Source organism: Delftia sp. CH05, assembly GCF_009827015.1.
Lineage (GTDB): Bacteria > Pseudomonadota > Gammaproteobacteria > Burkholderiales > Burkholderiaceae_C > Comamonas > Comamonas tsuruhatensis.
Window position 1 is genome coordinate 1 of the sequence record NZ_WUMG01000048.1, and the last position, 47,718, is coordinate 47,718.

Annotated in this window: 44 protein-coding genes and 1 tRNA gene; 19 read left to right on the forward strand and 26 right to left on the reverse strand. The window is 67.4% G+C overall.

Features of this window, described 5'->3' with window-relative positions; translation table 11 throughout:
• On the forward strand, nt 1–205 hold a 205-nt coding region (locus tag GRX31_RS30925; protein ID WP_209801177.1), incomplete at its 5' end, for a hypothetical protein.
• 255 nt (nt 206–460) lie between these two features.
• Here the strand turns inward: GRX31_RS30925 and GRX31_RS25360 are convergent.
• From GRX31_RS25360 to cysS, 6 genes are all read right to left on the reverse strand, one after another.
• Nucleotides 461–553: transfer RNA gene (locus tag GRX31_RS25360), tRNA-Ser, on the reverse strand.
• 53 nt (nt 554–606) lie between these two features.
• Nucleotides 607–1,872 (reverse strand): aspartate kinase, encoded by a 1,266-nt coding sequence (locus GRX31_RS25365; RefSeq protein WP_016450530.1) that lies wholly within the window; start codon nt 1,870–1,872, stop codon nt 607–609.
• A 176-nt stretch (nt 1,873–2,048) separates the two neighbouring features.
• Nucleotides 2,049–3,080 carry a tRNA lysidine(34) synthetase TilS gene (gene tilS / locus GRX31_RS25370; protein WP_160855448.1) on the reverse strand — a complete coding sequence of 344 codons (1,032 nt, stop codon included), beginning with the start codon at nt 3,078–3,080 and terminating at the stop codon, nt 2,049–2,051.
• A gap of 108 nt (nt 3,081–3,188) precedes the next feature.
• Nucleotides 3,189–4,166, reverse strand: coding sequence for an acetyl-CoA carboxylase carboxyltransferase subunit alpha (locus GRX31_RS25375; RefSeq protein ID WP_012204428.1), 978 nt, complete (start codon nt 4,164–4,166; stop codon nt 3,189–3,191).
• 83 nt (nt 4,167–4,249) lie between these two features.
• Nucleotides 4,250–5,059, reverse strand: coding sequence for a DNA-3-methyladenine glycosylase family protein (locus GRX31_RS25380; RefSeq protein ID WP_016450533.1), 810 nt, complete (start codon nt 5,057–5,059; stop codon nt 4,250–4,252).
• Nucleotides 5,060–5,108: 49 nt separating this feature from the next.
• Entirely contained in the window at nt 5,109–6,494 is a 1,386-nt protein-coding gene (cysS, locus tag GRX31_RS25385) for a cysteine--tRNA ligase (RefSeq protein ID WP_047325717.1), read from the reverse strand.
• A gap of 204 nt (nt 6,495–6,698) precedes the next feature.
• Between cysS and GRX31_RS25390 the strand changes: the two genes are divergently transcribed.
• The 5 genes from GRX31_RS25390 to GRX31_RS25410 all read left to right on the forward strand — a co-directional run bounded on the left by GRX31_RS25390 (nt 6,699) and on the right by GRX31_RS25410 (nt 10,430).
• Nucleotides 6,699–7,232, forward strand: a complete 534-nt coding sequence (locus GRX31_RS25390; protein WP_160855450.1) for a tetratricopeptide repeat protein — start codon at nt 6,699–6,701, stop codon at nt 7,230–7,232.
• 147 nt (nt 7,233–7,379) lie between these two features.
• Nucleotides 7,380–7,967 (forward strand): peptidylprolyl isomerase, encoded by a 588-nt coding sequence (locus GRX31_RS25395; protein WP_016450536.1) that lies wholly within the window; start codon nt 7,380–7,382, stop codon nt 7,965–7,967.
• Between the two features lie 57 nt (nt 7,968–8,024).
• A complete protein-coding gene (locus GRX31_RS25400; RefSeq protein ID WP_016450537.1) occupies nt 8,025–8,531 on the forward strand; it encodes a peptidylprolyl isomerase in 507 nt (168 codons plus the stop codon).
• Nucleotides 8,532–8,688: 157 nt separating this feature from the next.
• Nucleotides 8,689–9,564, forward strand: a complete 876-nt coding sequence (locus GRX31_RS25405; RefSeq protein ID WP_160855452.1) for a UDP-2,3-diacylglucosamine diphosphatase — start codon at nt 8,689–8,691, stop codon at nt 9,562–9,564.
• A complete protein-coding gene (locus GRX31_RS25410) occupies nt 9,561–10,430 on the forward strand; it encodes a zinc-dependent peptidase (protein WP_017405651.1) in 870 nt (289 codons plus the stop codon). Before GRX31_RS25405 ends, GRX31_RS25410 begins: the two co-directional genes overlap by 4 nt.
• Here the strand turns inward: GRX31_RS25410 and GRX31_RS25415 are convergent.
• Nucleotides 10,421–11,389, reverse strand: coding sequence for a LysR family transcriptional regulator (locus GRX31_RS25415; protein WP_071954826.1), 969 nt, complete (start codon nt 11,387–11,389; stop codon nt 10,421–10,423). The genes GRX31_RS25410 and GRX31_RS25415 overlap by 10 nt on opposite strands.
• Before the next feature lie 126 nt (nt 11,390–11,515).
• On the opposite strand from GRX31_RS25415, the gene GRX31_RS25420 reads away from it, so the two are divergent.
• Nucleotides 11,516–12,271: a sulfite exporter TauE/SafE family protein gene (locus tag GRX31_RS25420; protein ID WP_231574442.1), complete on the forward strand. Its 756-nt coding sequence runs from the start codon at nt 11,516–11,518 to the stop codon at nt 12,269–12,271.
• Nucleotides 12,272–12,512: 241 nt separating this feature from the next.
• On the opposite strand, the gene GRX31_RS25425 is transcribed toward GRX31_RS25420, so the two are convergent.
• Nucleotides 12,513–14,693, reverse strand: coding sequence for a c-type cytochrome (locus GRX31_RS25425; protein WP_160855454.1), 2,181 nt, complete (start codon nt 14,691–14,693; stop codon nt 12,513–12,515).
• 322 nt (nt 14,694–15,015) lie between these two features.
• A complete protein-coding gene (gene mdeB, locus GRX31_RS25430; protein ID WP_160855456.1) occupies nt 15,016–17,646 on the reverse strand; it encodes an alpha-ketoglutarate dehydrogenase in 2,631 nt (876 codons plus the stop codon).
• A gap of 104 nt (nt 17,647–17,750) precedes the next feature.
• Here mdeB and GRX31_RS25435 point away from each other — a divergent pair, with 104 nt between their 5' ends.
• The gene (locus GRX31_RS25435; protein WP_012204416.1) at nt 17,751–18,221 is read left to right on the forward strand and encodes an Lrp/AsnC family transcriptional regulator; all 471 of its coding nucleotides are present in this window, start codon (nt 17,751–17,753) and stop codon (nt 18,219–18,221) included.
• 18 nt (nt 18,222–18,239) lie between these two features.
• Here the strand turns inward: GRX31_RS25435 and GRX31_RS25440 are convergent, their stop codons facing one another.
• The 7 genes from GRX31_RS25440 to GRX31_RS25470 form a co-directional block, all read right to left on the reverse strand.
• Entirely contained in the window at nt 18,240–19,151 is a 912-nt protein-coding gene (locus tag GRX31_RS25440) for a DUF3014 domain-containing protein (RefSeq protein WP_047219662.1), read from the reverse strand.
• 221 nt (nt 19,152–19,372) lie between these two features.
• Nucleotides 19,373–20,038: an alpha/beta hydrolase gene (locus GRX31_RS25445; RefSeq protein WP_016450545.1), complete on the reverse strand. Its 666-nt coding sequence runs from the start codon at nt 20,036–20,038 to the stop codon at nt 19,373–19,375.
• Nucleotides 20,039–20,133: 95 nt separating this feature from the next.
• Nucleotides 20,134–21,081 (reverse strand): dioxygenase family protein, encoded by a 948-nt coding sequence (locus tag GRX31_RS25450; RefSeq protein WP_160855458.1) that lies wholly within the window; start codon nt 21,079–21,081, stop codon nt 20,134–20,136.
• A gap of 72 nt (nt 21,082–21,153) precedes the next feature.
• Complete coding sequence (arfB, locus tag GRX31_RS25455) at nt 21,154–21,564, reverse strand: alternative ribosome rescue aminoacyl-tRNA hydrolase ArfB (RefSeq protein ID WP_160855474.1); 411 nt, start codon at nt 21,562–21,564, stop codon at nt 21,154–21,156.
• Entirely contained in the window at nt 21,557–22,441 is an 885-nt protein-coding gene (locus GRX31_RS25460) for an alpha/beta fold hydrolase (protein ID WP_070081006.1), read from the reverse strand. The genes arfB and GRX31_RS25460 overlap by 8 nt, the downstream gene beginning before the upstream one ends.
• Complete coding sequence (aroQ, locus tag GRX31_RS25465) at nt 22,438–22,881, reverse strand: type II 3-dehydroquinate dehydratase (protein WP_016450549.1); 444 nt, start codon at nt 22,879–22,881, stop codon at nt 22,438–22,440. The genes GRX31_RS25460 and aroQ overlap by 4 nt, the downstream gene beginning before the upstream one ends.
• A 125-nt stretch (nt 22,882–23,006) precedes the next feature.
• Nucleotides 23,007–23,360: a hypothetical protein gene (locus GRX31_RS25470; RefSeq protein WP_016453885.1), complete on the reverse strand. Its 354-nt coding sequence runs from the start codon at nt 23,358–23,360 to the stop codon at nt 23,007–23,009.
• A 229-nt stretch (nt 23,361–23,589) separates the two neighbouring features.
• On the opposite strand from GRX31_RS25470, the gene GRX31_RS25475 reads away from it, so the two are divergent.
• The 5 genes from GRX31_RS25475 to GRX31_RS25495 all read left to right on the forward strand — a co-directional run bounded on the left by GRX31_RS25475 (nt 23,590) and on the right by GRX31_RS25495 (nt 29,886).
• A complete protein-coding gene (locus GRX31_RS25475; RefSeq protein ID WP_047468446.1) occupies nt 23,590–25,398 on the forward strand; it encodes a glutamine--tRNA ligase/YqeY domain fusion protein in 1,809 nt (602 codons plus the stop codon).
• 127 nt (nt 25,399–25,525) lie between these two features.
• The gene (locus GRX31_RS25480; protein ID WP_016450552.1) at nt 25,526–26,242 is read left to right on the forward strand and encodes a class I SAM-dependent methyltransferase; all 717 of its coding nucleotides are present in this window, start codon (nt 25,526–25,528) and stop codon (nt 26,240–26,242) included.
• 56 nt (nt 26,243–26,298) lie between these two features.
• Entirely contained in the window at nt 26,299–26,616 is a 318-nt protein-coding gene (locus GRX31_RS25485) for a DUF2322 family protein (RefSeq protein WP_016453887.1), read from the forward strand.
• Nucleotides 26,617–26,777: 161 nt separating this feature from the next.
• On the forward strand, nt 26,778–28,910 hold the full coding sequence (locus GRX31_RS25490) for a DUF3300 domain-containing protein (RefSeq protein ID WP_160855460.1): 2,133 nt from the start codon (nt 26,778–26,780) through the stop codon (nt 28,908–28,910).
• 94 nt (nt 28,911–29,004) lie between these two features.
• Nucleotides 29,005–29,886 carry a peptidoglycan DD-metalloendopeptidase family protein gene (locus GRX31_RS25495; RefSeq protein ID WP_016450475.1) on the forward strand — a complete coding sequence of 294 codons (882 nt, stop codon included), beginning with the start codon at nt 29,005–29,007 and terminating at the stop codon, nt 29,884–29,886.
• Nucleotides 29,887–29,910: 24 nt separating this feature from the next.
• On the opposite strand, the gene GRX31_RS25500 is transcribed toward GRX31_RS25495, so the two are convergent.
• On the reverse strand, nt 29,911–30,489 hold the full coding sequence (locus tag GRX31_RS25500; protein WP_016450474.1) for a DUF2242 domain-containing protein: 579 nt from the start codon (nt 30,487–30,489) through the stop codon (nt 29,911–29,913).
• Between the two features lie 330 nt (nt 30,490–30,819).
• On the opposite strand from GRX31_RS25500, the gene GRX31_RS25505 reads away from it, so the two are divergent.
• Nucleotides 30,820–31,662, forward strand: coding sequence for an META and DUF4377 domain-containing protein (locus GRX31_RS25505; RefSeq protein WP_202396713.1), 843 nt, complete (start codon nt 30,820–30,822; stop codon nt 31,660–31,662).
• Nucleotides 31,663–31,726: 64 nt separating this feature from the next.
• Here the strand turns inward: GRX31_RS25505 and cls are convergent, their stop codons facing one another.
• Complete coding sequence (gene cls, locus GRX31_RS25510; RefSeq protein WP_160855464.1) at nt 31,727–33,178, reverse strand: cardiolipin synthase; 1,452 nt, start codon at nt 33,176–33,178, stop codon at nt 31,727–31,729.
• Between the two features lie 355 nt (nt 33,179–33,533).
• The gene (locus GRX31_RS25515) at nt 33,534–33,881 is read right to left on the reverse strand and encodes a MoaF-related domain-containing protein (RefSeq protein ID WP_012204400.1); all 348 of its coding nucleotides are present in this window, start codon (nt 33,879–33,881) and stop codon (nt 33,534–33,536) included.
• Between the two features lie 90 nt (nt 33,882–33,971).
• On the opposite strand from GRX31_RS25515, the gene GRX31_RS25520 reads away from it, so the two are divergent.
• Complete coding sequence (locus GRX31_RS25520) at nt 33,972–35,345, forward strand: MFS transporter (protein WP_160855466.1); 1,374 nt, start codon at nt 33,972–33,974, stop codon at nt 35,343–35,345.
• Here the strand turns inward: GRX31_RS25520 and GRX31_RS25525 are convergent.
• Complete coding sequence (locus tag GRX31_RS25525) at nt 35,342–36,340, reverse strand: diaminopimelate dehydrogenase (protein ID WP_160855468.1); 999 nt, start codon at nt 36,338–36,340, stop codon at nt 35,342–35,344. The two genes, GRX31_RS25520 and GRX31_RS25525, sit on opposite strands and share 4 nt — an antisense overlap.
• A gap of 228 nt (nt 36,341–36,568) precedes the next feature.
• On the opposite strand from GRX31_RS25525, the gene GRX31_RS25530 reads away from it, so the two are divergent.
• Nucleotides 36,569–37,438, forward strand: coding sequence for a pseudouridine synthase (locus GRX31_RS25530; protein ID WP_202396714.1), 870 nt, complete (start codon nt 36,569–36,571; stop codon nt 37,436–37,438).
• On the opposite strand, the gene GRX31_RS25535 is transcribed toward GRX31_RS25530, so the two are convergent.
• Nucleotides 37,378–38,370 carry a DHH family phosphoesterase gene (locus tag GRX31_RS25535; protein WP_017405579.1) on the reverse strand — a complete coding sequence of 331 codons (993 nt, stop codon included), beginning with the start codon at nt 38,368–38,370 and terminating at the stop codon, nt 37,378–37,380. The two genes, GRX31_RS25530 and GRX31_RS25535, sit on opposite strands and share 61 nt — an antisense overlap.
• 233 nt (nt 38,371–38,603) lie before the next feature.
• Between GRX31_RS25535 and GRX31_RS25540 the strand changes: the two genes are divergently transcribed.
• Nucleotides 38,604–39,812, forward strand: a complete 1,209-nt coding sequence (locus GRX31_RS25540; RefSeq protein ID WP_160855472.1) for a M20 aminoacylase family protein — start codon at nt 38,604–38,606, stop codon at nt 39,810–39,812.
• A gap of 42 nt (nt 39,813–39,854) precedes the next feature.
• Here the strand turns inward: GRX31_RS25540 and GRX31_RS25545 are convergent, their stop codons facing one another.
• Together GRX31_RS25545 and ylqF are read right to left on the reverse strand one after the other, a co-directional pair.
• Complete coding sequence (locus tag GRX31_RS25545) at nt 39,855–42,143, reverse strand: putative bifunctional diguanylate cyclase/phosphodiesterase (protein WP_026062425.1); 2,289 nt, start codon at nt 42,141–42,143, stop codon at nt 39,855–39,857.
• A 126-nt stretch (nt 42,144–42,269) separates the two neighbouring features.
• Nucleotides 42,270–43,223: a ribosome biogenesis GTPase YlqF gene (gene ylqF / locus GRX31_RS25550; protein WP_016453899.1), complete on the reverse strand. Its 954-nt coding sequence runs from the start codon at nt 43,221–43,223 to the stop codon at nt 42,270–42,272.
• 168 nt (nt 43,224–43,391) lie between these two features.
• Between ylqF and GRX31_RS25555 the strand changes: the two genes are divergently transcribed.
• Complete coding sequence (locus GRX31_RS25555) at nt 43,392–43,634, forward strand: hypothetical protein (protein WP_013803403.1); 243 nt, start codon at nt 43,392–43,394, stop codon at nt 43,632–43,634.
• A 2-nt stretch (nt 43,635–43,636) separates the two neighbouring features.
• Complete coding sequence (locus GRX31_RS25560) at nt 43,637–43,849, forward strand: oxidoreductase-like domain-containing protein (RefSeq protein ID WP_043791884.1); 213 nt, start codon at nt 43,637–43,639, stop codon at nt 43,847–43,849.
• A 7-nt stretch (nt 43,850–43,856) separates the two neighbouring features.
• Here the strand turns inward: GRX31_RS25560 and gshA are convergent, their stop codons facing one another.
• The 3 genes from gshA to GRX31_RS25575 form a co-directional block, all read right to left on the reverse strand.
• Nucleotides 43,857–45,386 carry a glutamate--cysteine ligase gene (gshA, locus tag GRX31_RS25565; RefSeq protein ID WP_034348046.1) on the reverse strand — a complete coding sequence of 510 codons (1,530 nt, stop codon included), beginning with the start codon at nt 45,384–45,386 and terminating at the stop codon, nt 43,857–43,859.
• Nucleotides 45,387–45,652: 266 nt separating this feature from the next.
• Entirely contained in the window at nt 45,653–46,564 is a 912-nt protein-coding gene (locus tag GRX31_RS25570; protein ID WP_016453901.1) for an SDR family NAD(P)-dependent oxidoreductase, read from the reverse strand.
• Nucleotides 46,565–47,139: 575 nt separating this feature from the next.
• A complete protein-coding gene (locus GRX31_RS25575) occupies nt 47,140–47,565 on the reverse strand; it encodes a hypothetical protein (protein WP_016453902.1) in 426 nt (141 codons plus the stop codon).
• Between the last annotated feature and the right edge of the window lie 153 nt (nt 47,566–47,718).

A 47,718-nucleotide genomic window follows, 5' to 3' on the forward strand; every position in this document is an offset into this window, starting at 1 on the left:
AACTCTACAGTTCGATCTTGAATTTAAAGTCTTTCGACTAACTCATAAAAACGGAATTGAAGTGAACTTCACTTCTATTCTCATGAGCGTTTTTTGGCTTCAAAGAGCCGAGTTCCAAAGAACTTGGCTGTTCGCCTCAAACGCCCACGCTTATCGGCTGTATATTTTTAAGGATCGAAGCGAAGAATTTCTTCTTTGCTTCTGACTTGCTGCGATCAGCGAAGCCTTGAATTCTAGCACAGTTTTTAGCGTCGTTGCAATCAAATTTCTTCGATTTTTTCAACACCAGCGATCTGCATCGCTCTCTTCAGCAGAGCCTTGCATTGTAGCACGTTTTCCCAACAAGCCAACAAGAAGAACTTCGCCACCGCAACCAGAGCATCAGCCCCAGCCACTTGATCAGGCCACCGAAGCAACCCTCTCATAAAAAAAACCACCCTTGCGGGTGGCTTTTTGATTTTGGCGGAAACGGAGGGATTCGAACCCTCGATGAGGCTCTACACCCCATACTCCCTTAGCAGGGGAGCACCTTCGGCCACTCGGTCACGTTTCCGGAATGACGTTATTGTAACGTGCTTTTTTGCCGGTTTCGGCAAAACATCGATTTTATTCCGTCTTGTCGAGGCCGAAGGCGGTGTGCAGCGCGCGCACGGCCAGCTCCAGGTACTTCTCGTCGATGACGACGGAGGTCTTGATCTCGGAGGTGGAGATCATCTGGATGTTCACACCTTCCTGGCTCAGCGCACGGAACATGGTGGAGGCCACGCCCACATGGCTGCGCATGCCGATACCGACGATGCTGACCTTGGCGATGTTGGGATTGCCGACGACTTCGGAGGCACCCAGGGCAGGCACGACCTTGTCACGCAGCAGTTCCATGGCGCGCTGGTAGTCGCCCTGGCTGACGGTGAAGCTGAAGTCGGTTTTGCCTTCCTTGCTGATGTTCTGGATGATCACATCGACTTCGATGTTGGCGTCGGCCACCGGGCCCAGGATGCCGTAGGCGATGCCAGGGGTGTCGGGCACGCCGAGAACGGAGATCTTGGCTTCGCCGCGGTTGAATGCGATGCCGGATACGACGGCCTTTTCCATTTTTTCGTCTTCCTCAAAAGTAATCAGCGTGCCGGAGGTGGACTCTTCCTCCAGGTCGATGTCCCAGGGCGTGAAGCTGGAGAGCACACGCATGGGCACCTTGTACTTGCCGGCAAATTCCACGGAGCGGATTTGCAGCACCTTGGAGCCGAGGCTGGCCATCTCCAGCATTTCCTCGAAGCTCACGGTGTTCAGGCGCTTGGCGGCCTGCACCACGCGCGGGTCGGTGGTGTAGACGCCGTCCACGTCGGTGTAGATCAGGCATTCGGCCGCCTTCAGCGCCGCAGCCACGGCCACGGCCGAGGTGTCGGAGCCGCCACGGCCGAGCGTGGTGACGTGACCGTTGGGATCAATACCCTGGAAGCCGGTGATGATGACCACGCGGCCAGCGTCGAGTTCGGCGCGAACGCGCTTGTCATCGATGGACTCGATGCGCGCCTTGGTGAAGCTGCTGTCCGTGCGCACGGGAACCTGCCAGCCCGAGAAGCTGATGGCTTCCAGGCCTTCGGCCTGCAGCGCAATGGCCAGCAGTGCCGACGACGCCTGCTCGCCCGTGGAGGCGAGCATGTCGAGTTCACGGTAGTACGCCGTTTTGGCCGAGCTGGGAGCCAGCTCGCTGGCCAGGCCCAGCAGACGGTTGGTTTCGCCACTCATGGCGCTGGGGACGACCACCATCTGGTGACCGGCCCTAGCCCACTTGGCCACGCGCTTGGCAACGTTGCGGATGCGCTCTGTCGAGCCCATCGAGGTGCCGCCGTATTTATGAACGATCAGTGCCATTGGATATCAGGGTGACGAAACTGCTAGGCACGGCGCTGTACGACAGGGGGTGCTTGTGCAAGCCAGGTGCTCAAGAGGACTGCGCATGTAGCGAAATGTCCGTCCAGACCCGTCTTGCGCAAGCCATTTGGTTTTGGCGCGCCGCCGGTTTTCGTGCAAAGTTGGACCAAAACCTGTCAATTGTACCAATCGAGCACTGACCCCAGGCGCCGCACAAAACCCCTGCCCATCTTGAGATGGATGCGGTGGCCTCGCGTACGGCAAACGCCGACCTGCGCGAGCAGTTGATCGAGCTGCGCGGCGCTCGGGGTGGTGGCATGCACGCTGCGCAGCCAGTGGCGCAGCACATTGGCCTGGCGCGCTGGGCTCAGCGCCTGCAATGCGGCGATGCGGGGCGGGTTGCCCACCGCACCCAGGTCGGCCTGGGCCATCTCCTGCAGGAGCTCGGCCGCTTCGGCGCAATGCCGGCTGCTGCGCGCAAAGGTGGCGCGAAACTGGGGGAAGGCCTGGTGCAACGCCGGCAGCAACTGGGCGCGGATGCGATTGCGGGTGTAGCGGGCATCGGCATTGGAAGGGTCTTCCACCCACTCCTGGCCGCGCGCAGCAAGCCAGTCCCGCAATACCTGGCCAGGCAGATCAAGCAGCGGTCGATACCACGCAAGTCCCGCCCTGCTCCACTGCGCCGGCATGGCGGCCAGCCCCGCAACGCCGGCGCCGCGCGACAGTGCCAGCAGCAGCGTCTCGACCTGATCGTCGGCATGCTGCGCCAGGGCCAGGCTGCGAACGGCAGGCATGGGCACACCACCCTGCGCAGGCCAGGGCTCGGTGGCGGCCTTGATCAACGTGGCGTAGCGCAACTGACGCGCCGCATCCTCAGGGCTTTGGCCCGACGCGTGGCGCGCATCCACGCGGCAGATCTTCAAGGGGACGGCATGCTGCGCACAGGTTTTTTCACACTGGAGCACAAAGGCATCGGCGGCCGACTGCAAACCGTGGTGCACATGGATGGCGACGACCTGGCCCGGCCAGCGCTCGGCGCAGGCCAGCAGCAACGCAGTGGAGTCCGCTCCGCCGCTGAAGGCAACGGCCAGCGGCAGCGGTGGCGCAAAGCGCTGGATGGCAGCACCCAAGGCGGCGCCTGACGCGACGTCTGACGCGGCGTCTGATGAGGTGTCCGGCAGGTTCTGCGGCAGGTCGGTGATCGGCATTTCCACAGGCTTGGATCAGGTATGTCAGAACTCAGGCCGAGTCCCGGCACAAAAAGAAAACGGCTCCCAGGGGGAGCCGTTCAGTGTGCCAGAGCGTGGCGCCGGCCTTCAGCGATTGTCTGCCTTGGTATCGGCGAAACGGCCGTAGCTTTGCAGGCGCTCGTAGCGGCGGTCCTGCAGCTCCTTGGGCTTGAGGTCGGCCAGCTGGCGGTACGCATCGCCCAGCGCACGCTTGAGGAAGGCGGCCATTTGCTTGGGGTCGCGGTGGGCGCCGCCCACGGGCTCGTTGACGATCTTGTCCACCAGGCCCAGGGCCTTGAGGCGGTGGGCCGTGATGCCCATGGCATCGGCAGCGTCCTGGGCCTTTTCGCCGGTCTTCCAAAGGATGGAGGCGCAGCCTTCCGGGCTGATCACGGAGTAGACGGCGTATTGCAGCATCAACACCTGGTCGGCGACGGCAATGGCCAGGGCGCCGCCCGAGCCACCTTCGCCGATGACGGTGGTGATGATGGGGGTCTGCAGCTGGGCCATTTCGTAGATGTTGCGGCCGATGGCTTCGGACTGGCCGCGCTCTTCGGCTTCGATTCCGGGGAAGGCGCCAGGCGTGTCCACGAAGGTGAAGACCGGCAGGCCGAACTTCTCTGCCGTCTTCATGAGGCGCAGCGCCTTGCGGTAGCCCTCGGGGCGCGTCATGCCGAAGTTGCGCAGCGTGCGCTCCTTGGTGTCGCGGCCCTTCTGGTGGCCGATGACCATGCAGGAAATGCCATTGAAGCGCGCCAGCCCGCCCACGATGGACTGGTCGTCGGCGAAGTGCCGGTCCCCGTGCATCTCGATGAAGTCGGTGAAGCAGTCGCGCACATAGTCCAGCGTGTAGGGACGCTCGGTATGGCGCGCGATCTTGGTGATCTGCCAGGGCGAGAGGTCGCTGTAGATGTCCTTGGTCAGCTGCAGGCTCTTTTTGCTGAGCTGCTCGATCTCTTCCGAGATGTCGACTGCGCTTTCGGTCTGCACGTAGCGCAGTTCCTCGATTTTGGATTCGAGCTCGGCAATGGGCTGCTCAAAATCCAGAAAGTTCTTTTTCGCCAACTTGTTTCTCCTTGTCCCAGCCAGGCACGGTGCATGCGTTCCGGCCGGAAAACGGGGGTTGATCGGGTGTGATCGGTTTGTCTTCAGGCGGCAGGCTGCGTCTCGAGCGAGCGCCAAATATACCAAGTCGCCACGGTGCACCACGGCTTCCAGGCCTCGGCAACCTCGCGCGCCTCGCTGCGGCTGACGGGGTCGCCTGAAAAATAGTTCTGGCTGATGCCCGAGATCAGGCCTGCATCGTCCAGCGGCAGCACATTGGGCCGCTGCAGGTAGAAGATGAGGAACATCTCGGCCGTCCACCGGCCCACGCCGCGGATGGACATGAGCTCGGCCACGATGGCTTCGTCGCTCATGCCCTGCCAGTCGTCCTGGTGCAGGCGGTGCTCGGTGAAATGCATGGCCAGGTCCACCAGGTAGTCCACCTTGCGGGCGGACAGGCCCACGGCGCGCATGTCGTCCACCTTGAGCTTGAGCACCAGGTCAGGCGCCATCCGCGCAGGCAGGCGTGCGAACTTGTTCCACAGCGTCTGCGCGGCCTTCATCGAGATCTGCTGGCCCACGATGGAGCGCGCCAACGTGGCAAAGGCATCGCCACCGGGCTGCAGGGCCAGGTGGGCAAAGCGCGGGATCAGGCGCTTCATCACGCGGTCGCGGCGCACGAGCTGGCGGCAGGCCTCGGCCCAGTAGGCAGGCGCGCCTTCGGGCGGCGCGGGCAGCGATATCTTGGCCTTGGGCGTGGCGGCAGCGGCCGCTGCGGCGGCAGGCGGCGAGCCTGCGCGCGCGCCCAGCGTCACCACCGGCAGCGGGGCCGGTTGCTGTTCGGGCACGGGCAGATCGGCCACCAGCGGCAACTGCTCGAAATCCATGGTGTCCAGGGGTTTGGCGGAGGCCATCAAAGCACCTCCCCGCACCTGGCGCGGCACGTCTGGCAAGGCATACGGATCAGCCCTTGGCGGCTGCCTCCCAGGTCGTGCCTGCAGGGGAGTCCTTGAGCACGATGCCCTGTTCCAGCAGCGCCTTGCGGATACGGTCGGCCTCGGCCCAGTCCTTGGCCGCCTTGGCGGCTGCGCGCGCGGCAATCTGCGCCTCGATGGCGGCGGCATCCACATCTGCCGCTCCTGCCTGCAGGAAGGCCTGGGGGTCGCCCTGCAGCAAGCCCAGGCATCCGGCCAGGGCCTTGAGCAGGCCCGCCGTCTCGGCGCTCTTGCTGCGATTGACTTCTGCAGCCAGCTCGAACAGCACGGCCACGGCCTCGGGCGTGCCGAAGTCCTCGTCCATGGCCGCCTTGAAGCGTGCGGCAGCGGGATGGCTCCAGTCGATGGCGACCTCGGCAGGCGCCACCAGGCTCAGCGCCGTGTACAGGCGCTTGAGCGCGCCGCGCGCATCGTTCAGATGCACGTCGCTGTAGTTCAGCGGGCTGCGGTAGTGGCTGCGCACGACGAAGAAGCGAACGGTCTCTGCGTCGTACTCCTTGAGCACGTCGCGGATGGTGAAGAAGTTGCCCAGCGACTTGGACATCTTCTCGTTGTCCACGTTGATGAAGCCGTTGTGCATCCAGACCTGCGAGAAAGGCTTGCCGGTCGCGCCTTCGCTCTGGGCAATCTCGTTTTCGTGGTGCGGGAACTGCAGATCGGCACCGCCACCGTGGATGTCGAAGCTCTCGCCCAGCATTTCGCAGCCCATGGCCGAGCACTCGATGTGCCAGCCCGGCCGGCCCGCGCCCCAGGGGCTGGCCCACTTGACCTCGTCGGGCTCGCTGGGCTTGGCGCTTTTCCACAGCACGAAGTCCAGCGGGTCCTGCTTGCCGTCCTGCACGGCCACGCGTTCGCCGGCCTGCAATTCGTCCAGCGACTTGCCCGACAGCTTGCCGTAGCCGGGGAACTTGCGCACGGCAAAGTTCACGTCGCCATCGCTGCCCTGGTAGGCCAGGCCCTTGTCCTGCAGGCGGCCGATCATGGACAGCATCTGCGGCACGTATTCGGTGGCGCGCGGCTCATGCGTGGGGCGTTCGATGCCCAGGGCGTCGGCGTCCTGGTGCAGCGCGTCGATCATGCGGTCGGTCAGCGAACGAATGGTCTCGCCGTTCTCCACGGCACGACGGATGATCTTGTCGTCGATATCGGTGATGTTGCGCACATAGGTCACGCGATTTCCGCTGGCCCGAAGCCAGCGCTGCACCACGTCGAAAGCGACCATGGAGCGCGCGTGTCCCAGGTGGCACAGGTCGTACACGGTCATGCCGCACACATACATGCGCACATGGCCCGGTTCGATTGGCGAAAACGCTTCCAATGCACGCGACAGCGTGTTGTAGATACGCAAACTCATGGATGTTCATCAGGGGAGAAAGGGCCGCTGCAGGGGGCGCGTCCCACGCGCCGCCGGACCCTTGGCGCCGATGCAGGCATGCTCAGCAGGGAGCAGGAGCGGCAGGCGCAGAGCCCGTGTGACCCAGCACACCCCTCAGCTACAATTCACAGCAGTATAAGCCCGCGCCGCGGGGCGTTTCCCCGAGGCCCCGAAAGCACCTACATGCCTCTACGCAACTCGTTTCGCTCCGCCCTGCGCCTCGCGGCACTGGCGGCCCTGCTCGCAACAGGCCACGCCCACGCCGACGACTATACGGAAGTGAACCAGTTGCTGCGCAACGGCAAAAGCACCCAGGCCCTGGCACGCGCCGAAGCCTATCTTGCCAAGAACGCACGCGACCCCCAGATGCGCTTTCTCAAGGCCGTGGCCCTGACCGACAGTGGCAAGACCGACGAGGCCATCGCCGCGCTGAACCAGCTCATCGAGGACTACCCCGAGCTTCCCGAGCCCTACAACAACCTGGCCGTCATCTACGCAGGCCAGAACCAGCTCGACAAGGCCCGCTCTGCCCTGGAGTCGGCCGTGCGCAACAACCCCAACTACGGCGTTGCCTACGAGAATCTGGGCGACATCCACGCCCGCCTGGCCTACGAGGCCTACGGCAAGGCACAAGGCCTGGACGGCCGTGCTGCCAGCGTGCGGCCCAAGCTCAAGCTGCTGCGCGAATTGCTGGCTCCAGTCACCGGCGCCAAATAGAAGACACGGCCCACACGCGCACCCCGGCGCCCAGGCACGGCGGTCTGCACGCCATTTGGGTCTTGCCACGCCTGCGCGCACGCACAGGAACCTGCCCCGGTTTTCCCACTCCATCCCCCAGCCCTTTGGCTTTCTCAGGAGATTTGCATGACCACACGCCGCATTGCGTCGCTTTCCCTGGCCGGCATGGCCCTGGCCGCTTCCCTTTGCACCGCCCTGCCCGCCATGGCGCAGAACGCCACACCCAAGGTGCAGCTCAAGACCAGCATGGGCGACATCGTGCTGGAGCTGAACGAGGCCAAGGCCCCCAAGACCGTGGCCAACTTCATGCAGTACGTGCGCGACAAGCACTATGACGGCACGGTGTTCCACCGCGTGATGGACGGCTTCATGATCCAGGGCGGCGGCATGGACGCCAGCCTCAAGGAAAAGCCCACGCGCGCGCCGATTCCGCTGGAAGCGGACAACGGTCTCAAGAATGACCGGGGCACCATCGCCATGGCGCGCACGGGCAATCCCAACTCGGCCACCTCGCAGTTCTTCATCAACGTGGTGAACAACGACATGCTCAACGCACCCAAGCCTGACGGACACGGCTACGCCGTCTTCGGCCGCGTGGTCCAGGGCATGGATGTGGTGGACAAAATCCGCACAGTGGCCACGGGCAACCAGGGCATGCACCAGAATGTACCCACCAAGCCGGTGACCATCCTCTCGGCCACCGAAGTCAAGTAAACCGCGCGCCGCGCCCAGCGTGGCACGCCCCTGCCCTCCACCCAACAAGGAATCGCCATGAGCAATCCCCAAGTCGAACTCCACATCGCCGACCACGGCGTCATCACCCTCGAACTCGACGCCGCCAAGGCCCCCAAGAGCACCGAGAACTTCCTGGCCTATGTGAACAAGGGCCACTACGACAACACCATCTTCCATCGCATCATCGATGGCTTCATGATCCAGGGCGGCGGCTTCGAGCCCGGCATGAAGCAAAAGGGCACCGATGCGCCCATCGAGAACGAGGCCAAGAACGGCCTGAAGAACGACAAGTACACCATCGCCATGGCCCGTACCGGCGACCCGCACTCGGCCACCGCCCAGTTCTTCATCAACGTGGCCGACAACGGCTTCCTGAACCACACCTCGCCCAGCGCCCAGGGCTGGGGCTATGCCGTGTTCGGCAAGGTGGTCAAGGGCACCGAGATCGTGGACAAGCTGCGCGGCGTGAAGACCGGCCGCAACGGCGGCCACCAGGACGTGCCCAAGGATGACGTGATCATCGAAAAGGCCGTGGCCCTGTAATCAGGCGCCCTCCCGACAAGGCGGCTGCCCCCTTGGCGTGCAGCCGCCCTGTTGTCCATGCACATGGCCCGCCCCTGGCCGTGCACATGGACAACAGCCCTGCTCCAGAGCCTTCCCCAGCCTTCATGCAGCGCCCTTGCCGGGCGCGCACCCGCCCATGGCCCAGACTGCCGCACCTCGCCCTCCCTGCGTGCCGCCCATTGCGGCCGAATGGACACTGCCCGCGGCCTGGCGCACGCTGGACTTCATCTCCGACCTGCACCTGCAGGCCTGCGAGCCCTCCACCGTGCAGGCCTTTCGCCGCTACCTGCACGCCACGCAGGCCGATGCCGTCTTTCTGCTCGGTGACCTGTTCGAAGTCTGGGTGGGCGACGACGCCTTGCTGGATCCCGGCAGTTTCGAGGCCGATTGCGCCGCCACCCTGCGCGAGGCCGCCGCCCGCAGGCCGCTGTTCTTCATGCAGGGCAACCGCGACTTCCTGACCGGAGCGCAGTTCGATGCGCTGTGCGGCACGACCACGCTGGCCGACCCCACCGTGCTCGACTGCGGCGACCAGCGCATCCTGCTCAGCCATGGCGATGCCCTGTGCCTGGACGATACGGACTACCAGCGCTTTCGCGCCATGGCGCGCTCCGCCGCGTGGCAGGCGGCCTTCCTGGCGCAGCCGCTGCCGCTGCGCCGCGAGCAGGCACGCGGCATCCGGCAGGAGAGCGAATCGCGCAAACGTGAATCGGCCGGAGCGGACGCAGCCTCCCCCTCCGCCAGCCACACCGCCGCCATGCCCACCTATGCCGACCTGGATGCCGAGGCCACGTGCAGCTGGCTGCGCGCCGCCCGCGCCGCCACCCTGGTCCACGGCCACACGCACCGCCCGGCCGACCATGAACTGAGCGATGGCCTGCGGCGTGTGGTGCTCAGCGACTGGGATTTGGCAGCCGCCGTGCCGCGCGCCGAAGTGCTGCGCTGGGAGCAGGGCCAGGGCCTGCGGCGCCTGCCGCTGTCCGAAGTACTTGAACAGGCGCCCCAACGATGAGCCTCTGGCGACAACTGGGCCACTGGGCCCGGCGGCTGGGCCGCCGCGCACGCTCCGCCGTCTCGCCGGTGCCCGAGATACCAGCGCCGCTGTGGCTGTCCACACTGGCCGCCTACCCCTTTCTTTCCTCGCTGACGCTGGAGGAGCAATCGAAGCTGCGCGCACTGGCCGCCGTCTTCCTGCAGCGCAAGCGCTTCCACGGCGCGCACGGCCTGCAAGTGAGCGACGCCATGGCGCTGGAGATTGCCGCCCAGGCCTGCCTGCCACTGCTGCACTGGGGCGAGCCGCAGGGCGCGCTGTCCTGGTATGACGACTTTGTCGGCATCGTGGTGCACCCGGGCGATGCCGTGGCACGGCGCCAGAGCATGGACGAGGCCGGCGTCATCCACGACTACGACGAAGTGATCATGGGCGAGGCCATGCATGGCGGCCCCGTCATGCTGAGCTGGCAGGCCATCGGCGCAGGCCGCGGGCCGCATGCCAGCCACCACGGTCACGGCGGCCAGGCCGCCAACGTGGTGATCCACGAATTCGCCCACAAGATCGACATGCGCAACGGCGGCGCCGATGGCTGCCCGCCCCTGCCGCCCGGTTTCATGGGCAGCGGCTCCGCGCGCCAGGCCCGCGAGATATGGCAGGCCGCCTGGGCGCCGGCCTACGACGCCTTCCGTGAGCAGATCACCATCGCCGAACGCTTTGGCGGCGAATGGCCTTGGCTGGACGGCTATGGCGCCACGGCGCCCGCCGAATTCTTCGCCGTGGCCTGCGAAGCCTTCTTCGTGGACCGCGCCCGCTTTGCCCTGGAATTCCCCACGCTGGAGCCGCTGCTGGCTGCGCTCTTCAAGCCGGCCACCCGTCACCCCTGATCGGAGCAAACCTCCTTCAGCGCCTGGGCAAACAGGCGCTGCTCCTCGTACTGCCCGCCCGCCTTGCGCTCGAACAGGGTGATGGGTGGCAGGGTCCAGCCGAAACGGTGGCGCACGATGCCCACGCCCGCGATGCGCACCAGTTCCTCGGCAATGTCGGCCGGCACGATGGACACGGCCCGCTCATTGGCCGCCACCAGTTCGCCGATCACCTTGGCCGAGAGCGTTTCCACAAACGGCGGCGGTGGCTCCACGCCCGCGCGCAGAAAAAAGTCGGTGATCTGCTCGCGCATGGGCGTGCGGCGCTGGCCCAGCACCCAGTCAAGCCCCGTGAGTTCGGCCCACTGCAGAGGCCGGCGCCCCAGCCGCGTGGCCAGGCTGCGGTGGGCGATCAGGCGAGGCTCCTGCTCATAAAGCACGCTGTGCCGTATGCCGCTCATGTCCAGCACGGCCGAGGCGCGGCCAATCACGCAGTCCAGCTCATGTGCGCGCAACTTTTGCAGCAGGCGGTCGCTGGTGTCCTCATGCAGCGTGACCGTGATGCGCCGGCCTTGCGGCCGCGTCCTGCCGATGGCATCGGCCAGCATGCGCGCAGGCAGGAAGGGGATGACACCCACCTGCAGGTGCGCCGCACGCTGCTGCCCCACGGCCTCGATGTCGTGGGCCCAATGGTCCAGGTCGGCCAGCATGCCCCGGGCGCGCGCCAGCACCAGCGCGCCCAGCTCCGTAGGCTCCATGCCGCGCGCAGAACGCAGGAACAGGGGCGCGCCGAACAATGACTCCAGCTCGGCCAGGGCCTGGGTCACGGCGGGCTGGCTGGTGGCCATGCGCTCGGCCACGCGGGTCAGCGTGCCCAGCTCGCTGATGGAGCGCAGCAGCAGCAAATGCTTCATCTTCAAACGCGTGGCCATGCGGTGGGCCAGTTGGGCAGTGGTCGATGCAGTGCGGTTTTGCGGCATGGCTTCAGGCGTGGCGCGTCATAAGCAAAACCATATTGAACAATAAAAACAAACGAATTTCTGCTTATGCATGCGTTCCAGAATTCCGGCGTCTTGCACACCCAGAACGAAAGGACCAGGCAGACCATGGATGGCATGTTTTTCATCATCGCGCTGGGCGCGGCGGCGGCCGGATTCGTGCAGGGCCTGTCGGGCTTTGCCTTCGGCATGGTGGCCATGTCGTTCTGGGCCTGGGTGCTGGAGCCGCGCGATGCAGCCGTGCTCACCGTCTTCGGCTCGCTGCTGGGCCAGGTGCTGTCGGCCATCACCGTGCGGCGCGGGTTTGCGCTGGCAAAGCTGCTGCCCTTCATCCTGGGCGGTCTTGCCGGCATACCCCTGGGTGTCTTGCTGCTGCCGCACCTGGACATGGCCTGGTTCAAGGCCCTGCTGGGCGGCATGCTGGTGCTGTGGTGCCCGGTGATGCTGCTGTCGGCCCGCCTGCCCAGGCTGGCGCGCGGCGGTCGGGTGGCAGACGGCGCCGTGGGCCTGGCGGGCGGCGTGATGGGCGGACTGGGCGGCTTCACGGGCACGCTGCCCACGCTGTGGTGCACGCTGCGCGGCTACCCCAAGGATGAGCAGCGCTCGGTCATCCAGAACTTCAACCTGTCCATGCTGGCCGTGACCATGGCCACCTACCTGGGCACCGGCATGGTCGCGCGCAGCATGCTGCCGCTGTTCGCCATCGTGGCGCCGGCCATGCTCATTCCATCGCTGCTGGGCTCCAGGCTCTATATCGGCATCAGCGAGATGCGTTTCCGGCAGATCGTGCTGGGCCTGCTGTGCCTGTCCGGCGTGGCGCTGCTGGCCTCCTCGGTGCCGGTGCTGCTGCAGCGCGCGGGCTGAGCGCGCCGAACGCGCTGCCGGGAAGGCCTGGAACCAAGCCTGCCGGCTGCAGCAGATGACCAGGCAACGGCAGCAACACGTGCAGGGGCTGGGCAATGAACTGGCCGCCGCCAATAAGGATCTGCAGCGCGCGCAAGACTGGGCACTGCCCTCGAAAAAAGGCGGGGCAGGAATCGCTCCCTGCCCCGCCTTCAAGCGCCCGCCGCGTGGCGGGAACGCCTTCTTCTCCCTCGATGGCGCATCAGTACCGCGCGTCGGCCGGCTTCTTGTCCTTGGGCCAGTCCTTGTGCTTGTTGGCAAAGTCCGGGCGCGGCTGGTGGCTGAAGTACTCGGCCACGTCCACGGCCTCCTGGTCGCTGAGGCCGCCCTGGCCCAGCGGGAAATTGCCATGGAAGGCGATGGGCATGTTGCGCTTGACGAAGGCCGCTGCCGTATAGGTGCGCGCCATGCCCGCACCGATGTTGAAGGACTGGTCACCCCACAGCGGCGGATAGACCCACTGTCCCTTGGCATTCTTCACGCCTTCGCCCTCGCCGCCATGGCAGACCGCGCACTGGGCCGCATAGACCTTCTTGCCGTTGTCCACGTTGGGCACGATGGACTGGCTGATCTTGCCCACGCCACGGCCTTCGACCTTGTCCTCGGGCTTGGTTTCGCGGCGCATCCAGTCGAAGTAGGCGACCATGGCCTTGATCTCGTCGGACTCCAGCGGCAGCGGCTTGCCGTTCATGGAGCGCAGGAAGCAGCCATTGATGCGGTCCTCCAGCGTGATGACGCGGCCCGCGCGCGGCGCATAGCCGGGGAAGAAGGCCGAGACACCGATGTAGGGCGAACCATCGGCCACCGTGCCCGCGTTCAGATGGCAGCTGGCGCAATTCAGCGCATTGCCCACATTCCTGGGCAGCAGGTCACGCGTCTCTATGTTCAGGCGGGCGCCGTAGACCAGTTGCTTCGCGTTGGATTCGTCCAGCATGGCGGCCAGGCGCGGCGTCTCGAAGGGGCGTGCGCTTTCGCCCTTGGCATCGAGCTGCTTGCGCATGGATTGCACCTCCTTGGCATGGATCTCGCGCGCATCGGCACGGCCCCAGCTCCTGCGGGCGAAGTTGAGGATGTCGGCGATCTCCGCATCCTTGAGCTGTGCGAAGGCCGGCATGGTCAGCGGCCGTGCATGGCTTTGCGTGACGGGCGCCTTCCAGCCCGCCAGCATCAGATGGATCAGGGTGGACGGGTCCTGCGACTGCAGCGAGAAATTGCCGGCCAGCGGCGGGAACACATCCTTCACGCCACCGCCATCGGCACGGTGGCAGTCGGCGCAGAACTGCAGATAGCCCAGGCCACCCCGGCTGGCGTAGAGATCGGCAGGCACGTCGGAAGACACTGCCGAGGCGGCGGACGGTGCATGCACGGAGGCCTGCGACGCCGGATGCGGGGCGATGACCGGCCCCGGCCCCTGGGCCACCTGCATGGGCAGGTCGTTCTTGCCTGCGGGCAGCGACTTCAGATAGATGCCGATGGCCAGCAGGTCCTCGTCACTCATGTACTGGGTGCTGTGCTGCACCACATCGACCATGTTGCCGGAGACCGTGCCGTGGCTGTTGCGCCCGGTCTTGAGCAGTTGGGCGGTCTCCTCGGGTGTCCACAGGTCGCGCAGGCTCAGTGCGCGCCAGTTCTCCACGGTCTCGCCGGCCAGGAAGTACTCGCCCTTGCGGCCCTCGCCGGTCATGGTCTTTTCCTGGAAGCCCACGCCGCGCGGCGTATGGCAGGCGCCGCAGTGGCCCAGGCCCTGCACCAGGTAGGCGCCCCGGTTCCACTGGGCAGTTTGCTGCGGTTGGGGCTGGAAGGGCGCGTCATCCAGAAACACCCAGTTCCACAGCGCCAGGCCCCAGCGCTGGTTGAAGGGAAGGCCCAGGTCGGACTCCTTGTTGGCCGCCTTCACGGGCGCCACGCCCTGCATCAGGTAGGCGTACAGGGCCTGCATGTCCTCGGCCGTCATCTTGGCGTAGGAGGGATAGGGCATGGCCGGGTACATGTTGCGGCCATCGGCTGCCACGCCCTTGCGCATGGCGCGGTCGAACTGCTCGAAGCTGTATTTGCCCATGCCCGTATCGGCGTCGGGCGAGATATTGGTGGAATAGATCTTGCCGAATGGCGTCTCCAGCGCCAGGCCACCGCCCATGGGCTGTGTTTTATTTCCGGTATGGCAGGCCACGCAATCACCGAGTCGCGCGATATAACGACCACGGTCTACCAGGGTTCTTTGCTCGGCGGTCAGGTCCGCCGCATAGTCGGCGGGCAGGTCATCGATGATCTGCGGCATTTGCGCATGATCCACCTCGGGCGCCGGCGCCGAGATGGCGAGCTGCCATGCGGCAGCCGACAGCACGGCCACGCACAGCAGGCCTTGCTTGAGCGAGAGTTTCATCGTCTTCTATCCCGTGAAATAAATTATTATTGAAAGAGAAAATCGGATATTGACGAGATATTCCACCCAACGCATGCAACCATTGCAGCAAATATCAATCTCTTTGCGCAATATCTTCTTATATATACAAATTCTAGTGGAATCACCCTATTTTTTGATGCAAGCCGACGAAAAAGATAAGCCACTTGCGCATTTAACGCGGGCTTAATCCATCCACAGGAAAAGTGGCGGCGCAAATGGGGGCGCAGCCATGCAAAGCGGCCCCGCGAAGGGGCCGCCATGTGTACATCCCGGGGATGCCGGGTGCGTGGACAGGCTCGGCTCAACCCGCGTGGATCATCCGGCGCGCGGCCTGCGCCACGCTGTGTGCATCCACCCCAAAGTAGCCGCGCAGCGCCGCACGCGTGTCGCTGCGGCCGAAGCCGTCCGTGCCCAGCGTGAGGAAACGGCGGCCTGCGGGCAGGAAGGCGCGCACGGTCTCGGGCACCGCGCGCACATAGTCGGTGGCGGCAATCACCGGGCCCTGCGTACCTTGCAGCAGCTGCGCGATCCAGGGCTGGCCAGGTGCCTCGCCCGCCAGCATGCGCTGCTCGCAGGCCACGCCATCGCGCGCCAGCTCGCTCCAGCTGGTCACGCTGACCACGGTGGCGGCCATGCCCTCGCTGGCCAATTGCTCGGCGGCCTTGAGCACTTCGGTGAGGATGGCGCCCGATCCCAGCAAGGTGACATGCTGCGTGGCACGGTCCGCATCGCCAAAGCGGCTGAACACATAGGCGCCGCGCAGCACGCCTTCGGCAGCGCCTGCGGGCAGGTCGGGCTGGGCATAGTTCTCGTTCATCAGCGTGATGTAGTAGAAAACGTCGCGCTGCTCGACCAGCATCTCGTGCATGCCGGCGTCCAGTATCACGGCCAGCTCGCCCGCATGCGCGGGGTCCCAGGCCTTGCAGTTGGGAATGGTGGCCGCCACCAGATGGCTGGAGCCGTCCTGGTGCTGCAGGCCTTCTCCGCCCAGCGTGGTGCGGCCCGAGGTGGCGCCCAGCAAAAAGCCGCGCGCCCGCTGGTCGGCCGCCGCCCAGATGGCGTCGCCCACGCGCTGGAAGCCGAACATGGAGTAGTAGATGTAGAACGGAAGCATGGCCAGGCCGTGCACGCTGTAGCTGGTGGCCGCCGCCGTCCAGCTGGCGACGGCACCGGCCTCGCTGATGCCCTCCTCCAGGATCTGGCCGTCCAGCGCCTCGCGGTAGGACAGCACCGAGCCGATGTCCTCGGGCGCGTAGCGCTGGCCCAGGCTGCTGTAGATGCCCACCTGCTTGAACAGGTTGGCCATGCCGAAGGTGCGCGCCTCGTCGGCCACGATGGGCACGATGCGCGGGCCCAGCTGCGCATCCTTGAGCAGGCTGCCCAGCATGCGCACGAAGGCCATGGTGGTGCTCATTTCCTTGCCGGCAGGCGCCAGCGCGAACTGGGCGTATTGCTCCAGCGCTGGAACGGGCACGCGGTCGCACACCGTTTCGCGGCGCGGCAGTGCGCCGCCCAGGGCCGTTCGGCGCTCGCGCAGGTACTGCATCTCGGCACTGTCATCGGCAGGCTTGTGGAAGGCCAGGCCCTTGGCCTGCTCGTCGCTCAGCGGCAGGTTGAAGCGGTTGCGGAACTCGATCAGGTCGGTCTCGTCCAGCTTCTTCTGGCTGTGCGTGGTCATCTTGCCCTGCCCGGCCGAGCCCATGCCGTAGCCCTTCTTGGTATGGGCCAGGATCACCGTGGGCTGGCCGCGATGGGCGGCAGCCGCTGCATAGGCCGCATGGATCTTCACCAGATCATGGCCGCCTCGCTTCAAGCGGTCGATCTGCTCGTCCGTCAGGCCCTGGGCCAGGGCGGCGAGCTCGGGGTTCTGTCCAAAGAAATGCTCGCGGTTGTAGCGGCCGTCCTTGGCGGCGAAGGTCTGCATCTGCCCGTCCACCGTGCCGCCCAGCGTGCGTGCCAGGGTGCCGGTGATGTCGCGAGCCAACAGCCCGTCCCAGTCGCTGCCCCACAGCAGCTTGACCACGTTCCAGCCCGCGCCGGCGAACAGCCGCTCCAGTTCATCGACGATGCGGCCGTTGCCGCGCACCGGGCCGTCCAGGCGCTGCAGATTGCAGTTGACCACCCAGACCAGGTTGTCCAGCCCCTCGCGCGCGGCCAGCGTGAGGGCACTCATGCTTTCGGGCTCGTCCATCTCGCCGTCGCCGAACACGCCCCAGACCTTGCGCTCCTGGCAGTCCAGCAGGCGGCGGTGCGTGAGATAGCGCATGAAGCGCGCGTGGTAGATGCTGCTGATGGGGCCTATGCCCATGGAGCCCGTCGGGAACTGCCAGAAGTCGGGCATCAGCCAGGGATGGGGATAGCTGGACAGGCCTTGCGCGCCAGCGGCCGGCGCGCTGATCTCCTGCCGATAGTGCTGCAGGTCCTGCTCGCTCAGCCGCCCTTCCAGGAAGGCGCGCGCATACACGCCGGGGGCGCTGTGCGGCTGGAAGAACACCAGGTCGCCTCGGTGCTGGCCCGGCGCCAGCCCCTCCCGGGCATGGAAGAAATGGCTGAACCCGGTCTCGAACAGGTCGGCCGCGCTGGCGTAGCTGGCGATGTGCCCGCCCAGCTCGCCATAGGCCTGGTTGGCGCGCACCACCATGGCCAGCGCATTCCAGCGCATGATGGACGCCAGCCGCTCCTCCATGGCCAGGTCGCCCGGAAACACCGGCTGCTGCTGCGCGGCCACGGTGTTCACATAGGGCGTATTCAGGTCGGGCTGCCAGCCCAGGCGCTGCTCGCGCGCCATGCGCGCCAGCTCTTCGAGCACGAAGCGCGCGCGCTGCGGCCCCTCGGCGGCGACCAGGGCCGCGAAGGCCTCCCGCCATTCGGTGGTTTCCTGGGGATCGGTATCGATATCGGCCAGCGTGGCCAGCGGCGTGGGTGCGTTCATGCCCGCCACTTTAGGACTGGCGGACCGGCATGAGCAGCCGTTCATGGATAAGGGAAACGCCATATTCCAGCATTTCATGCCGGCATCTACATAAAATCCGGCACATGAAACTGGACACCATCGACTTGCGCATTCTGGCCGAGTTGCAAACGGACGGCTCGCTGTCCAACGTGGAGCTGGCGCGGCGTGTGCACCTGTCGCCCTCGCCCTGCCTGGCGCGCGTCAAGGCGCTGGAGAAGGCCGGCGTGATCGCGCGCTATGTGGCGCTGGCCAATGCGTCGGCCCTGGGGCTGGGGCTGAATGTGTTCATCAACATCAGCCTCAAGTCGCAGGCCAAGGAATCGCTGGCCGACTTCGAGCGCCGCATTGCCGAGCACGACGAGGTCATGGAGTGCTACCTGATGAGCGGCGACGCCGACTACCTGATCCGCGTGGCCCTGGCCGACATCGGTGCGCTGGAGCGCTTCATCGTGGAGCAGCTCACGCCGATTCCGGGCATAGAGAAGATCCGCTCCAGCTTCACGCTCAAGCAGGTGCGGTACAAGACCGCCCTGCCCCTGCCGGCCGCAGGCTGAGGCGGATGGAGACTGGCCTCAGCCCGCAGGCTTGGCCATCTCGCCGGTGGCGATGCGGCGGCGCAGCTCGCCCAGCACGGCCTTGAGGCGGCGCTCGTTGTCCAGCCCCACGCGCACCAGCATCTTCTGGCCGCTGGACAGGGCCTGCAGCTCCGGGTCGGCGTATTCGTAGCGTACCCAGGGCTGGACGGAGGGCACCTCGCCCTCCACCTTGGTCAGCCTGACCTGCACCGGGCCCGCGGGCTCGGGCGCGGCGCGCAGATGGTCTATGACGGCAATGAGACGATCGTTGAAATAGCGGCTGGGATAGCCCAGGTCTTCATAGGCGGTCTGGAACAGGGGATACAGCCGGGCATAGAGCTTGACGGCCCCGTCCATGGGAATGGACTCGGCGAAGGCCACGAAGGCCTTGTAGCGTGCGGCGTTGGCGGGGGAGATGGCCTGTGCCTCCCCGGCCTCCGCGGCGCCCTCCACCGTGAAACGCTGCGGCGCGGGGTGCACGGGCCAAAGCCGTGCTGGGGCCTGGGAGCGGGTCAGGTTGTCCACGGTGGCCACGGCGCGGCGCACAAAACCGTCCATCTGCAGAAAGCTGCCTGCCTTGTCACGGCCCAGCAGGCCGTTGAGGGCCTGGGCGACATGGGCGTCGGAGTCCTGCAGCGCGGGCAGGCCGGGCGCGGGTGGCTCCAGCGCATCGACAGGGTTCTGGGGCTCGGTCAGCTCGGGCGCGGGGACGGGTTCAGGCTCGGCAGGCTGGGCGGGCGCCTCTGCCACTTCGGGCGGCGCCTCGGGCACGTCGGCGGGACGCCACCAGTACCACCAGGCTGCGCCCCCCACGGCGGCAGCCGCCAGTACCGCTGCGGCGATGCCGAAAGCCGATGGGCCGGAGGATCTGGCGCGGGGGCGGAAGTCTTGGGGGTCGCGTTCTGGCATGGATGGGTCCTTTGGCTTGGGCAGGGGCTGGCAGCACAGTTGCCGCAGGACGTGCGACAGCAAAGCACAACCGGGGTTCCCGGGCTTTCCTGACACCAGCCCCTGACTGGTGTTTATAAGCCGCCCCGCTGCCTGCGCAGGCCCTTGTGCGCGCCAGGCAACAAGGCGTTACCCGGCTTACGCGGCCAGCCTGCGCACAAGAAGGGGGCGGTACAGCAGGCTCAGCCCTGCGTGCCCAGATCCTGGAGCCAGGCCATGGCGGCCTGCAGCTCGTCGGGGCGGATCTCATGCATGCTCGGGTATTCGTGGTAGCTCAGTTGCAGCGGCAGGCGCTGCACGTGGCTGCGAATGGCGTGGGCGCTGGTCAGCGGAATGACGTTGTCGTAGGTGCCGTGGCTGACCCAGAGCGACTTGCCGTCGAAGGCCGCGTCAGGGGCCTGGTGCGGCAAGGCCTCGGGCAGCAGGCGGCTGTGCCAGCACATGGCGGCGCGCAGCAGCGCGGGCTGGGTCAGCAGCAGGCTGAGCGCCATGATGCCGCCCTGGCTGAAGCCGCCCGCCACGGTACGCTGGGCAGGAATGCCCAGCCGCGCGCCGGCCTGCTGCACGGTCTGGGCCACCAGGGCGCGGCTGTGCTCTTCCTGCGATGCGTGGATGTGGCGCGTGCCGTTGGCATCCACCGTGAACTGGAACCAGGCATGGGCACTGGGCCCCATGGAAAACGGGGCACGCAGGCTGAGCACGTGGAACTGCGGCGGCACGAACGATGCGAGGCCGAACAGGTCCTGTTCATTGCTGCCAACGCCATGCATGAGCACCAGCAGCCAGGGCTGCTGCCCCGGTGCGGGTTGTGCGGGGCGCTCCAGCGCCAGCAGGGGCAGGTCGATCATCACGGACTCCTTGGTTTTTAAGCGATTTCCGGGACCGGGGTGGTCCCGGGCAACGCGCCATTGTGGCGCCTCGCCAAGTCCGCGGGGGCAGGAGGTTATGCCGCCTGCGCGTCCTCGAAGGCCATCGCGTCCATGGCCAGGATGGAGTACATGACTTCGCGGCTCAGATACCGAGGCCGCGCCGTGGCGCCGGCCGCGCCCAGGGCGAAGTACAGCGGCATGAAGTGCTCTTCGCTGGGATGGGCGCGCCGGGCCGAGGGAGCGCGTGCGCGGTAGTCCAGCAGCGCGGGCAGGTCCTGCGCCTGCAGGCGCGACTCGATCCAGCGGCTGAAATCCTGCACGTAGGGCGAGGAGGCGCTGGAGCCGCCGACGGCATGGTCGTCCTGCAGGCCATCCTGGCTGCGCAGGGCCTGCACGGCGTCGTCCACCCGCACCGTGGCCTCGCCCGTGCCGCCCCGGAATTCGGCCAGGTTGTGCGTCATGCTGCCGGAGCCGACGATGAGCACCCCTTCATCGCGCAGCGCCGCCAGGGCCGCGCCCAGCGCATGGGTTTCGGCCGGCCCGGCCGAGGCGGGAAGGGACAGCTGGACCACGGGCAGGTCGGCATCGGGCAGCAAATGCATCAGCGGCACCCAGGCGCCGTGGTCGAAGGGCCGCTGCGCGTTGGCGGTGGAGGCAATGCCTGCGGCCTGCAGGCGCTCCATGACTTCCTGCGCCAGCTGGGGCGCGCCGGGGGCCGGGTACTGCAGTTCGTAGAGCGCGGGCGGGAAGCCGCCGAAGTCGTGCCAGGTGGAGGGCGTGGCTCCGGTCATGACTTCCACGCCATGCGACATCCAGTGCGGCGACATGACGACCACGCCGCGCAGCGGGCCGTGGGCCTGGCGCAGCGCCCTGCCCCATTGCGCGAGCACGGGGCCTGTTTCACCCGGCTCCAGCGCGAACATGGGCGAGCCATGGGAGACGTAGAGCACGGGCAGCCGAGTGCCGGCCGAAGCGGCTATGGAGGATGCGCCGGAATCGAGGGAAGCGTGAAAATCTTGCATTCCCCTAATGTAGGGACGCAAGCGGGCCGCGCCAAGCCGCCAAAGGCGGCACACATTGTTGCGCTGGCCGGCTCAATCGTCGCGCGGGCGGCCCCGCAGGGCCTTGGTGGCGCTGTGCCGGCTCTTGCTGTCCAGGCGCCGCCGCTGCGATCCCAGCGTGGGCCGGGTGGCGCGGCGAAGAATGGGTTCGGGATAGGCGGCGGCCACCAGCGCGTTGAGCCGCTGCAGCGCGGCGCGCAGGTTCTGCTCCTGCGTGCGGTATTGCTGGGCCTTGATGACGACCACGCCCTCGTTGGTGATGCGGCCGTCGCGCAGGGCCAGCAGGCGCTGCTGCACGGCCTCGGGCAGGCGCGAGGCGCGCACGTCGAAGCGCAGGTGCACGGCGCTGGAGACCTTGTTCACGTTCTGGCCGCCCGCGCCCTGGGCGCGCATGGCGGTCCACTGCACCTCGTGCAGCTCGATGGGGCGCATGCGCTCATGCATCCAGCGCAGCGGCCAATGCCGCCACAAAGGCATCGGGACGCTCATGCATGACCCAGTGGCCTGCGCCGGGCACCAGGGCCAGCCCCCGGAAGTCGCGCGCATGGCGTGCAAAGGCCTGGGCCAGCTCCTGCATCATCGGTCCCGGGTAGAGCGCGTCGTGCTCGCCATAGATGGCCCATACGGGGCCGTCCACGGCCTGCAGGGCGCGGGCCAGCACATCGGTGTGCGAGAGGCGGCGGCGTGGAAGGCGGTCGCGCTCCACATTGAGCACATGCAGGGCCAGCGTGTCCTCGTCGATGAGGCTGGCGTCATGCAGCATCAGCGCCTGCAGGTTGTAGCGGTGGGCCACGGCCTGCGCCTCGGGCGTGGCCAGGTGGCGCCAGCCCTTGAGCCGCACGGCCAGGCCCTTGCCCACGCCCATGCCGGGCGCCCCGGCCAGCACCAGGCGCCGGGCCAGCGTGCCGTCGGCAGCCGCCAGCATGCCGGCCGTCATGCCGCCAAAAGAGAAGCCGACCAGATCGCACAGCGGGGCGGCGGGCGCTCCGCCATCGGCCAGCAGTTGCCGCAGGCCCTGGCGTAGCGGCTCGACCAGGGTGTCGGCATCCTGGCCGCCCGGTACCCCATCGGAATCGCCGAAGCCGGGCAGGTCGGGTATCCACAGCTGGCGGCCCTGGGCCAGCAGAGCGTCCATGCAGCGCAGCCAGTGCGTCCAGCTGCCGCTGCCGCCGTGCAGCATGACCACCGGCAGCACGCCCGCGCGCGCCTCGCCCCAGACATGCCAGACCATGTGGCCGTCGTCGGGCCGCGCGGCAGACAGCGGCGTGGTGAGGCGCCGCGCACGGGCGCGCAGGCGCTCTATGGCGACAGGCGTGTTCACCACTGGGCCACGGCGTCGATGGCCAGGCCGTAGCCGGCCACACCAAAGCCGCACATCACGGCGCGCGCCGCAGCCGACAGGTAGGAGTGGTGGCGGAAGCTCTCGCGCGCATGCACGTTGCTGATGTGCAGCTCCACCAGCGGCACGCCCGTGCCCTTGACGGCATCCAGCAGGGCCACGCTGGTGTGGGTGTAGGCGGCGGCGTTGAAGATCAGGCCGGCCAGGCGGCCTTCGGCGTGCACGCGGCCGGCCTCGTGGATCCAGTCCACCAGCTCGCCTTCATGGTTGCTCTGGCGGAACTCCAGGGCCAGACCGTAGCGCGCACAGGCGGCTTCGCACAGCGCACGCACATCGGCCAGGGTCTGGGAGCCATAGATGGCGGGTTCACGCAGGCCCAGCAGGTTCAGGTTCGGGCCATTGAGGACATAGACGGTTTTCACGGCGGGGACACTCCAGGTTTCCAACGGGCTGGATTATGCGGGCCATCCCCGGCCCGGCCGCAACGCTGGCACCACGGAAAAAGCCGCCCCGAAGGGCGGCACAAGTCAATCCAGCCCGGTCCGGCTCAACGGCGCCAGTGACCGTGACCGTGACCATGGCCATGGCGGTATCCGCCACGGTAGCCGCCGCGATAGCCGTATCCATAGCCGGGAACGACCACGACGGGCGGCGCACGGTAGACGGCGCGCGGCGCGTAGTAGACCGGAGGCGGGGGAGCGTAGTAGATGGGCTGGGGCGGCGCCACATAGACGGGGGCCGGCGCCACATAGACGGGCGGGCCATACATGCCCGGCGAATTCAGGCTGATGGACCAGTGCACATCGCCCCGGGCCTGGGCGGCGCCCGAAGCCACCAGGGCGGCCAATGCGAGGCCGGCTGCTGCTGCTCTTGCAACCCACGGGGAAGCTGTCGTTGTCATGGTGTCTCTCCTCGAAGTTGGACAGGCGTGGCAGGCATTGCCGCTGGTGCCGCCTCCCCGCACTTTGGCACAGGGGACGGCACACGCCCTGCATTCTCAACGCGCGACAGGGGTCAACGGATGGCAGGCTTTTATACAAGTTTGTTTCCAAATGCCTCAACCCTTGCCCGGCGCGGCTGTCCCAAAGCCGTCCGGAGCGGGTCGGCAGGCGCGCGCCTACAATGCTGCGATGAGCTCTGCTGACGCCTCCCCCATCTCCAAAGATCCGGTCAAACCGAGTAACTTTCTGCGCCAAATCATCGAGGCCGACCTGGCCAACGGTACCTACGCCCAGCGCCGCTGGGGTGGAAGCCCCGGTGATGGCGACCACCACAACCAGGGCCAGGTGGACGTGGCGAAGATCCGCACACGCTTCCCGCCCGAGCCCAACGGCTACCTGCACGTGGGCCACGCCAAGGCCATCTGCCTGAACTTCGGCCTGGCGCGCGACTACCAAGGCGCCTGCCACCTGCGTTTCGACGACACCAATCCCGAGAAGGAAGACCAGGAGTACGTGGACAGCATCATCGATGCCGTCCATTGGCTGGGCTTCGGCTGGAAGGAAGCCGACGGTCACGAGAACCTGTACTTCGCCAGCAACTACTTCGACTTCATGTACCGCGCGGCCGAGTACCTGATCGAGCAGGGCCTGGCCTATGTGGACGAGCAAAGCGCCGACGACATGAAGGCCAACCGCGGCGATTTCTCGCGCCCCGGCGTGGACAGCCCGTTCCGCAGCCGCACGGTGGCCGAGAACCTGGCGCGCTTTCGCGAAATGCGCGACGGCAAGCTGCCCGATGGCGCTGCCGTGCTGCGCGCAAAGATCGACATGGCATCGCCCAACATCAATCTGCGTGATCCCGCCATCTACCGCGTGCGTCATGCCGAGCACCACAACACCGGCAACCAGTGGTGCATCTACCCGATGTACACCTTCGCCCATCCCATCGAGGACGCGCTGGAGCACATCACCCACAGCATCTGCACGCTGGAGTTCGAGGACCAGCGCCCGTTCTACGACTGGCTGCTGGACCACCTGCGCGCAGGCGGCCTGATCGCCGCGCCGCAGCCGCGCCAGTACGAGTTCTCGCGCCTGCACCTGACCTATGTGATCACCAGCAAGCGCAAGCTCAAGCACCTGGTGGACAACGGCATCGTCAGCGGCTGGGACGATCCGCGCATGCCCACCATCGTCGGCCTGCGCCGCCGTGGCTACACGCCGCAGAGCATCCAGGCCTTCTGCGAGCGCATCGGCGTGACCAAGGACTACGCCTGGATCGACTACTCCACCCTGGAAGGCTGCCTGCGCGAAGACCTGGAAAACCAGGCCCATCGCGGCATGGTGGCGCTGGACCCGCTGAAGCTGGAGCTGACCAACTGGGCCGAGGTCTTCGGCAGCGCCGAGCACCTGGAAGCCTGCGAGCTGCCTGCCCTGCCCCACGCCGCCGAAGGCCAGCAGGTGCCGGTGCGCCGCTTCACGCTGGGCCGCGAGGTGTGGATCGAGCGCGAGGACTTCGCCGAAGTGCCGCCCAAGGGCTACAAGCGCCTTTTCCCCGGTAACAAGGTTCGCCTGAAGGGCGGCTACGTGATCGAGTGCACGGGCTGCGAGAAGGATGCCGAGGGCAACGTCACCAAGGTGCTGGCCACCGTGGTGCCCGACACCAAGAGCGGCACGCCGGGCGCTGACAGCGTCAAGGTCAAGGCCGCCATCACCTGGGTGGGCGCGGCCGATGGCGTGCAGGCCGAAGTGCGCCTGTACGACCGCCTGTTCACCGACCCGCAGCCCGATGCGGGCGGCAAGGACTTCCTGGCCCTGCTCAACCCGGACAGCCTCAAGGTCGTGACGGCCTACGTGGAGCCGTCGCTGGCCCAGGCACAGCCTGACGACAAGTTCCAGTTCGAGCGCTTCGGCTACTTCGTGGCCGACCGCAAGGACCACGCACCGGGCAAGCCCGTGTTCAACCGCGCAACGGGTCTCAAGGACTCCTGGGGCAAGTAGGCGCACGGCCCGCTGGCGGGCACCTGCACCGCTCCCCCGAAGATGGCCCACCATCCTGCTTTGCAGGGGTGGGCCATCGCACATCGGCGCTTTTGCAGTGACCATGGCCTCAGCACAATTCCAGGCCATGAACCAAGCCTTGCCACAGGCGGCTTCCGCCGCCAAGTTCGACACCTCCCGCGCGGCCGAGTACGAGACGCAAAGCCGCATCGCCCTGGCCGGCTACGACGCCTGCCACGAGCTGGCCGCCTGCCTGCTGGCAGCCAGCCTGGATGCCGGGCCGAAGTCCGTGCTGATTGGCGGCGCCGGTGGCACGGGCCAGGAAATCCTGGCCACGGCGCGGCTCAGGCCGCAGTGGACATTCACGGCCGCCGACCCTTCGCCCCCCATGCTGGACCAGACCATGGACCGCATCGCAGCCGCCGGCCTGTCGGCCCAGGTGCGTGCAGCACCCTGTGCGGTGGAAGACCTGCCCGCCGGCACGGTGTTCGACGCGGCCACGCTGATCGGCGTGCTGCACCACATTCCTGACGATGCGGACAAGCTCAGGCTGCTGCAGGCCCTGTCGGCCAGGCTGGCGCCGGGTGCGCCCTTCATCCTGGCCTGCAATCGCCATCGCTACGACAGCGAGCCGCTGTTTCTCGAAGCCTGGGCCATGCGCTGGCGCATGGCAGGCGCGGACGAGGCCGCCGTCCATGCGAAACTCGGCAAGATCCGGCAGGGCGCGGTTCCACCCGCCTCGGAAGAGGCAGTGGAGCAGATGCTGGCCCAGGCCGGCTTCGTTCAGGCCAAGCGCTTTTTCTCCAGCCTGTTCTGGTGTGCGTGGATTGCCGCCAAGGCCTGATCGTCCCGAGCCGATCGTTCTTTCTCCGCCTTCCTTTCTTTGATTTGCCTTTCAGCATGAACTTCTCCGCACGCCTTCAGCAACTGCCCACCGTCACCCACCTCGCCGCGCTGCAGCTGGCCGATGCCCAGGGCCAGGTCGTGGCCACCATCGAGAACAAGCCCGGCCAGACCGGCTCCCTGGCCGTGTACCACGCGCTGGCCGCCCTCTACGGCGGCAGCATCACGCCGGCCGCCGCCGAACTGGGCCTGGAGTGGTATGCCGAGCACACGCAGGACGCCATCGCCTTCCCCGGCAAGCACCCCAACATCGACCGCCTGCTGGCCTGGTCCAAGGGTGCCGAGAGCTACCAGGCCCGCCTGCTCGCGGCTTGATCGCGGCCTGATTCCGCCTGGGTAAACACCGCGTCACAGAAGTTGCGCGGACTGGGGGCATCGGCTGACACGCCGGTGTCAACGCAGCGTGCACTTTGGCGTTCAAATGACATGTGCCTTGCCGCTTCGGCGCGCAAGGCGTTCCTGCCCAGGAGAACGCAATGCTGCAATCCGCCGTGCCCAGAGCACGCACCATGGCCCCCTCAGCTTCCCACGCCGGAGCCCTGCGCCTGAGCGTGCTGGGCCTGGCCGCCGCCCTGGCGCTGAGCGCCTGCAACGAATCCCAGGACAAGCCCCCGCAGGCCGCCAGCGCGCCGCTGCCGCCTGCCACCGAAAGCGCCCAGCCCGTCGCCACGCCCGTGGCCTATGTGCCGCCGTCGGCCGAGACGCTCTACCAGATGGTGGCGCCCATTGCGCTGTACCCCGACAAGCTCGTGGCCCAGGTGCTGGCCGCCTCCACCTATCCCGACCAGGTCGGCGCCGCCGAGGTCTGGCTGGGGCAGAACCCGGGCCTCAAGCCCCAGGAGCTGCAGGACGCCGTCAACGGCCAGGACTGGGACCCGTCGGTCAAGTCCCTGGCCCAGTTTCCCAATGTGCTGGCGCAGCTGTCTTCCAACATTCCCTGGACCACGGCCCTGGGCAGGGCCTACTACAACGATCCGGCCGACGTGATGAACGCCATCCAGGTGATGCGCCAGCGCGCCTACAAGGCCGGTACGCTCAAGGACTCCAGCCGGCTCAAGGTGGCCGTGGCCGCGGCCGATGCCCCGCCGCGCGATCCCCAGCCAGCGCCCCAGGACATGGGCGAGCCCCTGTCGTCCATGCTGCCGGTGCCGGTGATCGATGCGCCCTCGCAGTTCATCGAGATCACTCCCGCCCAGCCCGACACCGTCTACGTGCCGCAGTACGACCCGGGTGTGGTGTATGGCGAGCCGCTGCCGGTGTATGGCGGCTACCGCCCCATCGTGGCGCCGCAGCCCGTCTACGTGGGCAGTTCGGCCGCGCCCGTGGTGGCGGGGCTGATCGGCTTTGGCGCAGGCGTGATCCTCGCCGAGTCCGTGGACCGTCGCCCCTGGGGCTGGAACTCCTGGGGCATGCGCTGGGGCGAGCCAGGCTACCGCTGGCACCGCAACGAGCCGCCGCCACCGCCCTCGCGCCGGCCAGCCGTGATCTACAACAACAACACCTATGTGACGCGCTCGACCACGGTGGTGCAGAACATCCGCAACACGCAGATCAACAACGGTGGCAACGTCACCCACATCGCGAACAACCCGCACGTCGAGCCCCGCCCTGCCGGCAACCCGCCCAACCCGCCACAGGGCGGCGATCCGCGCCCGGGCGGCATGGCCGCGGCGGCCCTGGCCGGCGCCGCCGGCATGGCAGGCGCGGCCGCCGCAGCGCATGGCGGCATGCCGCAGCGGCTGGGCCTGAGGCCACCGCAGGGCGGCCCGCCGGCGTCTTCCCAAGGCATGCTGCCGCCCGGCGCCACGCACGGATCTGCCCGGCATGACGGCGCCGATCGCGGCCGCCCGGGCCTGCGGCCCGATGACCGGCCGCAGGCAGCGTTGCAGCCCAGGATGAACCCGGTGCCGGCCTCGCAGCCGGGCCAGTTCGGCAAGTGGCCGCAGGCTCCGCATTCGACCCAGGCTGCAGGGGTGCAGCGCCCGCCAGCCGCCCTGCCCGCTGCCGCCATGCCGGGCGAGCGGGGCCGCGATACCCGCGTGCCTTCGTGGTCGTCTGCCGCCGCGCAGCAGGGCATGCGGCAGCAGGACCGGCAGGACCGCGACCGTTCCATGGCCGATGCCGCGCGCATGCGCCAGCAGCAGCAACAGCAGATGGAGATGCAGACCGCCCGCCTGCGTGGCGAGGAGCAGTCGCGGCAGCAACAGCAACAGCAACAACGGCAGCAACAACAGGCCCAGCGCCAGGCACAGATGCAGATGCAGGTGCAGGCCAGGGACCAGGCCCGCGAACAGGCGCAGATGCAGGCCCGCCAGCAGCAGTTGCAGCAACAACAGCAACAGCAACAAGCCCGTGCGCAGGAGCAGATGCAGGCCAGAATGCAGGCCCAACAACAGGCGCAGCAGCAAGCGCAACGACAGGCCCAGATGCAGGAGCGTCAGGCGCAGCAGCAACGCATGCAGCTCCAGCAGGCACAGCAGGCCCAGGCGCGCGCCCAGCAGCAGCAGGCCCGCGCGCAGCAGGAGCAGCGCCAACAGCAGCAGCGCATGGCCAACGCATCCCGCCCGCAGGAACGGCGCGGCGGACGTGACGAACGCCGGGACCGCTGAACGGCCCGGCAGAGGTTTGGCTTGGCGCACGCTTGGCGGACAATGGGGCGATCGATAACGGCCCCATGCCGGCGCCAAGCCCGCCGCTTCATCCATGCAGATACCGACGACGAATCCCCGCTCCCGCCGACTGTTCGTGCAATCCCTGTGCGCCTCGGGCGCGGGCCTGATCCTTCCCTCCTGGGCCGCCAAGGCCGCAGCGCCCTCCAGCGAATCCCCCTGGCCCCATGACAGCCGCGTGCCCGGCGGCGTGGCCCGCCTGTCGCTGGGGCCCGCATCCCAGCGGCCCCAGGTACTGGCCGGCGACGTGCCCGTGCTGGTGGTGGGCGACATGATCGAATGGACGGCCGTGGTCGGCATTGCGCTGTCGGCCGCACCTGGCACCCACAGCGTGACCGTGAAGGGCGAAGGCGCAGCGCGCTCCCTGGCCTACGAGGTGCGTGACAAGAAGTACACCGAGCAGCGCCTGAAGGTCTCGCCCAAGACCGTGGACCTGTCGCCCGAGGACGATGCGCGCTACCAGCGTGAGCGCGCCCACCAGCAGACCATCATGGCGCTGTTCACCGAGCCGCCCGCACGCCCCGGCGACCTGCGCATGCGCCAGCCCGTGCCGGGCCGGCGCAGCAGCAGCTTCGGCCTGCGCCGCGTGTTCAACGGCCAGCCGCGCAATCCGCACAGCGGCATGGACATCGCGGCAGCCACCGGCACCAACGTCGTCGCGCCGCTGCCGGGCAAGGTGGTGGACGTGGGCGACTATTTCTTCAACGGCGGCACCGTGTGGCTGGACCACGGCGGTGGCCTGCTGAGCATGTACTGCCACCTGAGCAGCGTGCAGTGCAAGCTGGGCGATCAGCTGGACACGGGAGAGGCCTTCTGCAAGGTCGGCGCCACGGGCCGCGTCACCGGCCCGCACCTGCACTGGGGCGTGATGCTCAACCGCAGCATGGTGGATCCGGCGCTGTTCCTGGCGGCGTGAACGGGGCTGTGGCGCCCGCCGGCGTCAGTGGTCGGCCGAGGGAATCGTGTTCTGCGGCGCCACCGGCGTGGGCACGGCGATGGAGTCGCGGTCCTGCGCCAGGTAGCGCGAGACCAGCTCGAAGAAGCTGTCGTAGAAGCCGCTCTTGGCAATCGTCTCGCTGCCCACCTTGACCATGGAGTCGCTGCCCGAGGAGAACGGCAGCGACACGGACCCCAGCGCACCCACGCCCAGGCTGGCCGAGTTGGCGCTCTTCTTCAGGGTATAGCGGTCCTGCAGCGCCGTGACAAAGCCGATGCTGACCTGGCCGTCGGCGGTCTCCGGCACGCAGACCACGCGGATGTTCATCTGCAGGTTCAGCTCCGGGTCGGGCTGGAAGCTCTTGCTGCCTTCTATGAGTTCGGCCGTGCGCGCCATGGCGATGTAGCCCTGGCTCAGCAGCGCGCGGCGCGCGGCCTCGCAGGTCTGGGCCGGCGAGGCATCGAACATGCGCGAGAAGGTCTCGGTGGAGCCGAAGCTCTCCTGCACCGGCACATGCTGGGGAATCGTCGAGCCGCAGCCCGCCAGCACCATGATGACGGCCAAAGCCCCTGCGCAGCGCATGCCACGCACCCTGTTTGCTGCACTCCAACGTCGATACACGAACCTGCTCCTTGCTCCGGTGCCGCTGCCTGCGGATGGCATGGCGGCTGGCCGCCTATTCTCACCCGAGCGCAATGCAATGGCCGGCAACTTTGCAGCAATCGGTTTTTCCGTCTGCATCAAATAGATGCAAACGAATGTGAATAGCGCCCCGTTCTGACAAGCACCGCCGCCCATCTGCGTTATGGTGCCCCGGTTCGGCCACGGCCGGTGCGGCTCATGCCGCACCCGGGCTGCCCAAGCCTGCCGCCGCTGCGCCTGTACCTGTACCCATCAACCAAGGAACTCAACATGAAGCCAAGCTGGACCTGGTGCCTGCCCGTGATCGTCACCATGGGGCTCGGCGCCTGCAGCCATATCGACAAGGGCGGCAACGCCGAAGACGGCGCCAAGCCCCAGGTGTCGGCTCCTGCCGGCCCGCCCGGTGACGCCCAATCGCTGACCGCCTACCACTGGAGTCTTCGCCAGGCCCTCACGCCCCAGGGCACCGAAGACCAGAGCTGGTTCCTGACGGCCGCCTCGCGCAAGCGGCCCCTGCAACTGGAGTTCGCCGACCAGCGCCTGGCCGTCAAGAACCTGTGCAACGTGGTGACCACGGGCTACCGCACCGAAGGCAACCGCATCGCCACCCAGCGCGCCGCCAGCACGCTGATGGCCTGCGATGACGACCAATTGATGGCGCTGGAGCAAAAGGTGGCCCGCATCCTGCCCACGGCCAAGCAATGGTCCGTGCAACTGGGCGAAGGCAAGCAGCCTGCGCGCCTGACGCTCACCTTCATCGACGGCACGCGCTGGCAGCTCGACGGCTCGCCCACGGCACAGACCCAGTACGGCAGCGCAGGCGAACGCATCTTCCTGGAAGTGGCACCCCAGCGCACGGCCTGCAACCACCCGCTGATCAAGGACTTCCAGTGCCTGCGCGTGCGCGAGATCCGCTACGGCGACAACGGCGTGAAGACCTCCACCGGCGAGTGGGAGAACTTCTACAGCGAGATCGAGGGCTACAAGCACGAGCCCGGCATCCGCAACGTGCTGCGCATCCAGCGCTACAAGCGCCAGAACGTGCCGGCCGACGCATCGGCCTACGCCTATGTGCTGGACATGGTGGTCGAGAGCGAGCGCGTGGGCCGCTGAGCGCGCCTGCTGCCCCACAGCCCTGAAGGCCTGCACTGCGCAGGCCTTTTTTGTGGGCTGCGCCTCACAGCACCGGACTGAGCATCGCCAGCAGGTTGTTCCAGATGCGCCGGCCCCAGGGCCAGGAGTGGACCTGAGCGGCGGTGATGCGGTCGGACTGGCGGATGTAGTCGGCCTGGCGCTGGCGGATGGCCTGGGTCACGGCCTCGTCCTGCAGCAGCACATTGTTCTCGAAGTTCAGGTCGAAGCTGCGCAGGTCCAGGTTGGTGGAGCCCAGCAAAGCCACCTGCCCGTCCACGCACAGGGTCTTGGCATGCAGCAGGCCGGGGCGGAATTCATGGAGCATGACGCCGGCACGCAGCAGGTAGCGGTAGGTGCTGCGGCTGGCCGCGCCCACGATCCACGAATCGTTGCGCGCGGGCAGGATGAGACTGACCTGCACGCCGCGCCAGGCGGCGGCGCACAGGGCCTCGAGCACCGTGGCGTCGGGAATGAAGTAAGGGGTGGAGATCACGACCTCGCGCCGTGCGCTGGCCAGCAGCGTGGACACGAGCTGCGAGGTGGAGCGGGGCCGCTCGGCCGGGCCTTCGGCAATGACGACGGCGGCAAAGCCGTCTGCAGGCCGGTCGGGCAGACCGTTTGCGGACCGGACAGCCAACGGCATGGGAGGAACCTGGGCGACGCTGCGTGCCTGCGCCCAGTCGCTGGCGAACACCTGCTGCATCTGCGCCACCACCGGACCCTGCATGCGCAGCATGACATCGACCCAGGGCGCATAGCGGGCCTTGACGGCAAAGGCTTCATCCGCGCAGTTCTGGCTGCCGCAGTAGGTGATGCGCTGGTCGATCACGGTGATCTTGCGGTGGTTGCGCAGGTCCAGGCGGCTGGTGAACATCACGCGGATCGGATGGCTGGTGGGCAGGGCCACGGCCAGCTGCACGCCCGCCTGGGCCATCTGCTGCCAGAGGTCGGTGCGCAGCAGCGCGCGCGAGCCCAGGCCGTCCACCATGGCGCGGCAGACCACGCCACGCCGTGCCGCGCGCACCAGCGCCTGGGCCACGGCCGTGCCCGTGTGATCAGCCAGCCAGATGTAGTACAGCACGTTGATTTCATGCTGGGCGGCGTCCATGTCGGCCAGCATGCGGGCGCGGGCCTCGGCGCCATCGGCCATGAGCTGCGCGGTGTGGCCCGGCTGCGCGGCAAAGCGGTTGATGGAGGCCGCATAGCCGAAGGCAGCCTGCCACTGCGGGGCGATGCCCGCTATCGGCACGGCGGCGCCGTGGTCCATGGCAGCGCCTGCGGCGAAGTCCTGCACCTTGCGGTACCGGGCCCGGCCGCGGCGGCGCAGCGTGACTTCGCCAAACAGGTAGTACAGCGCGCAACTGACGTAGGGCAGCAGCACGATGACGGTGAGCCAGCCCATGCGAACGTCGGGGCGCACATCGTCACGCAAAAGGATGCGCAGGCCGAAACCCGCGATGAGCAGCAGATGCAATGCGATAAGCAGCCAGGTCATGCGGCCAGCATAGCGGCGGCATTGCGGACCTGTTTCTCAGGCGCGCAATGTTTCACGGGGGCACGGGCCTTGATCTGCGGCGGGCGGCCCCCCCCCGGCCATGGATACAGGAACAGAATTCCACGAAAAACCTGAATCATGATGAAAGTACACGCACACATCCCACGAAATTTTTCCGTTGGATGAAGAAAATGACGATGGCGTGACGGTTATGCCCAGCGACTGTGGGCCTGCCTGTGGACAAGCTTCGGGACAACCCGTGTTTGCGGCGCCAGCCTTGGCTTTGCCGGTGGCGCTCAAAAAACAGGCATGTTGCGCCGCCGCCGCAATGTTTCACGCAGCACCGGCAGGGTTCTCAGCGAAAGCGGAAACGGCCTTCGACGAACATGGAGGACCGGTGGCCGCCCTCGCTGGCCGGATCGGCAAAGGACCAGAAGGCCTGCACCGTTCCCTGCGCCGTGTCTATGACCTGGCTGACGGTGAAACCGGTTTTCTCGATCCAGTTGAGGAAGTGCAGGCTGTCGCTGACCTGCAGGTAGCTGAGCCGTTCGCAGCCGTCGGACACATGGCCCAGGGAATCGACCACATGCCAGACCATCTGGCCCTGCGGCGTGTACCGCACATCAGCCTTGCTATCGGGGAAATCGATGACCGCTTCGCGCCCGATCAAGGTGCCGGCGTATTGCATGGACAACATGGACATGGTGTGTTGCTCCTCTGATGCGGGGTTCTGGCCTGACCCGTGATGGCATGTTCACGCGCCGCGTCCCCGGTGTTTGTGGGAGCAGGCCGCATGCCTTCGTCGGCAGCATGGCGCAGGCGGTTCGGCCTGCAGGGCGGCGGCATTTCGCAGATACTGCGCGTGCTCTGCCACGGACTTCCGATCTTGCCCTCCTCCCCGCTTCCCCCCACTTCGGCCGACAGCCCCGCTGCCGGCCTGCGCAACAGCGCCTTCGTCCCTTTCGTCATGGCGCGCATGCTGTCCATGTTCGCCCAGCAGATGCAGGCCGTGGTCGTCGCCTGGCAGGTCTACGACCTGACGCGCGACCCCATGTCCCTGGCCTATGTGGGACTGGCCCAGTTCCTGCCCATGCTGGCGCTGCTGATTCCGGCAGGCGACCTCAGCGACCGCATGAGCCGCAAGCGCCTGCTGTCGGGCAGCTGGGCCGTGGCGGCGCTGTGCTCCCTGCTGCTGCTGTGGCTGTCCTGGCACGAGGGCGCTGCCGCGCACGATGTGCACTGGATCTACGCGGTGCTGGTGCTGTTCGGCTGCAGCCGCGCCTTCACGGGGCCGGCCCTGCAAAGCCTGCTGCCGCAGATCGTGCCGCGCGAGCAACTGGCCCAGGCGCTGGCCACCAACAGCATGCTGATGCGCACGGCCGCCATCGCGGCGCCCGTGCTGGGCGGCCTGCTCTACGCCTGGGGCGGCGCCGTGCTGACCTATGCGGTCTGCGGCGTGTCCCTGGTGCTGGCCGTGCTGCTGCTGGGCACGGTGCCCGTGCGCTATGCCGAAGCCATGGCGCCGGCCGGCGGCTCGCTGTGGCTGCGCTTTGGCGAAGGCATCCACTTCATCCGCACGCGCCCCATCATCCTGGGCACGATTTCGCTGGACCTGTTCGCCGTGCTGCTGGGCGGCGTGGTGGCCCTGCTGCCCGTGTACGCGCACGAGGTGCTCAAGGTTGGGCCCGAAGGCCTGGGCCTGCTGCGCTCGTCCATGACCGTGGGCGAGGTGGCCATGGGCCTGTGGCTGTCGGCCCGCCCCATACAGCGCCATGTGGGCCGCGTGATGTTCGCCGCCGTGGCCATCTTCGGCGTGGCCAATCTGGTGTTTGCGCTGTCGCACTGGTTCTGGCTGTCCATGGCGGCGCTGATGCTGGCGGGTGCGGCCGACATGGTGAGCGTGTACATCCGCTCGGCCCTGGTGCAGTTTTCCACGCCCGACTCCATGCGCGGGCGCGTGAACGCGGTGAACATGCTGTTCATCGGCTCGTCCAACGAACTGGGCGAGTTCCGTGCCGGCACCAGCGCCGCCTGGCTGGGCGCGGTGCCCGCCGCCGTGTTGGGCAGCCTGTGCACGCTGGGCGTGGTCGGCAGCTGGATGACCCTGTTCAAGCCGCTGCGCGACGTGGACCGGCTGGAAGACGCGGCCCGCGTGGGCCAGGGCTAAAGCAGCTCGGCCCGCAGCTGCTGCGCAGTTTTGGGCGACAGCAGGCCGGGCGCCACGTCAAAGACGGTCCTGCAGCCCGTCTGCCCCGATTGCTGCAGCCGGTGCACGGCGCGCGCATAGGCCACGAGCACGCTGGCCGTGAACTCCGGGTTGCTGTCCAGCTGCAGCCGGTATTCGATGGAATGGCGCAGCCCATCGGAGCTGCTGCCGCTGCGGATGACGAAGCCGCCATGCGCCATGGCCGCATGGTCACGGGCCAGCTCCTGCGCGCTGATGAAGTGCACCGTGGTGTCGTACTCGTCGAAGTAATGCGGCATGCCGGTGATGGCCTGGCGCACGCCGTCGGCATCGGCCCCATGCTCCAGCACCACAAAGCACTCGCGCCGGTGCCGCTCGCGCGCAGACAGTTCGGGCCGCACGCCGCTGCGCACGCGCTGCACGGCCTCGTCCACGGGAATGGTGTACTGCACGCCGCCGGCCACGCCGGGAATGCGGCGGATGGCGTCGGAGTGCCCCTGGCTCAGGCCCTTGCCCCAGAAGGTGTAGGTGGCGCCATCGGGCAGCAGGGCCTCGCCCATGAGGCGCTGCAGGGAGAACATGCCCGGGTCCCAGCCGGCCGAGATCAGCGCCGTGGTGCCCGCCGCGCGGGCCGCCGCGTCGACCAGCTCGAAATGCCCGGGAATGCGCGCATGCGTGTCAAAGCTGTCCACCAGGCTGAAATGCGCGGCCAGCGCGGGGGACTGCTGCGGCAGGTCGTCCTTGGAGCCGCCGCACAGCACCAGCACGTCGATGCCTGCGCGATGGGCCAGCAGGCTGTCCATGTCGTGCACGGGCGTGCCGGGCTGCAGCGGACGCAGCTGCGCCGGATCGCGGCGGGTGTAGATGCCGGCCAGCACCATGTCGGGGTTGCGGGCAATGGCCACCTCCACGCCACGGCCCAGGTTGCCGTGGCCGACGATGGCGATGCGGATGGGAGCGGTGCTGCGATGGTCCATGCGGTGCGGTGCCTTTGCGATGAGGTTCAAAAACTGCGGCTCGAAAATGAGGTCCATGCGCCAGCGCAGAACCAGGCGCGATCTTGCATCGCCAAGGAGCAGCCAGTCGTGCACTGCCGGGCAGCACTGCGTTGCCCTGCGCGGGGGTACTGAGCGGCGATGTTGGGCAGGGGTATTGGGAGAGGGTCGTGGGCCGTGGTGGACAGCAGCGCCTACACTCACGCCCTCATGTCCCAGCCCTCATCCCCCATCGCCCAGCCGCTGCCCTCGGAGTGCGGCGACGCACCGCTGCACATCCTCTGGCGCGACGAGCACCTGGTGGCGGTCTACAAGCCCGCAGGCTGGCTGGTGCACCGCACGGGACTGGACGCGCACGAGACGCGCTTCGTGCTGCAGACCTTGCGCGACCAGCTGGGCTGCCATGTGCACCCTGCGCACCGGCTGGACAAGGGCACCTGCGGCGTGCTGGTGATGGCCCTGCATGCCCAGGCCGCGCAGCGGCTGGGCCAGGCGTTTGCCGGGCAGCAAGTGCGCAAGCAATACCTGGCGCTGGTGCGCGGCTGGCTGCCCGATGCGGTGGAGGTGGACCACGCGCTCCGACCCGACGATGCGCCCGAGGACGCGCCAGCCCAGCCCGCACGGACTGCGCTGCGCTGCCTGGCCCGGCTCGAATGGCCCGAGGCCTTTGATCCGCGCCATGCGGCCACGCGGATTTCGCTGGTCCAGGCGCTGCCTGCCACGGGCCGCCGCCACCAGATACGCCGCCATCTCAAGCATGTGGCCCATCCCATCATTGGCGACGCCACGCATGGCAAGGGGCCGCTGAACCGCTGGTGGGCCGAGCGCCTGGGCCTGCAGCGGCTGTGGCTGCATGCCCATGCGCTGGAGCTGGCGCACCCGATGACGGGCGAGCCGCTGCGCTTGGAGGCCGACTGGAGCCGGCTGGGCCATGTGCCCGATGTGCAGCACTGGCGCGCGCTGTGCGCCCTGCCCGGCTGGCAGGCCTGTGCGGGCCTGCCGGCGACGGCCGGGCTGGATCAGGCAGCTTCGGCAGGCGCGCCCGTTTCAGGCTGCTCCATCAGCGGCGCGGCCACGTAGGCGTAGTCGGCCGAGGCATCGGCCTTGAGCACGCCCGACAGCAGCTCCACCAGGCGCTCGTTGCCCATCTTGAAGCCGCAGGCCTGGGCATGGCCGCCGCCGCCGAAGCTTTCGGCCAGCGCAATGCAGTTGAACTCCGAGCGCGATCGCAGCCCGACCTTCACGCCCTTGGTGCTGGCATGCCACATCAGCGCGAAGCTGCCGCTCTGGCGCGCCAGCAGGTCGCCGACCTGGCTGTGGAACATGCCGGGGCAGTTGACCATCAGGCCCTGCATGCCGTTGAAGACCAGGGGCTGGGCGGACTCGGAAATGTCGGCGCACAGCTTCTGGAATTTCTCGTCCATGGCGCCGCCGCGTGCCATGAAGGCAGCTTCCTGCTCGGGCGTGAAGGCCGCGATCTCGGCCCAGCGCTCGAAGCTGCGCGGCTCCATGTCCAGCGCCGCGAGAAAGCCCGCGCTCTCGGCGAATTCCCACTTCCAGATGTCGCGGTCCTCGATGAAGCGGATCAGGCCCGGCACGGGCTTGTCGGCCTGGAAGAACTCCCAGGCCAGGCGCGCGCCGGACTTGTTCATGTCGAAGTGCACGACGCCGCAGCGGCACTGGTAGCCGGTGAGCTTTTCGGCAGCGCTCTTGTGGTGGTCCAGCACCACGAGCTTGGACACGCGCGACTCGATCTCGGCCATCAGCTCGGGCTCGAAGGCGAAGTCCAACACGTAGACCGCGCGGCCGGCCAGCTCGCCCAGGTCGTCGGCCTTCTGGATCTCGCCATGGTCCAGTCCGCGGAATTCGGCCTGCCCACCGTAGAACAGCCAGGCCGCCAGCGCCGCGCCATAGCCGTCCGGGCAGCGGCGGCCGTGGTACAGGATCAGGGGCTGGGGATCGTCATGCTCGGGACGCACGAACAATTGCAGGGGCAGGATGGTGTTTTTCATGATGGGGGCGATTGTCGGTCCTGGCGCCATTCCCCTGCATCTGCGCCAACTCCCGGGCCAGGGCATTGCGCGGGCAGCTATCAAAGAACGTAGCGCAAAGCCTCGGCAGCACAAGGCCTATCGGCGCGGCAGACGGCATAGGCAAACCCCAGGACCTATCATGTCCGCCTTGTCATTGAATTGCTGCGACCGCCTGCGGACCCGCTTGGCGTGCAGGCCGTCGCGGCCCCTGTATGCGATCCACACCCGACATCACCCCCCATCTCGGCTCCCTGCTGAAGTTCCGCCACGACCTGCATGCCCACCCCGAGCTGCGCTACGAGGAGCACCGCACCGGCGACAAGGTGGCGGCCTATCTCCAGGCGCTGGGGCTGCAGGTGCATCGCGGGCTGGGCAGGACCGGCGTGGTGGCAAGCATCCACGGCCGGGGGCGCAGCGCCGCCAACCCGGGCCGCAGCCTCGGCATCCGTGCCGACATGGATGCGCTGCCGGTGACGGAACTCAATGCCTTCGGCCACGCCAGCCAGAACCCGGGCTGCATGCATGCCTGCGGCCATGACGGCCATACCACCATGCTGCTGGGTGCGGCCACGCTGCTGGCGCAGCAGCCCGATTTCGATGGCACGGTGCACCTGATCTTCCAGCCCGCCGAGGAAGGCGGCGCAGGCGCCAAGGCCATGATGGACGATGGCCTGTTCGAGCGATTCCCCTGCGAGGCCGTGTTCGCCCTGCACAACTGGCCGGCCCTGCCTGCCGGCGAAATGGCGGTGCGCGTGGGGCCCATCATGGCGTCCACGCTGCGTTTCGAGATCCGCGTGCACGGCAAGGGCGGGCACGCTGCCATGCCCCACACCACGCTGGACCCGATTCCCGTGGCCTGCGCCATCGTCGGCCAGCTGCAGACCCTGGTGTCGCGCAGCACCGATCCGCTGGACAGCGCCGTGCTCACCGTGGGCAAAATCACCAGCGGCACGGTGGAAAACATCATTCCCGACGAGGCCAGCATCTTCGGCACGGTGCGCGCCCTCAGGACCGAGACGCAGCAGATGTTCATCGAAGGCATGCAGCGCATCAGCGAGCATGTGGCGGCGGCCCATCTGTGCCGCGCCGAGTTCATCCTCAAGCCCGGCTACCCCAACACCACCAACCACGCGCACGAGGCCCGCTTCATGGCCGATGTGATGCGCGAGGCGGTGGGCGAGGACCGCACCCACGCCGACATCCTGCCGGCCATGACGGCCGAGGACTTCGGCTTCATGCTCGAGGCCGTGCCCGGCGCCTATGGCTGGATAGGCAACGGTCCCGCCACGGGCCAGCCCGGCGTGGGCCTGCACAATCCCGGCTACGACTTCAACGACGACAACCTGGGACGTGGCGCACGCTTTTGGGATCTGCTGGCGCGCCGCTGGCTGGAGCAGCCCGCCAACCAGGCCAGGGACTGAGACAGGCCGCGCCAGGGCCGCGACCCTGGCGTGCCTACGGCCTCAGACGCCGGCCGCCCCCACTTGAAGATCCACCCACTCGGCGGCAGGCAGCGGCCGGCCGTAGTGGTAGCCCTGGAACAGCACATCCTGGTTCCAGGCGCGCAGGGTGCCGGCCTGCTCCTCGGTCTCCACGCCTTCGGCCACCACGCGCAGGTGCAGGCGACGGGCCATGAGCAAAATGGCTTCGACCATGGCGGCATTGCCGGGCGAGGCATGGCAGTCCTGCACAAAAGACTTGTCGATCTTGAGTTCACGGAACGGCAGCCGCTGCAGATAGGCCAGCGATGAATAGCCGGTGCCGAAGTCGTCCAGCCCCATCTCCACGCCCAGCAGCTGCAGCTCGGTCATGCGCTCGCGCGCCTCGTCCACGTCGCGCATGACCACGCTTTCCGTGACCTCCAGCGTCAGCCGGCGCGGGTCGGCGCCGGTGGTGGCCAGGATGCGCTTGAGCTTGTTCACCACATCGGGCTGGCGGAACTGCCGCCAGCTGACGTTGACCGACAGCCGCCAGCCGTGCTGCACGAATTCGGGCCGCACCAGCATGCGGCAGGCCTGCTCCAGCATCCAGTCTCCCAGCTGCACGATCAGGTCCGACTCCTCTGCCACGGCAATGAAGTCGCCGGGCTCGACCATGCCCAGGCGCGGATGGTTCCAGCGCACCAGCACCTCGGCGCCCACGCAGCGCCCCATGCGGTCCACCTGGGACTGCAGGTAGGGCTGCAGCTCGCCGGCAGGGATGGCGCGGCGCAGGTCTTTTTCGATGCGAAAGCGCTTGCCCACGGCCTCGGCCATGTCGGGCTGGAAGATGACGACCTGGCCCAGACCGGCCTGCTTGGCCTGGTGCAGGGCCACGCCGGCGCGGCGCAGCACGTCATGGCCGCCGCTGTCGGTGCGCGAGGCGGCAAAGCTGGCCGCGCCGATGCTGCAGCTGGCCTGCACTTCCTCGCCGGTTTCCTCCAGCCACAGCGGCCGCTCCAGCGCGTCCTGCAGCACCTGGGCCAGGGCGCGCATGTGCTGGTCGACCTCGGCGGCCTCGTGGCCTGCCTTCTCCAGCAGCACGGCGAATTCGTCGGCGCCCATGCGGGCCAGCAGCACGCCGTCGGGCAGGGCATCGGCCAGGCGCAGCGCCAGCGCGCCCAGCAGCGCGTCGCCGCGCACCGTGCCGCGCACATCGTTGAAGGCCGTGAAGCGGTCCATGTCCAGCAGCAGCAGGCCGTGGCGCGGCTCGCCCCCCTTGCCGCCCTCGCGGAACTCGCGCGCCAGCGCGCGCAGCCGCTGGGTCAGCGACAGGCGGTTGGGCAGGCCGGTGAGCGCATCGAAATGCGCCAGCGCATGGATCTGGCGCTCCGCGCGCATGCGCTCGGACAGGTCCTGCTTGAGTTCCACGTAGTTGACGATGCTGCCGTCCGAGGCCCGTATCGGCGCCACGAGCACGGCCTCGGGCAGGTCCTCGCCCTGGCGCGTGCGGTTGGTCATCTGGCCACGCCACAGCGCGCCCCGGCCCAGCTGGTGCAGCGCCTCTTCCCAGGCCGGAGCATCCAGCCCCATGGTGGAGTAGCGGTGCGTGGGCTGGCCCAGGACTTCGTTGCGCGCAAAGCCCGTGCGCTGCAAAAAGGCCTCGTTCACATAGACGATGTTCTGGTGCACGTCGGTGATGACGATGCTCTCGGGGTTCTGCTCCACGGCGCGGTAGAACTTGCGCAGATCGTCCTGGTGCTGCTCCAGCGCGCCCAGTGTGTCCTGCAGCTCCTGGGCGCGGCGGATCAGGCTGCGCCGCGCCATCAGCGTGACCGTGCCCGTCAGCCCCAGCATGCCCACGAAGTAGAGCATGGAGAACACGGGCGAGGTCTCGCGCTGGCCGATCCAGTCAACGCCTTCCCGGCCCGCCACCCAGAAACCGGCCATGGTCAGCACGGACAGGACCAGCATGACCAGCGTGGTGCGCACGCCCAGCACCCAGGCGCACATGACCAGCAGGGCAGGAAAGGCCAGCACCGAGCCGCTTTGCACGCCGCCCGTGGCGGCCACCACGGTCACGGCCGCCGTCCAGGTGCCCCAGACAAGCACATTGGAGGCCAGCCGCCAGTGCCGGCGCCAGCCCAGCAGCACGGCACCGAAGCTCACGCCTGCGGCAACCAGGTTCAGCCGCACGCTGAGCCAGGGAACGGGGTCCTGCATCAGCAGCGCCATGGCCAGCATCACGGTGAGGCTGGTGATCCATATGCTGCCCACCAGGACCACCCTGCGCAGGGACAAATGGGTTTCCGCCTCGACTCGATGACGCCGCATGAAAAAGCCCCAACAGAGAAAGAACACTCAACATGCTAGCGGTCGGCGCCGCCTGCGGCTGTGGTGGTTGTGCCACCGCCCCGGTCGGACGCGCTCTTGCACCAAACAGGGTATGCGGGCGCCGGTTCAGGGCGCGCTTTTGCGCTCGCGCGGCGGCCGCTTGCGCGCCTTGACGGCGTCCTTGCGCGCCTGGCGCTCGGCATCGCGCTGCTGGCCCACGGCCAGCCATTGCGCGTACTCCTCGGGCGTCTCCAGCGTGATGCGGCCCAGGACCGCTGCGCGGAAATCCGTGAGCACCAGCTCGGCCGCCTTTTGCACATTGACACGTCCGCCGCCCATCATGGCGCCGCGGCGCCGGCCGATGGCGTCCAGCAGCTCGTCGTCGTGCAGGGCGGCGATGCGTTCGTTGTCCAGGCCCAGCTTGTAGCGCGCCTCCAGCATGTCCGCGTAGTTCTTCTGCAGATAGCCCAGCAGCTCCAGCGCCACCAGTTCCTCGTCATAGGCGTTGCGGCCCACGGCGCCGCTGGCGGCCAGGTTGTAGCCGCTTTGCTCGACGATGATGCGCGGCCACAGCATGCCGGGCGTGTCCCAGAGGTAGAAGTCGTCGGCCAGCACGATGCGCTGCTCCAGCTTGGTGATGCCGGCCTCGTCCCCCGTCTTGGCCTGCCGCTTGCCGCTCATGGAGTTGATCAGCGTGGACTTGCCCACGTTGGGGATGCCGCAGATCAGCACGCGCATGGGCTTGGCCATGCCGCCACGGTTCGGCGCCAGCAGCTTGCAGGCCTCGATCAGCCGGCGCGTGGGCGCGGGTTCGGAGGCGTCCAGCGCAATGGCGCGCGTGTCGCTCTGGGCGTTGTACCAGTCCAGCCACAGCGGCGTGCGCGCGGCATCGGCCAGGTCCTGCTTGTTGAGCACCTGCAGGCGCGGCTTGTGGCCCGTCAACTCCTGCAGCAGCGGGTTGCTGCTCGACCCCGGCAGGCGCGCATCCAGCACTTCGATGACCACATCGATTTCCTTGACGCGCTCGGTGATCACCTTGCGCGTGAGATTCATGTGACCGGGGAACCACTGTATGGCCATGGGATTACTTTCTGGGAAACGGGGGGACTGGCAGGGGCGCAAGGATAATTCATGGCTTGCGCAGACAGGATGCAACAACGCGCGGCGCCCCGGCGCAACCCGCAGACTTCCATTTTTTCTTGCGCAAACCGCAATTGTCCCCCGCTTTTACGCCCAGCCTCACTGCCCATGTCCTTGCCCGATACCCCCTCGTCCCGCTCCGCCTCGCGCAAGGCAGACATCGAACTGCTGATCAAGGGCGTGACCTGCGCCGTGATCGGGCTGGTGATTCTGCTGGCGCCACAGTTCATGGCGCCCGGGGGCATCGTGCAGATGATGGCCCAGTCGTACCTGGTCGGCTGGTTCGCCCTGCTGCTGGGCACGGCCTTCATCGTGCTGTTTGCGGTGCGCCGCAGCAAGGCGCGGCGCTGAGCATGGTGCAGGGGCCGCTGGAGCAGGCGCTGTCGCAGATCCAGCTGTGGCAGCAGCGCGCCCAGGCCGCAGGCATTGCACTGCGCCCTGTGCCGCCCCAGCCCACGAGCTGCTGCGGCCGCGGCTGCAACGGCTGCGTCTGGGAGGGCTTCTACGACGCCGTGCTGTTCTGGTGCGAGGACGCAGGCCAGGCGCTGGGCGCCGGGCGGGGTTGAAGCGCGCTCAGCGCAGGTTCTCCGGCGCCATGTAGCGCAGGCGCCATTCCTCGAACGACAGCGTGTCCGCGGCCTCGATGTCGCGCTGCTCCTGCACGGACTGCGCCGACCATTGCTCGAAGCGCTGCTGCTGCGCCTGGCTCCAGGGCAGGGCCAGCAGCGAGTCGCGGGCCTGCTCGGACCGGGCCAGCGTGAAGTTCGCAAAGCTGTTGCCGTATGCGCCCGTCAGCTCGCCCAGCACATGGGCCGACGGCGTGCGCTCGGGGTGCTCCAGGCGCTCCAGCGCCTGGGCCAGGGCGGCGCTGTAGTCCTGCGTGCCGTGGGTGCTGTCCAGCGCCTGGGCGTAGGGTCGGCACTGGTCCAGCACTTCATGGGCCCAGTCGCGCAGCGGCACTTCTCGGCCGGCGCGCACCAGCTGCAGGCCCGGCTCGCGGCCGCGCTCGGCCGTCAGGTGCTGGTTGTGCTTGAGTTCCGCGATCTCGTCCGGCGTATCCGGCGGGCTGTCGGCGTTCAGGCAGTGCAGCAGGAACACGTCCAGCATGCGCATGGTGGGCGCGGCAATGCCCACGTCCTCGAAGGGATCGAGGTCCATCAGGCGCACTTCCACATACTCCACGCCGCGCTCGCGCAGCGCGTGCAGCGGGCGCTCGCCGCGGCTGACGGTGCGCTTGGGGCGGATGGTGCCGTAGAACTCGTTTTCGATCTGCAGCAGGCCCGTGCCCAACTGGTTGTAGTCGCCGCCCGGGTTGCGCACTCCCAGCATCTCGTAGGCGGGATAGGGCTGGGTCAGCGCGTCGTACAGCGAATTCGCATAGCCTTCCAGGCCGTTGTAGCTGACGTTGATGCTGGCCTGCGCATCGCTCTGGTAGCCCAGGCGTCCCATGCGCAGCGAGGTGGCGTGGGGCAGGTACAGCGCCTGGCCCGTATTGCCCAGCGGCTGCAGCCGGTGCTCGCGCCCCTCGACGAAACAGGGACACAGCGCGGGCGACGCGCCATACAGGTACAGCAGCACGAAGGCATGGCGCCGGAAATTGCGGATGAGCGAGAAATACTGGTCGCTGGTCACGCCGGGCAGCGACCAGTTGTAGTGGATGCCCGAAATCGTCTGCATGCGCCGGCCATAGCGGTGGCCCAGCCCCATGCGGTACACGCTCTTGGAGCGGCCCGAGTGCGAGGAGCCGTAGCGCGCCAGCGGAATCGTCTCGTCCGTGGGCAGCTGGCAGGGCATGCTGGACGACCACAGCATCTCGCCACCCGCATCGCGCAGGCTGCGCAGCACGAACTGGTGGATCTGCACCAGTTCGTCCAGGCATTCCTGCACGCCCAGCCGCGCGCCGGTGATCAGCTCGATCTGCGATTCGCTGTAGTCGGTGGTGATGTGCGGATGCGTGAGCGCCGAGCCCAGCGCCAGGGGATGCGGCGTCAGCGCCAGGCTGCCGGAAGGCAGCACGCGCAGGCCCTCCTTTTCTATGCCACGGCGTATGCCCTTGAGCCGCTCAGGACCGGGAACCGCCATGGATGCCTGCGATGTTTTCATTCTTGTTTACCGATTCGTTGATGGGCATCGGCCCACACGGAAACCACCAGGATTCCCGGCGGACCCGACCCGGACGCCGAATGATAGAGAAACGGCAGGAAACGCGATGGCGCCTGTCCGCTTAACCACGCGTTTTGGCCTGTTGCCCCGCATGGGATCGCCGCGAGCGAAAGGAATATGTCAGAGTTTCGCCCTCCCGGCCGGCGCTGCCTTGATACCGGGCAAGGGCAGGCCGGCCAGCGGCGAAATCTCTGGCCAGCCCCTGGTCATCGACGGGCTGCAGCCATGGCCTTGCCCACTTCCAGCGTGCCCTGGGCGGCGCCGCTGGCGGGCACCTGTTCGCCGCTGCGGTCCAGCACCTGGGCCAGTTGCGCGGCCAGCTGTTCCGGCACCTGCTCGCCCTGGCCCAGGTAAACGCCTTCGGTCAGCGTGATGAAGGCGGCCTCGAAGCCGCCCGCGCCTGCGCACAGCGTGGTGCGTGTGGGCGCACTTTCGTGGGCCAGCACCAGCATGGCGGGCACCACGGCCTCGGGCTTGAGGGCGGCCAGCACGGCCTCGGGCATCAGGCCTTCCGTCATGCGGGTGGCCGCCGTGGGTGCCAGCGCATTCACATGGATGCCGTGCTTGGCGCCTTCGATGGCCAGGGTCTGCATGAGGCCGACCTGGGCCAGCTTGGCCGCGCCATAGTTGGCCTGGCCGAAGTTGCCGTACAGGCCCGTGGACGAGGTGGTCATCACGATGCGCCCGTAGTTCTGCGCCTGCATGTGCGGCCACACGGCCTTGCAGCAATGCGCGGCGCCCATCAGGTGCACTTCCACCACCAGGCGGAAGTCGTCCATGCCCATCTTGGCAAAGCTCTTGTCGCGCAGGATGCCGGCGTTGTTGACCAGGATGTCCACGCGGCCCCAGGCATCGACGGCCTGCTGCACCATGGCCTGCACGGCCTCGAAATCGGTGACCGATGCACCGTTGGCCAGCGCCTGGCCGCCCGCCGCGCGGATCTCGTCCACCACGGCCTGGGCCGCCGTGGCCGAACCGCCGCTGCCATCGACCGCACCGCCCAGATCATTGACCAGCACCTTGGCGCCGCGCGCCGCCAGCGCCAGCGCATGCAGGCGCCCCAGGCCGCCGCCGGCCCCCGTCACGATGGCCACGCGGCCTTCAAACTCAATCGCCATGGAGATGCTCCCTTTGTGTCGTTGGATGCCGGTTGCGCCCTCCGGATGGCAGGGCACCGGCCACCCAGCAATGTAGACGGACGCCGGCCGCATTCCGGTTGCCGAAGCGACTGCGGCAGGCCCGCCGGCCTTGTCCCCATCATTTCGTGACAAGCCTGTGGAAAACCATGTGCAGGCTCGGGACTGGCTGGTTAAGTAATTGTTTTGATTCGATTTTTTCGTTTTGCCTATTTTTTGATCAAATCCACAAGTCGTGTGCCCGACTTATCCCGCCTCACCCTGAACAATCTTGTGAACAACTTTCACAGCGGGCGGGATAAGGCACGCAAGTCATTGATTCAAAAGAAAAACAGAAGGAACGCTTAAAAAATGGGCAGAAGACCCCGGATTTTCGGGCCGCGTCCCGCTTATCCACCGTGCAACCCGCATGTACGCATTTACCCCCATTCGTACTGGACAAGCATGTGGACAAGCCGCCAAAAATGCCGAATTCGCAACATAAGTCATTGATTTGACAAACAAGCAAGCCAATTGCTCAAAAAACAGGCAAACTTGTGCGTCGCAGCCGGACGCGTTCAAACGCCTTGCGACCCGCTCCCCTCACAGGCCTCATCACGCGCATGCGCTGCAAGCGCCCCGCAGACGGCACCGGCAACCAGGGGAAAGACATAGACGCCGAGGGATTTGGGAAACGGCGTGCCGGAGGTCGCTGAAAAGCATGCAGCCAGCGCGGCGACACCGCTCACCGCACCCAGCACGGCGCCGAACTCCCTGGTGCTCAGTACCTGGAGCAGGCCCCTGAGAGGCCAGCCGACCACATAGATCACCCCCGCCAAAGCGGCAGGAACAGCACCTATGCCATAGCCGAACACGACGAGCAGCCAGTTCACCGGCAAGACCGGCGCACCGTCCGCGCCCACAAGCATCACGGTCAGCACGCCCACACCGGGACCGACCAGCAGGAAAACGAGCACAGGCAGGAGGTAGGGCTTGATATGCATGGCGCCAAGCCTAGCGCACCGCTGACCGCTGCCCGGGAGACCCACCTCAACCCGGCCCCTGGTGCCAGACATTGCCTGATATAGGCCCGATACAGAGCCCGATACAGGGTACAAACACCCTTCGCCCCACAGAATTGCAGCCCCCCCTTGATA

Excerpts from the sequence above, each read along its gene's own strand:
- GRX31_RS25365 (WP_016450530.1), bottom strand. The coding sequence starts at position 1,872 with ATGGCACTGATCGTTCATAAATACGGCGGCACCTCGATGGGCTCGACA.
- tilS (WP_160855448.1), bottom strand. The coding sequence starts at position 3,080 with ATGCCGATCACCGACCTGCCGCAGAACCTGCCGGACACCTCATCAGAC.
- GRX31_RS25380 (WP_016450533.1), bottom strand. The coding sequence starts at position 5,059 with ATGGCCTCCGCCAAACCCCTGGACACCATGGATTTCGAGCAGTTGCCG.
- cysS (WP_047325717.1), bottom strand. The coding sequence starts at position 6,494 with ATGAGTTTGCGTATCTACAACACGCTGTCGCGTGCATTGGAAGCGTTT.
- GRX31_RS25390 (WP_160855450.1), top strand. The coding sequence starts at position 6,699 with ATGCCTCTACGCAACTCGTTTCGCTCCGCCCTGCGCCTCGCGGCACTG.
- GRX31_RS25395 (WP_016450536.1), top strand. The coding sequence starts at position 7,380 with ATGACCACACGCCGCATTGCGTCGCTTTCCCTGGCCGGCATGGCCCTG.
- GRX31_RS25400 (WP_016450537.1), top strand. The coding sequence starts at position 8,025 with ATGAGCAATCCCCAAGTCGAACTCCACATCGCCGACCACGGCGTCATC.
- GRX31_RS25405 (WP_160855452.1), top strand. The coding sequence starts at position 8,689 with ATGGCCCAGACTGCCGCACCTCGCCCTCCCTGCGTGCCGCCCATTGCG.
- GRX31_RS25410 (WP_017405651.1), top strand. The coding sequence starts at position 9,561 with ATGAGCCTCTGGCGACAACTGGGCCACTGGGCCCGGCGGCTGGGCCGC.
- GRX31_RS25415 (WP_071954826.1), bottom strand. The coding sequence starts at position 11,389 with ATGCCGCAAAACCGCACTGCATCGACCACTGCCCAACTGGCCCACCGC.
- GRX31_RS25420 (WP_231574442.1), top strand. The coding sequence starts at position 11,516 with ATGGATGGCATGTTTTTCATCATCGCGCTGGGCGCGGCGGCGGCCGGA.
- GRX31_RS25425 (WP_160855454.1), bottom strand. The coding sequence starts at position 14,693 with ATGAAACTCTCGCTCAAGCAAGGCCTGCTGTGCGTGGCCGTGCTGTCG.
- mdeB (WP_160855456.1), bottom strand. The coding sequence starts at position 17,646 with ATGAACGCACCCACGCCGCTGGCCACGCTGGCCGATATCGATACCGAT.
- GRX31_RS25435 (WP_012204416.1), top strand. The coding sequence starts at position 17,751 with ATGAAACTGGACACCATCGACTTGCGCATTCTGGCCGAGTTGCAAACG.
- GRX31_RS25440 (WP_047219662.1), bottom strand. The coding sequence starts at position 19,151 with ATGCCAGAACGCGACCCCCAAGACTTCCGCCCCCGCGCCAGATCCTCC.
- GRX31_RS25445 (WP_016450545.1), bottom strand. The coding sequence starts at position 20,038 with ATGATCGACCTGCCCCTGCTGGCGCTGGAGCGCCCCGCACAACCCGCA.
- GRX31_RS25450 (WP_160855458.1), bottom strand. The coding sequence starts at position 21,081 with ATGCAAGATTTTCACGCTTCCCTCGATTCCGGCGCATCCTCCATAGCC.
- arfB (WP_160855474.1), bottom strand. The coding sequence starts at position 21,564 with ATGCATGAGCGCATGCGCCCCATCGAGCTGCACGAGGTGCAGTGGACC.
- GRX31_RS25470 (WP_016453885.1), bottom strand. The coding sequence starts at position 23,360 with ATGACAACGACAGCTTCCCCGTGGGTTGCAAGAGCAGCAGCAGCCGGC.
- GRX31_RS25475 (WP_047468446.1), top strand. The coding sequence starts at position 23,590 with ATGAGCTCTGCTGACGCCTCCCCCATCTCCAAAGATCCGGTCAAACCG.
- GRX31_RS25480 (WP_016450552.1), top strand. The coding sequence starts at position 25,526 with ATGAACCAAGCCTTGCCACAGGCGGCTTCCGCCGCCAAGTTCGACACC.
- GRX31_RS25485 (WP_016453887.1), top strand. The coding sequence starts at position 26,299 with ATGAACTTCTCCGCACGCCTTCAGCAACTGCCCACCGTCACCCACCTC.
- GRX31_RS25490 (WP_160855460.1), top strand. The coding sequence starts at position 26,778 with ATGCTGCAATCCGCCGTGCCCAGAGCACGCACCATGGCCCCCTCAGCT.
- GRX31_RS25495 (WP_016450475.1), top strand. The coding sequence starts at position 29,005 with ATGCAGATACCGACGACGAATCCCCGCTCCCGCCGACTGTTCGTGCAA.
- GRX31_RS25500 (WP_016450474.1), bottom strand. The coding sequence starts at position 30,489 with ATGCGCTGCGCAGGGGCTTTGGCCGTCATCATGGTGCTGGCGGGCTGC.
- GRX31_RS25505 (WP_202396713.1), top strand. The coding sequence starts at position 30,820 with ATGAAGCCAAGCTGGACCTGGTGCCTGCCCGTGATCGTCACCATGGGG.
- cls (WP_160855464.1), bottom strand. The coding sequence starts at position 33,178 with ATGACCTGGCTGCTTATCGCATTGCATCTGCTGCTCATCGCGGGTTTC.
- GRX31_RS25515 (WP_012204400.1), bottom strand. The coding sequence starts at position 33,881 with ATGTCCATGTTGTCCATGCAATACGCCGGCACCTTGATCGGGCGCGAA.
- GRX31_RS25520 (WP_160855466.1), top strand. The coding sequence starts at position 33,972 with ATGCCTTCGTCGGCAGCATGGCGCAGGCGGTTCGGCCTGCAGGGCGGC.
- GRX31_RS25525 (WP_160855468.1), bottom strand. The coding sequence starts at position 36,340 with ATGGACCATCGCAGCACCGCTCCCATCCGCATCGCCATCGTCGGCCAC.
- GRX31_RS25530 (WP_202396714.1), top strand. The coding sequence starts at position 36,569 with ATGTCCCAGCCCTCATCCCCCATCGCCCAGCCGCTGCCCTCGGAGTGC.
- GRX31_RS25535 (WP_017405579.1), bottom strand. The coding sequence starts at position 38,370 with ATGAAAAACACCATCCTGCCCCTGCAATTGTTCGTGCGTCCCGAGCAT.
- GRX31_RS25540 (WP_160855472.1), top strand. The coding sequence starts at position 38,604 with ATGCGATCCACACCCGACATCACCCCCCATCTCGGCTCCCTGCTGAAG.
- GRX31_RS25545 (WP_026062425.1), bottom strand. The coding sequence starts at position 42,143 with ATGCGGCGTCATCGAGTCGAGGCGGAAACCCATTTGTCCCTGCGCAGG.
- ylqF (WP_016453899.1), bottom strand. The coding sequence starts at position 43,223 with ATGGCCATACAGTGGTTCCCCGGTCACATGAATCTCACGCGCAAGGTG.
- GRX31_RS25555 (WP_013803403.1), top strand. The coding sequence starts at position 43,392 with ATGTCCTTGCCCGATACCCCCTCGTCCCGCTCCGCCTCGCGCAAGGCA.
- GRX31_RS25560 (WP_043791884.1), top strand. The coding sequence starts at position 43,637 with ATGGTGCAGGGGCCGCTGGAGCAGGCGCTGTCGCAGATCCAGCTGTGG.
- gshA (WP_034348046.1), bottom strand. The coding sequence starts at position 45,386 with ATGAAAACATCGCAGGCATCCATGGCGGTTCCCGGTCCTGAGCGGCTC.
- GRX31_RS25570 (WP_016453901.1), bottom strand. The coding sequence starts at position 46,564 with ATGGCGATTGAGTTTGAAGGCCGCGTGGCCATCGTGACGGGGGCCGGC.
- GRX31_RS25575 (WP_016453902.1), bottom strand. The coding sequence starts at position 47,565 with ATGCATATCAAGCCCTACCTCCTGCCTGTGCTCGTTTTCCTGCTGGTC.